This window comes from Streptomyces sp. NPDC058045, assembly GCF_042885635.1.
Classification (GTDB): Bacteria; Actinomycetota; Actinomycetes; order Streptomycetales; family Streptomycetaceae; genus Streptomyces.
Genome location: NZ_JBHVRR010000017.1, coordinates 56649 through 114319 on the forward strand (window position 1 = coordinate 56649; position 57671 = coordinate 114319).

Genomic DNA, 57671 nt, shown 5'->3' on the forward strand with positions numbered 1-57671 from the left:
CGATCGCCTTCGAGAACCAGGACGGAGTCTGGCGCAGCGTCAGCAGCCAGATGAACACCTTCATGCCGCTGCGCCGGGGCATCGCCGACGACCCGCGCGTCTTCGTCCCCCTGGACCCCGACAACACCGTCACCCTCGTCACCAACGGAGACCAGAAGGTCGACGCGGACGCCCTGAGCGACATCTTCCGCCAGCCGCGCACCGAGGTATGGACCGACGTCACCTTCCGGGGCCCGGAGTCGGCGGAGTACCTGGAACTGTGGCTCACCTGCGCCATGCCGAACGGCCTGAGCCGGATGCCCGCCAAGGCCGAGGCCATCGAGAAGAAGCTGGTCACCGCGCCCTACCGGTCCTCGACCGCGGTCTTCGAGGGCGGCACGCTCACCTACCTCACCCGGCGGCCATACGCGACGAAGGCCCCCGACGGCGCCAACCTCTACGAGTTCGGCGTCATCGGCCACGGCCCCGACGCCGAGACCCTCGCCCGAAACGTCGCGGAGCAGATCCGCACCTGGGACCAGGACTTCCGGCCGCTCGACGTCGGGTTCGAGATCCAGCCGCTCGGCGCAGCCCCGCTCGCACCGAAGCCGGGCCGCTTCGCCCTCGACAACGCGCTGAACCGCATCGTCATCGAATGGCAATGACATGGACGTCAGCCAGATAGCACGGCGGTTCCCACTCGTAGCCCGTCCGCGACCGGCCTGCCCACCTCTCGCGGAACGGATTCGACAGGTCACGGCCCTGGCCCACGCCGCCAAGCACGACGGCAAGGCGACCTCCGCGACCGTCTCTCTGAACAAGGCGGCGCTCATTGCGAGTGACTGCGGCATACCGGACCTGGCGCGTGCTCTGTGCTGGCGTCACACCGAGGTTTTCCTGCGCGCTCAGCCCCTGAGCGCGCAGGAGGCCCGGCACGCCCTGGAGCCCCTGGTAAACCTGGCGCGACTGCGCGTCCGCGACGGCGACGGGCTCGGCGCGTACCACCTGCTCGACTCCTTGAACCGGGCGGTGAGATCAAAGACGGAAGCGGTCATCGACGGCCGCTCCATGTCCTTCCAGCACCTCACGCAATCGGCAGCCGACCATCAGCAGGTATGCCAGTGGCTGTGGGCCGTCATCCTCGGCGACGGGACCCGCGCCCTCGTCGCCGCAGGCCGATGGGACCGCGCACGGGCGCACAGCGAGCAGCACCGCGGCGTGGGCCAGCGACTCCTCGACGGGCGTCAAGTAGAAGTCCTCGTCCGTTGCCTCGGTGAGCAGCCCAGCGAAGCACTGGAGTTCCTGAACAAGACGACTCTGACGGAAGATTGGGAGCACTCCGTCGCTGCGTGCCTCGCCGTGCTCTGCCTCACCGCAGCCGGAGAGCACCCGGTCGACCCCGTTGAGAAGATGGTGAAGCACTACCTGGCCCTCGACGCAGCCCCCGAGATTGCCGTCTTCCGCTCCCGAGTCGGCCTGGCTGCGCTCGACCTTGCCCCGCGTAACCGGCAGGCCGAGGTGTTGCGCCGCCTCATCCGCGAAGCAACAACGTGCGGAGACGGATACGTCGCGCGCGATGTCCAGGCTCATTCCGTGTGCCGCGAGGAGATGAGCCCGGACGAGTTCGACACGTTGTCGGCCGCCGTTGCCTCGGCCGGCCTCGGCCATGGCCACATTCCCGATCCCTTGGAGCGGGATCTCCTGGACGCTGTCACGGTCAGTGTGAGCGCGACGGAACGTCACCTGACTCAGGAGCTCCCCGCCGACTTGTGAAGCCCCTCGGCTTGTCCGACACCAGCCATAGCGTCGGCTGAATGGACCAGACGAACGCCACGGCACCCGCTCGGCGAGTGGAGATCACCACGCGGGGCGGCCGGGCCGACATCGAGATCGACGGCAGGAGCATCGAGCCGAGCGCCGTGAAGGCGTACTCCGTCAGCCACCTCGCCGGGGAACACCCCGAGGTGCTGCTGCACGTCGCGGACCGGAACGACACCCAGTGGTCAGGGATCGCCCGCGTCGCGGTGGCCGGCCTCCCCGACCCTGGCCCGGCCGCGGCCGTGTTCCTCGACGCCATCGACCCAGAGGCGCTGGAGGGCGCCGCGCTTTCCCGTCCCGACCTCGGCACGGAGCCGTACTCCCTGACGAAGGCCATGCTCACCCAGCTCGGAGAGTGGGCTCGTGGCCTTTGACGTGGACGGCGCCCGCCGAGTCGTCGCCCGCGTCCTTGACGACAAGCTGGAGGTCTGGCGCGACAGCGCGGGCCGTACGGACGACGTGCTCCACGAGAACACCGGAAGGCTGGTGCCGCCGTCGCTGCACCGCACGGTTCTCCACCAGCACCACGTCCACCAGAGCGAAGTCCACGATCTGCGCGACGGCGTCGCCGATATGTGTCGCCGATATGTTCTGTGGAGGATCGCCCTCCTGGCTCAGTCGGGTCGGGGCGGCGCGAGGCTCCCGAGCGGGAGTTTTTGGCGATTCGCCGGCGAGGGGGCCGCCTCGGTCCTCAGGGCGGGCGACGCCATGGCCTACCACATGTGGCGCCAGTCGGAGCTGGTTTACCCGCACTGCCCGGGGTGCGGCAGAATGGCGCGGGTGCGTGGTGTCCAGCCGGACGTGTGCCAGTTGACGCGAGGGATGCCGCCAGATCTGTGAGTGACGAGTCAGACGACCCGGGGGGCCGGCCCGTCGACGAGGCCGCGTTCGGCATCGACGCGTTCTCCCTCGACGACCGGCTGCGGCTGTTCCACTTCGCCGCTGCCGAGAAACGCCGTGAATACCTGTGGCTGCTGCGTGCCTTCGACCGCGGACGTGCCAACTACCAGGTGCTGCTGCACACTTCGGATGTCGTGGGGCTGCTGGAGCGGCTCACCGCCGACCATCCCGCCGCGGGCGCAGCCGCCGGGACGGCCGGCGTGCAGCCGCTTCTCGACGCGCTCACCGACTGGCAGGTCCTGGACCGGTCGTACGACGGGACGCGCGCCGCGAACCTGGCCGAGTACCGCAACCGGCATTACGTGTACCAGTTCACCCAGGCCGGATACCGGGCGTACCGGGCCGTGGAGGAGGTGCTCGGCGCGCGGCTGGAAGACGCCCGGCTCTCTCGCCTCGTCTTCCCCGACATCCTCGGTGACCTCCACGCGCTGGCCCAGGCCGGCGCCGCGGGCGACGCCGAGGAGGTCTACCGCAAGCTCGGCCGTCTTGACTCGGTGCTGAACGAGATGGCGCAGCGTGCCGCCCGTTTCTATCTGATGCTGGGTGACCTGGCGCGCACCAATGACACCCGGCCCGAGGTGTTCCTCGCGCACAAGGACACGCTGCTGGTGCATATGCGGGAGTTCACCGCCGAGCTCGGGCGCTACGCTCCACTGCTTGCCGAGGCCGTCGAGAAGGCCGCGGCCACGGGTGTGGACCGCATGATCGAGTACGCCGCCGAGGCCGACGAACGGCTCTTCCGCAGCCCCGCCGAGCGTCTGGCGGACTGGCGGCACCGGTGGGACGGCATCGTCCACTGGTTCGCGGAGCGCGAGCACAGTGAGGCCGAACGGTTGCAGGACGCCACCGTCACCGCGATCCGCTCCGTCCTCGCCCTGCTGCGGCGCGTCACCGAGGCCCGCCGGGGCGGGGTGAGCCGGGAGAGCCAACTGCGCCACCTCGCCCAGTGGTTCACCTCCTGTGAGAGCGACGAGGACGCCCACGCCCTCTTCCAGGCGGTCTTCGGGCTCGGCGCACCCCGCCACATCGCCGTACCGTACGCCGATCCCGAGCAGATCCCGGGGCGTACGTCCTGGTGGGAGGCCGAACCGGTCGAACTCGCCCGCACCCTGGTCCAGTCCGGGCGCACGCCCGCCCTGCGCGGCCCCGGCCGCATCGAACGCAACGACGACCGGCGGGCCCTGCTCCGCGCCGGGCAACTGAAGGAGCAGGCCGAGCGCCGCAGCGCCGTACAGGCCCTCGCGTCGGACGGCGTGTACGGCCGGACGCTCGATGAACCTGAGACGCGGGCCCTGCTCGCCCTGCTGGACGTGGCGCTCACAGCCCGTGTCGCCACCAGCCGCCTGGTGACCGCCGCCTCCGGATCCGCCCACGGGGTGCGGCTCACCCTCAGCTTCGCCGAGGGCTCCACCACCGTCGACACCGTACGCGGGCGCCTCCACCTCGACGGGCTGCGCCTGGAGGTCACCGCAGGAAAACCCTCCGTGCCCTCTCCGGTGTCATGAGGCCGGCCCATGAGCAAGGCAGGACCGCATGAGCCGTGTCGCTGAGGGCGTTTCCCCGCTCGAACTCGCCGACTACCAGAAGGCGGTACGGCTCGTACTGCGGCATCCGCTGGTCACGCCCGGCTACCCGGACAAGGGCGCGCTGGCGATCGTGCGCCGCTGGGCCGGGCAGCTCCGCACCGATCTGGTGGAGGTGTTCGGCTACCGGCTTGTCACCACCGCCGACACCGCCCGGTTGCAACGTGCCCAGGACGGCCTGGACGCTACCCGTCCGGCCCTCACACGCGCGGGACGCCCCTTCGATCGCCGCCGCTACGCCTACCTCGTCCTCACCCTCGCGGCCCTGGGCCGCCACAGCGCGCAGGTGGCGCTGGGTGAGCTGGCGGACGCGGTCGCCGCCGACGCCGTACGCGTCGACGGACTCGGGCTCGACACCGCGCGCAAGCCGGACCGGGACGCCTTCGTCGATGCCGTCACCTGGCTCACCGAACGCGGCGCGCTCACCCTCGCTGATGGCTCCGCCACCGCCTGGGCCGGCGATCCCGAGCGCGCAGAGGCCCTGTACGACATCGACCGGGAGATCCTCCTCGCCGTCCACCACCCGAGCCGCGTCCTTCAGCACCTGACCTCCGTCACCGCCCTTCTCGACTCGGCCGGCGCGCTGGGCATGTCCGCCGGCCGCGCCGCACAGCGTCGCGACCAGGCCCGCCGTGCCCGCCGCCTCGTGCTGGAGAACCCGGTCGCGTATTACGCCGAAGCCGGCCCCGAACTCCTGGGCCAGCTACGGGCTCCCGCACTTGCCGAGGACCTGGAGCGCCTGACCGGGTTGACGGTGGAGCGGCGGGCCGAGGGCGTGGCGCTCATCGACACCTCCGGCAGGCTGTCCGACATCCGTTTTCCCGGCGGCGGCACCGTCGCCCAGGCCGCGCTGCTGCTTGCCGCGCGGATCAGCACCGCCGTGCGGCGTTCCGGACGGCACGCCCTCGAACTGCTGCCCCCGCCCACCACCGCCGAACGCCTGGCGGCCCGTGCCGGGCGTATCGACGGCGCTCTGCCCACGCCCTCGGTGATCGCCGGGTCCACCGCGCCGGACGAGGCGGCGTCCGAGGCGTACGGGCCGCACGGGGAGCATCGGGTGCACGGGACGTACGAGACCCGCGAGGAGGTGGGGGAGGAGCAGAGAGAGACCCGGTACCCCTTCGTCACGGACGCATGGCTCCGGGGCCGGCTCAAGGAGATCACCGGCGAGTACGGTGCGGGCTTCGCGGCCGATCTGCGGGGCGACCCGGACCGCCTGCTCGACCAGGCTCTCGGCCTGCTGGCCGCCATGTCACTGATCGTCCGTGTCGACGGCGGAGCCCTCGCGCTCCCTCTGCTCGCCCGCTACCGAGGGGTCACCGCCCGGGTGAAGACCAGGGCCGCGGCCCGCCCGCCGGCCCCACTCCCGGCCCAGCCCGCCCTGTCCGCCGACGACTCCGCCAAGGACCCGACTCCGTGAGCACCCCCGCTGCCGCCCCGGCCGGCACCCCGGCTTCCGCTCAGGCCGCCCGCTACGTACCCACCCGTGCCGGGATCATCAACCTGTGGGACTACCGGGACGAGGAGTTCTCCTTCGCCGGCGGCTGGCTGGTGCTGCGCGGCCCCAACGGATCCGGCAAGACCAAGGCCCTGGAAGTCCTCTTCCCCTTCGTCCTCGACGGCCGCATCGACCCGAAGCGGCTCAACCCGTTCGCCGCCGAGGACCGCACGATGAAGTCCAACCTGCTCTTCCGCGGCCAGGACAGCGCGCTCGGCTACGTCTGGATCGAGTTCACCCACCGGGAGACGGGCGAAGCCGTCACCTGCGGCATCGGACTGCACGCCCAGCGGCACCGCGACACGCCGGCTCGTTGGCACTTCGTCACCGAAGGCCGCGTCGGTCAGGACTTCTCACTCCTCACCGACGACGACCGGCCCATGACGAGGAAACAGCTCGCCGCCGGGCTCGGACACGAGCTGATCGCCTCCGCGGCCGACTACCGCGCCGCCGTCGACCAGCGCCTGTTCCGCCTCGGCCGGGAGCGGTACGAGCAGCTCCTCACCCTGATCCTCACCCTGCGCCGCCCGCAGCTCGCCAAGAACCTCGACCCGGCCAAGCTCTCCGAAACCCTCACCGCGGGCCTGCGCCCGCTCGACGACGACCTGATCGCCGAGGCGGCCCGCTCCTTCGACGACATGGAGTCCGTACAGCGCACCCTGGAGGGGCTGGCAGCCGCCGACGACGCCACCCGGGCCTTCCTCGCCAGCTACTCCACCTACCTGCGGGTCCACTCCCGCACCGCCGCGGACAGGCTCACGGCCCGCCGCGCCGAAACCGCCGAGCACGCCGCCGCACTGCGCGCCGCCACCGCGGACCTGGCGGCGGCCCGCGAACAGCAGGCCGCCGCCGAGACCCGCGCCGAGTCCGCCGACGCCTCGCTCGCCACCCAGCGCGCCCGGCTCGATCAGCTACGCTCCTCCTCCGCCTACCAGGCCATCGAGCAACTAGCCGACCTGGACCGCCTGGTACGCACCTGCGACCAGACCGCCCGGCAGGCGAGCGCCGAACGCGAACGCCGGACGGCCGCCACCGACCGTGCCCGCGCCGAGGCCGGACGCTCCGCCCGGCTCACCGCCGAACTCGACGCCGCCATCTCCCGGGACGCCGCCACCGTCGCCGGACACGCCCACACCGCCGGCATCCCCTGGACACCGGCGGACGCCGATCCCGCCCGCATCACCGAACGCTCCGCCGCGCTGGCCGCGGCCCGCCACGAGGGTGTCCGGGCGGTGCGTGGCGCCCAGCAAGCGGTACGCGGCGCCGAGCAGGCCCGCGACCTCGCCCGGGTCTCGCTCGACCGCGCACAGGAAGCCGTCGACGCGGCCGGAACAGCTGAGACGGCCGCCGAGTCCGTCCTCGAATCCGCCCGTGAGCAGGCCCGTGCGGCGCTCCGTCAATGGACGCGAGACCACGGCGCGCTCCTTGCCGAAGCGGAGCGAGACGGAGGTCCCCCCGGCCGAAGGCCGGGGGATGGGGCCGGCCGGCTTGCCGAAGCCCTTGAACTGACCGGTGAGGCAGAGGCGGTCACCCTCGCCGACGCCTTCACCGAGGCCACCGCTCCCGCGGTGCAGGACCTGCGGGACACGCTCGCCTCCCTGCGCGCCCGGCGGACAGACCTACAGCGCCACCGGGCCGAGACGGAAGCCGAACGCGATCGGATCGCCGCCGAACACGACGACGCCCCGCCCCCGGCCCGCGGACGCACCGCCGAACGGGCGCCCGGTGGCGGTGTTCCGCTGTGGCGACTCGTCGACTTCGACGACGAGTTGACGGGCCGTCAACGGGCGGACCTGGAAGCGGCTCTGGAGGCGTCGGGCTTCCTCGACGCCCTCGTCACCGCGGAGGACACCCCCGTGGCGGCCGGGCACAGCGAGGGCTACCTCCGCGCCGGCGCGCCCGTGAGCGGCCCGAGCCTCGCCGATCTGCTCCGGCCCGACGACCCCGGCGAACCGGGGGACCCCGCCGCGATCCCGGCCGCGCGGATCACCGCCGTACTGCGCTCCGTGAGCGTCACCGGCGATCTCGACGTGTGGGTCCCGCAGGTCAGCCCCGATGGCCGGTACGCGGCCGGTGTCCTGACCGGTGCCCACACCAAGGAGCACGCCGAGTACGTCGGCGCCACCGCCCGGACGCGCCGACGCGCCGCCCGGATCGCCGCCTGCGAGCGGCTGCTGGCCGAACTCGCCGACCAACTCGACGAGTTGGCGCGCACCCAAGCCCGTACGGACGCTGCCCTCGACGCCTGCGCCGCCGCCCGCGCCGCCCTGCCCCGCACCACCGCCATCACGCAGGCCCTGCGCGAACTCGACAAGGCCGCGGCGAGGCTGCGCGCCACCCGCGACGCCGCCGACGCCTCCCAGACCTCGTACGACGCGTCGGTGGCCGCCTGCTCGGTCGCCGAGCGCACCCTGCACCGCACCGCGGCCGAACACGGCGTCAAGACCGAACGCCTTGACGCCGTCGAGACCGCCACCCGCGCTTTCGAGACGGCGGTACGCGAACTCACCGCACGCCGCCGTGAACACGCCCGCCAGAGCGAGGCCGCCCAGGCGGGCGCCGATCGGCTGACCGCCGCCGCCGAGGACGAGGAGGCCGCGCGGGAATCCTCGCGCGCGGCGCATCGCCGGCACACCGAGGAAGCCGCGAGACTCCAAGCGCTCCAGGAGGCGGTCGGGGCCGAGGCGCAGGACGTGATGCGCCAGGTGCAGGAGGCCGAGGGCGGGATCGACGCCCTGGTCCGGGAGGCCGCGGCGGCCCGCACGGCTCAGCACACCGCGATCGCCGGCACCGCCGCCGCCGAGGCCCGCCGTACGGCCGCCGCCGCGGCCGGGTCGGTCGCCGCCGCGGAGGAGAAGGACACCGCCTGGGGCTTGCGCCCGTACGCCGCCCGTGAACGCCTCGACATCCTGCGCTGTCCGCCCGGCCTCTCCTGGCCCGGCCAGGAAGCCGACTGGGCCGGCGAAGCACTCCCACCGGCCGTGATCGCCGTACACGAGGCGATACTTTCCGCGACCCGCGACCTCACCCCCACCGAAGCCAGCCTCAAACAGTCCGTCACCCGTCTCACCAGGGCCTTGGACGACCTGCAGGCGCAGCTCGCCGCCGCCGGACAGGACTACCGGCCCGAATGGGACGGCTCCGACGGGATCATCCTTGTCCGCGTGGCCGACGAGGAAGGCCAGCTCCCCGTCGCGGCCTTCGCCCAGAAGATCGCGGCACACCGCCGGGACCAGGCCGAACTGCTCTCCGAATCCGAGCAGCGCATCCTGGAGGACGCCCTGCTCACCCGGCTCGCCCAGCAGATCCACGACCGTACGGTCGACGCCCGTGACCTGATCAGGCGGATGAACACCGACATGCGCAGGCGCACGATGTCCTCGGGGACGACAGTCGGCGTGAGCTGGCTGCTCGCGGACCATCTCGACGACGAACAGCGCGCCGTCTGCGCCCTCCTTGACGCCGACGCCGCCCGCCTCGGCCCCGATGGTCTCGCCCGGGTGCGCACCCACTTCGCCGCGCAGATCAAGACCGCCCGCGCCCGCCACCGCGACCAGCCCTACCGGGAACTGCTCGCCGAGGTCCTCGACTACCGGGGCTGGCGGCAGTTCGCGTTCCAGCTTGTGCGCCCCGACAAGGCGGACGAGAGGCTCACCCGCGCCCGCCACAGCCGGCTGTCGGGCGGTGAGCAGTCCGTGTCGCTGTACCTGCCGCTGTTCGCCGCCGCGCACGCCATGCTCAACTCCGCTGCCCCGCACGCCCCGCGCCTGCTCGCCCTCGACGAGGCATTCGCGGGCGTGGACGACACCGGGCGCGGCGAACTCATGTCACTGGCCGCCCAGTTCGACCTCGACCTGTTCATGACCGGCTACGACCTGTGGGCCGCCCACGCCTCTGTGCCCGCCGCCGCCCACTACGACCTCGCGCACACCGCCGTCGATCACACCGTCTCCGCGCTGCTGCTCGTCTGGGACGGTGACCGGCTCCTCGCCGACGACACCGGGGATCTCACCGCCGCCCTCGGCTCACCCGGCACCCGGCGTGCCGCGACTCCCGAGGAGGCCGCGGTTGCCGACCGGACCGGATGAACGCCGGCAGTACAGCGACCTGCGGGACGAGGGGTGGACCCGGCTCCTCGCTGCCGCCCGCCGCAGGCTGGAACGCTCCGGGAGCGTACTCGACGGTGACATCGGGCTCATGCGGCCCAGCGAGGCGGAACGCCGCACCGTCATCGGTGTCACCGGCCGGTACCGGCCCGAGACCGCCCAGCGCCTCACCGTGCCCCTGCGTGACCTGGACGCGTATCTGCGCGAGCGCTACGGCACCGGCCTCCTGACGACCCTCAGCCGGCTCCACGGCCCACTGCGCGACCGGCCGGCCGAACGGGCCGACGAGGACACCCGCCGCGAACTGGCCCTGGGATCAGCCCACTCCAGCCGACTCGCGGGGCAGGAGTGGTTCGCCGCCTGGCTGGAGCGGATCGCCGCAGACGGCACCCTCACGCGTCTCGTACGCCGCGGGGACGCGTCCCTCCTCGACGCGGCGGTACGCGTACTGGAAAGACTTCCCGATCACTCGGAGCGGGCGCCCGCAGGAGTCCTGCCACTTCCGGTCCTCGCGGAGCGGGCCACCGGCGACACGAAAGCCCTCGTTCCCGGCACCCCACTCGAACAGCTCGTCCTGCGCGCCCTCGCCCAGCGCACCGCCGTCGGCGTCCCCCGTGAGCGGGCCGGGCGGCGCGCCCTGTGGGAGAGCGCCGGAGCCACCGCCGACGACCTCGCCAGCCAGGTACTCGTCCTCAACATCAGCGCCCGGGGCGACACCGTGGTCTGCGGCTGGCTGCGCGACGCCGCCGACTCCGGCATCCCCTTCCGGCTCACCCTCCACCAGCTCACCACCGCCCCCGTCGTCCCCGCTGCCCGCACCGTCTTCGTCTGCGAGAACCCGGCCGTACTGCGTGCCGCGGCCGGTGAACTCCAGGACGGTTCCGCGGCCCTCGTCTGCACCGAGGGCGTCCCGTCCGCCGCCTGCCACAGACTGCTCGGTGACGCCGTACACGCGGGAGCCCGACTGCACTGGCGCGCCGACTTCGACTGGGCCGGTCTGCGCATCACCACGGATGCCGTGGCCCGCCACGGAGCCCGGCCCTGGCGGATGACGGCCGCCGACTACACCGCGGCACTCGGCAAGGGCGAGTCCACGCCGCTCACGGGACCGTCCACCGCCAGCCCCTGGGACCCCGAACTGGCCCGGGCCATGGAGGAGTCGGGCAGGACAGTCATGGAGGAACGCCTCCTGCCCGCGCTCCTTTCCGACCTCACCCGCACCTGATGGGACTCATCGGGTCGTGAGTGAGACTCGACGAGTGGCCACCAGCAGGTGAGCACTGCCCGCACCGGAGCTGTTCGGGCTCTGTGGTCAGAGCGTGCCCCTGCTGGTCGGCCCCTCGCGAACACGGCGAAGGCGGGTGCCACCAACGTGGAGTTCCTCAAGGGCAGCTCGCGACGCCTGCTGCGACTGCCGGACCTGAACGCCCGACGGCAACCACCCGGGGAACGTGCCCGAATCCTCAACCGCCGTGGGCCTGGTCGTATGTGGCGAGGATTCGGCCGGAGGGGAGGGCGAGGGTGCCCAGTTCCTCGTTGGCCCTCCAGAGCCAGGAGACCAGTGCCCGGCCGTCGACGTCGAGTTCCCGGTCCATCGCCGGGTCGTCGAAGCGTGAGCCGAGATACCGGGCGCGGGCCCAGCGGACGGCCGTGCGCGCCTCCACCTCGTCGTCGGAGTGAGGCAGGCCGAGTGCGTCCCCGTGCTGGAGTGCCGCGCAGTGCAGCAGTGTCAGATGGACGTAGACGTGGTAGGCGGCCAGGGTGCGGTCCGCGCTGAACGTGCGGCCGGTGCCGCCCCACGGTACGGGCGCCCGGCTGCTGTCCGCGTCCAGGTAGCCGCTCCGCAGCATCCTCCGCGTGAGCCCGAAATCGACCAGCTTCTGATGCAGTGTCTCGTGCAGCAGGGAATCGGCGCCGTGCAGTGCGTCGGTTATCCAGTCCTCGTTGACGTACACCACCACGGGGGTGCCGGTGATGTACGCACTGTGCGGCTTTCCCCGGAACAGTGCGATTCCGTCGACCATGGCCGCCGTCGAAGGGCCGATCTCCGGCAGGCATCCGGCAAGAACGCGGTATGACTCGTCGACCGCGGCTTCACGTTCTTCGTCGGGTTCGCGGAGTTCGACGGCGACATCGAGCCCGTCGTGCGACATCGCCGCGTTGAACCGGTCCTGGAGATAGTGGCCCACCGGATTGTTCCATCCCGCGAGCGTCGGTGGACGTTCCATGCCGGTGGAAGGCGGATCGCCGGCGGTTGAGGAGTTCGGTGGTACGGGCTGTCCGGGCTTTTCGGGAGAGGAGGTGCGGAGCAGACGGACGAGTTCGTCCATCTTCGCGCTGGCCCGTTCCTGATCGGTCCGCAGGTAGATGAACGCCTCGTCGAGGTGTCCGCGTACGACGGACTTCTCCTGCGGAGTTCGCGGGGCGTCCGCGAACCGGCCGAAATCCGGGAAGAGTTCGGAGAAGACGCCGACGAGTCCGGAATAGTAGGTGTCGGAGTTCTTCTTCAGGGACGGACCGTTTCCGAAGATTCCGCCCGCCAGTTGCTTCTCGACCCCCTGCGTCGGTGATCCCACTACTGTTCCTCCTGCCCGGTGGCGGACTCGATGACTCCCTGGTGGAGCAGTTGCCGCGTGGTCTTCTCGAAGAATCTTCCGGAGGCTTCCGCGGACATTTTTCCGCTCAGCGCGGAGGTGAGTTTCTCCGTCGCCCCGGCCGGTGTGTGCGACGTGCACAGCTCCATGATGTACAGGCTGACCGTGTCCAGGATCAGCACGAAAGGATCTGCGGCACGGAAGAGGAACGCGTGTGACAGGTCGTCGTACGGACGCACATCCCAGCCGGGCGACTTGCGATAGGCGATGGCGTTCTCCATGTACTCCCCCTGATTCGTGTGTACTCCCCTGACCGGTGTCGACCGGTCAGGGTGCCGCCCGCGTCTCCGCCTCGGACGGGGCCGGCCCCGGTGTCCGCGCGGCTGCCAACGGCTCGGTGTCCTGCGCCTGTTGTGTGTCGGCGGGTGCGGAAGCCGCCGGGGGTCCGGCCGCGCGCAGGGACGGCGAGAGGTAGCCGGCTGCCGCGGCGAGGGCGCCGGCCAGGCCGGCCGCACCGAGTACCAGAGCCGTCGCCGTCGTGGGGTCGCTGCCGAGCAGGTCGACGCAGAGCCCGGAGAGGAGCAGGCCGAGCGGAGTGGCCGCCTGGACGAGCGACCGGCGCACCCCGAAGATGCGCGCCTGCGAGGCCAGCGGCACCTCCGTCTGCCACAGCGACTGGTAGGCGCTCAGGACGGTCGGGATCAGGAACGCGCCGAGGAACGAGGAGATGATCCACACCGGCGCGTCCTGGCCGAGGGCCGTCAGCGCCGGCCCGAGGAGGCACGCCAGGATCATGCCGCCGAGGATGGCGTGGGTCCGGCCGAGCCGGTGGAGGAACGCAGCCGCGCACAGCCCGCCCAGCAGGCTGCCCACCCCGCCGGCCGAGGAGACCGTGCCGAGCAGTGCGGTGTTGTCGCCGGTGCGGAGCATGAGCAGTGGCTTGGCCAGGACGGAGCCGACAGCGGAGACGAAGTTGAGCGCGAAGCACACCAGGAGGAGGTTCCGGAGCAGCGGGCGGCGCAGGATGAACGACGCGCTGGCGGCCACCGTGCGCAGCGTCGCCCGGCGACCGGTGGCAGCGTCCTCCGCGGCGTCGCCGGTCTCCTGTCCCGAGTGCGCGGAGTCCGCGTCCGTCCCGGAGGAGGGCGCGGGGCGGGGGACTCGCGCGAGGGCGAGTGAGACGAAGCCCAGGAGGTAGCTGACGAGGTCGACGAGGAGTACGGTCCACAGCCCTGAGAAATGCAGGAGCACGCCGCCGATCATCGGCGCGACGATGGAGCCGGCCGAGTCGGCGAGGCCGACGACGGCATTCGCGCGCGGCAACTGCTCCGGCTTGGCGAGCGTGGTGACGACTTTCGAGTACGCGAGCCAGTGGACGGCTTCCAGGAAACCTTCGAGCACGCCCACCACGTAGAGGTGCCACACGTGCAGACTGCCCGTCAGGTACAACGTGAGCAGCCCGACGGAAATGGCGCCCAGCAGTCCGTCGCACAACAGCATGACCAGTTTTGCCGAGAACCGGTCGACCCAGATTCCCAGGACCGCGGAGAGCAAGATACCCGGGAGCAGGTTGGCGAGCAAAAGAAAGGAGAGCGTCGTGGCGGAATCTGTTTCCTGCCAGGCCCACAGGGTGATGGCGAACCAGCAGATTTCACCGCCGACGCTTGACCCGAACTGTCCGAAAAGGACGGTGTAGAGCGTGCGCTGCTGCTTTTTCGATGGCTCTGCCATGTCTATGTTCTGTGCGCGTGAAGTCGGGAAATGGGCATTTCGTCCTCGTGTGCGGGCGGCTCGCTTCCAACTCGGTGGCAGTCTGTCAACGCGCTTCAGTGTGCGTCAAGTTGACGGTTTCCGATACCGTGTCCGGGCCTTCCGTGCCGCGCTCCGCGATGCAGGCTGCCGACGCGCACGGAACTGATTGCGGACCGTTGTCCTCCGCTTTTCTCCGGGTTGGATAAGTGTGGACACGTGTCAATGCCCGGGCTACGGTTCCGGCGAGCCGCGGCTGCGGCTCTATTGCTCGGTCCGGGGGATTTAATCGGGCCTTACAACGAAGGGATTTGGTATGGAAGCCAATACTCTGCACGACCTTGAGGAAAAGCTGGCTGCCACCTTTGCGGCCGACGACTGGAGCCTGGACGCCGCTTCGGTCTCCGACGAGTCCGGCTTCGAGGTGACCGGCGGCTCCGTCCGCCCGGTCAGCATGGACCTCAACGACCTGCTGGGCAGCCGTCCCGTCGGCAACTGACCCACAGATCGACCGAGCGCGAGGCTGGTGGGTGTGCACGCACACCCACCGGCTGGGCCGGCCCACCGGTCCGGGAACGAGGTAGGTGTGCATCTCATCGGCGGTCCGAGCGAGGCCGTCCTCACTGCTGCCGCAGAGGTCCCCACTCCCGCTGTCGTCTACGACCTCGACCACATCTCCCGTACCGTGCGGCAGCTTCGGGACGACGTGTCCGGAATCCCGGGGACCGGCATCCTGTTCGCCGTCAAGGCCAACAGGTTCCCGCCCGTCCTGTCCCATCTGGCGGCACTCGCCACCGGAGCGGACGTGGCGAGCAGGGCCGAGTACGAGGCCGCCGCCGCCGCGTCCATGCGACCCGTCACCGCCACGTCCCCGGGACTCACCGGCAGCGAGATGTCCGAGCTGGCGGCGAACGGCGTCCTGGTCGACCTCTGTAGCCGGTCGCAGCTTCAGGACTACGCCCGCTGCGCGGGCAGTCGCGGTACCGCGATAGGACTGCGCGTCCGGGTGCCTGTCGCGCCGGTCGAACGCGCCGGCGCGGGCATCGCGTGGAGCCGGCTCGGAGTCGATCCGTCCGACCGCGAACTGCACCGCCTCCTGGCGGAGCACGAGCTGCGGGTGACCCGGCTGCACGCCCACACGGGAGAGCTGATGACCGCGCGCCGGGCGGAGCAACTGCTGGCCGCGCTGCTGCACTGCACCGACCTGTTCCCGCACGTGACGACGGTGAACATCGGCGGCGGCCTCGCCAGTCTCTACGCCGACCCCCGCCAGGCGGAGGACGCCTGGCAGCGGATCGGCGCCCTGCTCCGCGAGCACGCCGAACGGTCCGGGCGGCGCCTCGCACTGGTCGTCGAACCGGGCATGTTGCTGACCGCGCTGGCGGGCTACCTGGTGGTGACGGCGCTGGCGGTGGAACAGCACCCTTCGGGCACCGCCGTCGTCACGGTCGACGGCTCCGGCTGGAGCCTGCTGAGCTGGACCGCACCGCGACTGGTAGGGCAGCTCCCGGCCCGGGACACGGCACGGTTCCCCTACTCGGTGGGCGGCAGTAGCTGCTACGAGGAGGACTACCTCGTCCGGCACACGGAGGCCACCGAGATACGGCCCGGAGACCGGCTCGTCCTCAACGCGGCCGGTGCCTATGTCACCAGCATGGCCCGCGCCATGCACGGGTCACCCGCGCCCTTCGAGACAGCGGTGAGCGAGAAAGGACGCCGGCATGATCGGTGAAGTGGTGGTGCGTGATCCCTCAGCCCTGCGCTCCGCCGTCGAAATGCTCTTCGCACGTTTCGACGGCGGCGGACACACGGGGGACGGCGTGCTGGAAGGAGTGACACCCCGGCACACGGTGCTCGACCTGGCGGACGTGCCGGAGGCCGAACGCCGGCCGGTGCTGGCGCAGATCACGGAGACGAAGCTGCCCGGACCTCCCCAGCACCTCGTACTGCGCAGGTACGTGCGCGGCGGCTACGCGCCGCCGCACCGCTTCGCGGACGAGGCGCCGGACGGGAGCCGCAGCGCGTGGACGGTGCTGTGTCCGCTGCAGGACTCCGCCGTCGACGCGGTCACGTACTGGGCCGGCGACCACTTCGCCCGCGGTTTCGACCGGGCGGGCACGGGCCTGCGGCTGCCGCAGGACGCCTGGTGCTGGACCAGTCCGGTCCGCGGCGACCAGCGGTGCACGCTCGGAATCGGAGGAGGGACACTGTGGACGAGCTGAGGATCTTCCCTGACGCGGTGCGCAACTGCGACGGGATCGTGGCGACCGCGGAGCGCTACCGCCACCTCTTCGCGGACTATCCGTCCGCGTCCGCGGTGCGCGACCGGGACTGGGACCCGCTGAACCCGTACCGGGACTCGGAGTACGAGGACGACGACCGCTACCACGTACTCGAAGCCCGGGACATGCCGCGGGACCTACAGCGTGTGATCATCGCCGGCCTCGCCGACGAGGACTCCGACCTGAGCCGCTTCTACTTCCAGATCAACCGCTACGACCGCGGCGACTACATCCTCCCGCACCGCGACAAGCTCCAGCAGGGCCTGTACATGCTGACCACCTCCGGCGTCGACGGCCTCGTCGCCCAGGCGGCAGACGGGCACATGACGTTCGTCGACGACCGGGCGGGCTCGCTGGTCCAGCACGATCCGGCGGCCTGGCACTGGGTCGACCCCGTCCAGGACCAGGTGCGCTACACGCTCGTGACCATCCCGCCGAGGCCGCCCCGCAAGACGCCCTGAGCCCACCCGGGCCGGCCCCAGCACCCCGCCCGTCCCCACCGGTTGACCAGTGTGAAGAGAGAAGAGAATGCCGGAATCCGCAGTCGGAACCGACCGTGCGGCTGCCGTCGAGCCACTCGTGTCCCTGCCACCCGTCGCCCTCTTCCAGCAGGCACTGCGCGTAGCGACACCGGCGGTGGTCTACGACTACCCGGGGATCACCGCGACGGTCCGCCGTATGCAGGACGACATCGCGCCCATTCCCGGCGCGCAGCTCAACTTCGCCGTCAAGGCGTGCCACACCCCCGACGTGCTGGCCCACCTGGCCGGGCTCGGCCTGGGCGGTGACACCGCCAGCGTCGGCGAGCTCGAACTGGCCACCTCCGCGGGCTTCCAGGAGATCACCGCCACCGGACCGGCCTTCTCCGCGGCCGACTTCACCCTCTTCCGCGCGGTAGGAGTGACCGTCGACCTCGACTCGGTCGCGCAGATCGAGGCGTACGGCCGGGCACACCCGGGGACGGACGCCGGCCTCCGGGTCCGCATACCGCTGCCCGAGAAGCTGGAGATGCACTCGACGTTCGGCCGCAACAGCAGGTTCGGCGTGAACGCCACGGACCACCGGGTCCACGAGGCGTTCGCCCGGCACGGCCTGAGACTGACGCGGCTGCACCTCCACACCGGGCAGACCTCCCCGGAGAAGCTGCTCTACAAGGTCGCCTACACGCTGCACATGGCGGCGAAGTTCCCGCACCTCCACACCATCGATGTCGGCGGTGGCTTCTTCCACCTCTACCTGCACCGGGGCAGGGCGCGCGCCGCGCTCCGCCGGACCGCCCGGATGGTCGAGGAGTGGCAGACCGAGCACGGCCGGCCCATCGCGCTCCGGTTCGAACCCGGCGGCGGCGTCCTCGCACCCCACGGCTACCTCTTCACCGAGGTGCGGTCGGTCGAGGAGCACCACGAGTACTACGGGACGCGGGTGGTGACCGTCGACTCCTCCGCCTGGAACCTGGCCCCGTGGCACAAGCCCACCGTGCTGGCGGCGGACCCGGCGGCCGGCAGCGGCCCGCCGCGGCCCGGTCTGATCGCGGGAAACACGCTGTACGAGAACGACTTCTTCGGCACCGACATCCACGGCAAGGTCGACCGCGGCATGACCTTCCCGCCGTGCCGCCCCGGCGACCGCCTGGTCATCACCGCCTCCGGCGCGTACACGCTGACCAACTCGCGGCGCTTCAACCGCATCCCGGCACCGGCCGAGTACGCCTTCGACGGCACCGGCTCCCTCCGTGAGCTGCCCGGGGCACCGTTCGCATGACGACGGAAGGCAGCGGCGAGCGGGTACTCGTCATCGACCCCGGCTTCGTCAGAACGGCCCGCGGCCAGGACGGCCAATACGGTCAGGACGGCCACGACGGTCAGGACGGCGCGGACGGCGAGACGTTCTGGAACGCCGCCTCCGGTACGTATCTGACACTCGGACGCGCCATGGCCAGGCTGGCGTCCCGGTTCGCCGTGCCGTCCACCGTGGACGCCGCGCTCGCGCCACTCGGTGCGGCAGCGGCCGGTCCCGCCGGGCGCAGGGCCGTCGAGGAACTCGAAGCCCGCGGACTCCTCGTCGCCCACCGGCCCCGGCCGGACCGTCCACCCGCCCCGGCCACCGCCGCGGACGGACTGTTCGGCGCGCCCGTGATGAGCCTGCCGGAGGCGACAGCCGGGGACACCACGGACGCGGTGGTCATCGGGATGCCCTACGACGTGGGCACCACCTACCGCCCCGGCGCCCGGTTCGCACCGGACTACATCCGCAGATGCAGCACGTCACTGTTCTCCGTGGGCAGCGCGGAGAAGCCCGCCGGACGGTACGACCCCGTACGGGGCCGGCGGGTACTCGACGGCGTGCGGATCGCGGATCTCGCCAACGTCTCGCAGCGGGTGCACACCAGGAACGGCGAGTCGTTCGACCACCTCCAGCGCCTGACGCACAGCGTCATGGCGGCGGGCCGCTTCGCCGTGGTACTCGGCGGTGACCACTCCGTGAGCCTGCCGGCCATCCGCGGCGCGCTCGACGCCCACGGCCGCCTGGGCGTCCTGCACATCGACGCGCACGCGGACTTCGCGGAGCCGCGCGCCGGCGACTGGGCACAGGAGTGCCACCACGGCAACTTCATGAGCTGGATCGTCGGCGACGAACGCGTGGTCAGGGTCGGCCAGTTCGGCATCCGCCAGCTCACCGGGCACGAGTCCGGCAGGCACCCCAGGGTGACCGTGTGGCCCGGCAGGTCCGCGGTCGGAGCGGAGGCCGCACAACTGCTCGCGGACCTGCCCTCGGACATCCCGTACTACCTCACCATCGATGTGGACGGACTCGATCCCACCGCCCTGCCCGACACCGGCACCCCCCTGCCCGGAGGCTTCACGCATCCGGAACTCGTGGCGCTGCTGGAGCAGTTGTGCGGCGCCCGCCGTGTCGTCGGCATGGACGTCACCGAGCTGATACCGGGGCAGGACGACCGTTCGGGGCTCGTGGTGTCGGACCTCGTCCTCCGGGTGCTCGACGCCTCCGTGCGGCAGGGAAAGGAGACCGCGTAGTGCGGGAGACAGCACGCTGGGAAGAGGACCCGGAGGCGGCCGAAGGCAACCTCGTCGAACGGGAGATCCTCACCGACCTGGTGGAGCGGTCCCGGGCGGCCACCCCGGACGGCAGCCCGGAACTGGACGCGCTGGCCGCGGAACTCGCCGGCCTGCGGCAGTACGACGGCCGGGGCACGTTCGACGTGGAGCAGCGGTTGGACGCCGCCGCGAGGTCGCTCCGCCAGGCGCTGCTCGTCCGCGCGCACCGCAGCACCGATCGCTGTTTCCGCTCGCCCGAGCACGAGCACCGCACGCGGCTGCCGTCCGGCGCCACGACGAAGTACAGCTACGAGCGCAGCGCCGACCTCGCCTGGCTTGAGGAGCGCATCGGCCGGTCGGCGCCACCCGCACCTCCCGGCTGGCAGACCCGGCACGTCGCCTTCGGCAGCGGCGCCGCCGCCATCAGCGGCGTCCTGCAGAGCTACCTCCGCATGATCCCGGCGACCGGCGACCGGCCCCTGTGCGCCGGCGTGTGGGGCAGCTACTTCGAAACGGACATGATCTTCGACTTCCGCAGGTCACCGCTGTTCTCCTGGGAATCCGTGGACGACCTGGGCGCCGCCGTGGACAGTGGCCGCTTCGACCTGCTCCACATCGAACCGGCCCGGTACAACTGGGACCTCGACACCATGGACGTGCGCGACTTCCTCGCCCGGTGGCGCGCGCACCGCACCGGAAACACGCGGTGCCTGGTGTTCGACACCACTCTCAGCTCCTTCACCTGGCCCACGCGCAGCGTGCTCAACGGCCTGCGCGACGGACGCCCGCTGCTCGTCGTCGAGGTGCGGTCCGGGCTGAAGCTCGATCAGCAGGGTCTCGAACTGGCGAACCTCGGCGTGGTCTCCGTCCACAGCTGCGATGAGGACGCCGGTACCCCCACGGCAGCACAGTTCGCCGACTACCTGCGGATGGGACGGGCGGTGACGGGGACGTCGGTGCCGATGGACTCGGCAGCCGCCATCGACGTGCCGCTGGTGCTGGACGCGCAGCTCACCAGGCGCCACGCGGGACAGGTGTTCCTCAACAACCAGCGGCTGGCGCGGGCGTTGGCCGAGGAGGACGGGCTCTTCAGCGCCATAGGCCACCCGAGTCTCGCGGCGGCCTCGGCGGCGGCACGGGGAGGCAGCGCCCCGGTCCTGACGCACGCCCCTTTCGTCGTCTGCCGGCTGGCGGAGGACGAGGTCGCGCACCACGGATTCCTGCTGGCGGTGGCCCGGGAGGAGGCGGCCAGGCTGGGCATCCTGCTCAACTGGGGGTCGAGCTTCGGCTTCCGGGGGCACCGGTGCGAGACGATCCTGCCGCGCCTCAAGGACCGCAAGGGGCTGTTCAAGATCGCGATGGGCGCGCGCTCCGGTCCGTCGTCGCTCGCGACGGTCGACCTGTTCAGGAAGCTCGCGCGCTTCCGCGACTTCGCCTCACTGAAAGCGGCGTACCCCCATGTCGCGAACATCGACCTGACGAAGTACCAGGACCCCGTCTCACGAGGGGCGGCGGAGACCTCTCACGATTCCGGATCCGAACCGGAAAAGGTCCGCGTGTAGACGGCCCACGTGTGTGTGCGCCGGAAGCCCGCCTGCTCGTGGACGCCGGACTCCGCCCGGGGCTCGTCGGTGTGCACACTCAGTGCCGCCCGCTGGTATCCCTTTTCGTGGTAGGCGTGGCAGGCGTGCGAGAGCAGACCCGCCATCACTCCCGTTCCGCGGGCCGAGCGCCGTGCCCCCGCGCTCTGTATCCAGACCTCCCGGACCCCGGTCATCGCCGTGTCCGCCGGATAGTAGTCGGCGAGGAGTACGCCGATCACCTCTCCTGAAATCCGGCTGCACATCACGAAGGAGAGTTCGGGCCGGAATGCGGGTGCGTGCGTGAGACGCTGCCAGGATTCCGGCGTGCATTCCATACCGCCCGCCGCCGTACCGAACACGTCGTTCCACGCTCGCCGTGCCGCTTCACCGAGCTGTTCCGTGTATGCGGTGACGATGTTTCCCTCCGGGACCGGGGTGCCGGTGAGGCCGTCCGGAAACGTGCATTCGAGATCGTGAAACCAGCGGACCGGCGAAAAGCCCTGGGACAGCATCAGCACCGCGTGCCCTGGATTACGGTCGCTCACCCGCGACTGGAGTTCCAGCGACGCACCGGGCGGCAGTTCCGCGCACTGTTCCTCCGCCCATGTCCGCGCCCACTCCACGATCCGGCCTCCCGTGCCCGACCTGCGGAGACCGGGCAGTACGCCACCGTCGAGCACCGCACGAAAACCCTGCCGGGTCCGCCGGGAACGGATAATTCCGTATGCGGCCATCCCTTGGTCCGTGAAACCCGCCAGAGTGTCGGAAGCCACATTTATGACGGTGTCGTCGAGTTGTGCGCGCAGATCCTCGACGTCGAAGTTCTCGCCACGTATATCGGTCTGCTCGATGGTCTCCAGCAGACCCGCCCAGTCCTTGAGATCGGAGAGCGTAAGATGGCGCCACGCTATATCCATGGCGACACTCTAGTGCACCGGTGATCCTGGAGGGGAATGTATGGCAAGGGAGCCCGAGCGCAGTGAAAACCATGCGGATGTTTTCGATTGTTTTGGGGTGAAACCGGCCGATCGGCCCGCAGTTTCCTGCTATCTGTACGCGCCGGTTTTCCCGGTGGTCATCGACGGGCAAAGCGCCGTCATCAAGCGCACCCGCGGACCTTTCGGCGACGCCAGAGGTCTGGCAACGTGGCTCGGCGAGCTTTCGGCAGGAAAAGTTCCGGTTGTCGCCCCGCTGCCGGTCGCGAAAGAAAATCCGGTACAGATCGGAAAACGTGTCTGGGTGGCGTATCCCTGGGTGCAGGGCAGCGCCTACCAGGGGACGGCCGAGGAGATCGCCGCGGCCGGCGACCTGCTGGGGCGCCTGCACGCGGCTCCGGTCACCGGACGGGACATGCCGCACTTCGCATGGCCCGACCACGACCAGGCGTCCGTGGACGAGGACATCGAGGGCCTCGACCGGGTCTTCGGCCGGCACGCACCGGACGTCAGGGAGCGTGAACTCCCGCGCTTCACCGCGTGGTTGAACGACTTCATGACGCAGACCCTGCCGGCCGTCAAGGCAGCGGACCTCCCCACCGTCCCGGCGAGCATGGACTTCAAGGCCAGCAACCTGGTGTACACGCCGGACGGCCCCGTGCTCATCGACCCCGACAACGGAGAGGTCGCCGCCCGTCTGCTGGACCTCGCGCTGGCCGTGCTCCTGTTCCACAACGAAGCGGACGCGGCACCGGCCCGGCTGTTCACGACGCCGGAGTGGACGGTGTTCCGGGACGCCTACACCCGGCACGTCGAGCTGACCCCGCAGGAGATCCGGGTCTGGCCCGCGGCGCTGCGGTACATGCTCCTGGAGTGGTGCGTCTGGTCCCTCATCGACGCCGACGAGTGGGACGACTGGACCGACCCCCGCAAACGGTCCTTCCTCATCGACCTCGCCACCCTGGAACTCGACCGGTTCCCACTGTGACCGTGGCCGACACCGATTCGTCGACCGGATCACGGAAAGACACCGGGCCAGCGCGCATCCCCCGCCTGGCCTGGTCGGTAGATGGGTCACACGGCCACTCCGTGCGGAGAAGCGTCCCGGCATCGCCCCGGCCACGCTCGCCGCGGAGCGCGGCATCCTGCGGCCTGCCCGCACCGACGCGGGGGAGACCGTGGAACGGATCGCCGCCGAGCGCGGCATCGCCTTGCCCTTGCGTGCGCGGTGCGCGGGCAGGGGCAGCGGGCGCTGCCCGGTCGTGGACGGGGGCTCCGTTCGTGACCGGGCAGCGCGCGGGAGACGTGGTCAGCCGGCGGCTGAGTCGCGCTCGGTCCGCATCCGTGCCGTCTCCTGTTCCGCGGAGTCCAGCCACCGCTCCCACCTCTGACGCATGGGGAGTATCAGACCGCCGCCGACTCCGACGACGAGAATGCCTGCTACGGACGCGAGGATGGCGTACAGCACCGGCTGGGTCACCGTCGTGGCGATTCCGGCCTGCCCGAGCGCGGCGATGACGCCGAGTCCGACGATGGCCGCCCACGCGACGCTGGCGACGGTCTTGCCGTACGGCACGCTGGCGAGCGCTGCCGCTATGAGGGAGCGCACGACGTTGGCGATGGCCATCGCCACGACCGCGAGGACCACGGCGACCACGAGGTTCGGCAGCCAGGCCACGATGGAGTCGAGCATGTCGCTGACCGGATTGGAGCCGAACACCCCGAACGCGGCTTGCAGCGTGATCAGCAGCAGGCCGTAGTAGACGATCCGGCATACCAGAGCCGTGAGGTCGTAGCCGGATGCCTTCAGCAGCCCGGCGACTCCGGCGCGGTCGGCTATCTTCTCGGTGCCCACCTTGCGCAGGACTCGGTCGAGAAGTCTGGAAAGCGTCTTCGAGATGAGCCAGCCGATGGCCAGGACCACGAGGAAAGCCGCCAGCTCGGGAACGAACTTCGCGATCTTCGACCAGCCGTCGTTCAGGCCCTCGGTGAAATTAATGGCCTGGGGTGCGCTACTGCTTGTGAGCATCCGGTTTCCTCGGGTGTTCGGAGGGGATTGCAGGTGCTGCAATGTGTCCCGCTGCTGCCCCTGGAACCTCATCGAAAACCAGCCTTTCCGTACCTCCTCAGATGGGGGGAGGTTGCGGAGAGGCCGTGAATCTCGCGCGGGTACGACGGAGTCGTGATGCGCGCGGTGCGGTGTTCGCTGTGAAACCAAGCCCGGAGGACTGAAGGGGCCGGAGGGGCCGAACTGCCGCGGTGCGCGACGCGGGCGATGAACAAGACCGTATAGATGTCCCCTCTTGAGGGCAATCGTCGCCACTTGCGGATTTCCTAGGGATCTGCGGCTGGTACTGCAACCACACGCGAGAGGCGGGCAATACCGCTGTTTCCTCATGGAGTTCAGCGACCTTGGCGGCGGTTCAGTGCTCGCACAGGGAGAACTCGCGCTCGTAGAGCTCCTCGTTGTGTACGTCGACGAAGAACTTGCGTTCCTGCATGAGTTGTTCGCGGTAGCTCTCGGCTTGTTCAAGCGTCATGATCGAGGTGGCGGACCAGGGCTGCTGGGGTGGCACATCGGATGTCGAGACGATTCTTTTCGACGGGTCAACCAGGAAGAACGCGAGAATTTTGCGATATCCCGGCCGGGTGGGGTCCGCGAGGCGGAACGAGCCGACGCGGTGTTGCAGGATGTTCGGGAACGCCAGGCAGCGGCCCGGCGGGGTCGACGCCGATCCCAGCATCTGGTTCTGGGGCTCTTCGTCCTCCAGGCCGTAGACCTCACGCAGCCCGTAGCCGTCGTTCTGTTCGTAGCGTGGGTACTCAAGTGCCGCCCGGAAACCCAGTTGGCTTTCGGTGATGTTCGCGCTGTCCCAGTAGTAGATGCCGGTCGAGACGATCCGCTCGTTCAGCATTCCCTCGACATGCCAGGAACCGCCGGGGTACTCGGGCTTGTCCGGGGTGAGATGAATGGTGGCGAGCTTGACGATGACCTGGAGACTACGGCCGCGCAGGTCGACTCGGGTGGAATCGTCGGGCAACCCGGGCGAGGTGAAGGCCGGGGCGTCCGGGACGACCGGGCGGCGGTTTTCCCACCAGTCCTCATCGGCCGCTTCCCACGCACAGATGGCTTCTTCGTAGGCCGCGTCATCGCTGTAGGAGGATCTGTCCGGATGCTCAGGCTCCGAGTCGTACCACCCGAAGGGATCGGCCTCGATCCGCAGGGGCCGTGGATGACGCAGATCGGTGAGCACGTTCTCAAGCAGCGGGCGCAGGCGTGCGAACAAGTCCGGCAGGACGGAGGCCAGTTCGCGATGAGTCTCGGGGTGGACGTTGTTGACGTACGAACGGAAGATGGCATCGCCCTCGTCACTGACGTCGACGTCCGTGGGCAGCCACTGGAACTTCTCTGAGAATTCGTACCGCGAATAGCTCTCCCCCGGGTTTCGCCAAGCCCGCTCGGGTGCGCCGCTCACCTCTCTCACCAGACAGAACAGTGAGGGATGGACCAGATCCAGTACCTGGCCGTTGGATCCCGGATGCCAGTCCTGTTCCGCTTCCGGGACCTTTTCCAGAACCCGAACCGCCTCACGCAGCCGGGACCTGAGTTCGTCGTCGACAAGTGTGTCCGACTGCCACACCCCGTCGACGGCGGACACCTCGATGCCGGTTCGGCCGTCTCGCAGCTCGGCGTAATACGCGAGTTCGGCAAGCACGTAGCGAACCTGCGCTTCGGTCAGGCCCTGGGCGACCGCTTCTCGCGCCCACCTGGCGACGATTCCGGCGTCGTTCATCTTGTCGAACCACCCCGGCTTCGCCCGAATATGCGCGCTGCACCGCATCATCTGAAGTTCCCGTAGCGTTCGGACCGTCGCGAGCGCTATGGAACCGGAAGCTTGAAAGGGCAATGGAAAAGCGGAAAAGCCGGTCATTTTCCTGGTCCTCCCCGTCGATGTGTGACGGCGGGAACGGTACTTCAGCGGACTGACAAGCCCGGCCCTGGCCGGTCCTGCTCCGAGGTGCCCTTCGGTGGGTTCTGCAACTGGGCCACGGACGACGACCTGACTGTCCGCGGCCGTGCGCTTCACACGAGGAAGAGGTCCCGCCGATGAGCGCGGATGGCCGTTGTGTACTTCCTCAACTGTGAGTTGAGTCCGACGGATTTGGCTTTCCTTGACTGCTTTGGCGATCTGCTTCTTCTGGTGTGGGCTCACATGCTCTCCGATGAGGTGGGGCGACCGGTCGATCGGGGTGAGGGGCCGGGGAGCCCGCCCTCAGAGGTCTCTGTCCGGCACTTCCTCCGGCTGGCTCACCGTCATGAATCCCTCGGGGGTGGGGTGGTGGCGGCGCCACAGGGCTCTGCCGTATGCGGCGGCGCCGGCTGCCGCGGCGCAGGCGCCTGCCGTGAGGAGGGTCAGGGTCCTGCTGTTGCTGTGCCCGTCCTCGGTTCCGGTCGTGTAGGTGGGTGTGCCGTCGGTGGTGGAGGTCCGTGTGGGTTCCGCGGCGGTGGCCGAGGGCGAGCCGGTGGTGGGGGTGGCCGTGCTGCCGGGGGCGCCTGCCTCGGACGGGCTGGCGGTGGCGGTGGCACCTCCGGAGGCGGTTCGGCCCGAAGGTGCGGGGGCGGTGGTGGTCGTGGGGGTCGCGCCGGAGGTGGCGGAGGTGGCGGAGGTGGTCGGCGCCGGGGGGTTGATGGTGAAGGACTCGATGACCTTGTTCTGACCGCCGTCCGGGGTGCAGGGCACGTCGAGTTCGCCGAGGTAGGTCAGGTCGCCGTCCGCGTTCCTCGGGACGAGGTGCAGGTTGATGTCCCCGGCGGTGAGCTTCCCGCGGCCTTGCTGGCGGAACGTGAGCGAGGGGGCGGTGCCGGACGCCGGGATGGGGAACGAACCGGACTTCGGAACGGTGGACTTGGGGATGCTGAAGGGTACTCGGGCGTTGAAGTCGCCTTGTGGGGCGGCCACTTGGACGTTCTCGCCAGCCGTGCCCTCGACGGAGTGCACGCCGAGGAAGCGGAGCCCGCCGGTGAGGCTGGGACTCACCGTCGTCACCGTGCGGATGGGGAATCGCGGGGTGGGGGTGCCGAGGGTGTGCGAAGCCGGAAGATCCGCGGTGGCCCGGACCGTCACGGGCTGACCGCCGATCACCGGGAAATGGCAGGTGTAGCGCAGGGTGAGCGAGACCGATCGCGCGGCGGCGACACCGGTGCCGGCCGCGCTCGCGGCGATGACCAGCACGGCCGTCGCGGCTCCGAGAGCGAGTACCGTCCCCGGCCGTCGCGGACCAACTGCTGAGCCTGCTAAGCCTGTTGACCCCATGATTCCCCCTGCTGAGTGCTGAGTGCTGAGTGCTGAGTGCTGAGTGCTGAGTGCTGAGTACCGAGTGCCGTCTGCTGTTCGCCGTCCACCGTCTGCCGTTTTGATCAGTGAACGTCCCGATGGATGTCTTTGTCGCTTTGACGCTGGTTGGGTGGCGGTGGGTTCCCGAGGGCGGCGGTGTCGGCTTTCGTGGAGTGCTCGCGGAATCCCTTGCTGAGGTGGCCTTGGACGCTGGCGTGCCGGAACTGGTAGACCGCACCGGCCTGGCGCAGCACCTCGCGCCGGTGGGCGTCGTCCAGGAAGGCCATCAGCCGCCAGGGCAGCCGCCCGGTCAGCGGCAGCCAGATCCTGGCCAGGGCGACCCACTGGCCCCACGCCGTCAGACCGCACCCGTAAGCCAGCCCGGCGCCGAAGGCGGCTTCGAGTCCGAAGACCGCCCCGGCCTCGATCCCGCGCACGGGACCGTGCCAGACGCCCTCGACCAGCCCGACGAGCGGCCCGATGACGAGCGCCCAGAGCGCCAACCGGAAGGCCACGCGCCGCCGGTTGGCGTTCAGCAGATCTGTCGGCCGCGCCGCGGACTCCGATTGCAGCGGGGCTTCCAGGAGGGCCGTCAGGCCGAAGACGAGGCCGCCCCCGAGGCCGAGTTCCGCGAGGAAGACGTACGCCGCCAGCCGGCCGCCCCCGAGGCCGTCGTCCAGCCCGAGATCCCGGATCACGACCCGGTCCAGGACCAGCAGTACCGCTGAGGCCACCACACCGACGACGACACCGGTCACGGCACCCTGGAGGACCTCCGTGTGCCTCTTCCAGGCGCCGCGGGTCAGCCTCATCCGTACCTGTAACGGCTTGATCCCGCTGTGCCCGGACAGGAACCAGTAGATGAGCCCGAAGATCAGCCCGGCCGCGGAGCCGTGCAGGAGTCCCACCGCGACTCCCCGTATCAGCGCGAACTCCAGCCCGCGTGAGGTCGCCACCAGGTCCACCGGGATGTTCCCGACCGCGGTCGTGATGCCGAAGGCCAGGGACGCCAGGCCGCCGACGGCGAGCGTCCGTGCGGAACGGCGCATGGTGGTGCCGAGCTCCCACCAGGCGAGGTCGCGGGTGACTCGCTCACCCTGGCCGAGCCGGTCGAGATGCCAGGCGAGGTACCCGAGCCAGTGTTCCGCCCGCTCGGGATCCCAGCGCCGCCGACGCGGTACGGGGGCGCCGGTGCCGGAGGTCCGCGGGCCGACCGGTGGGCGGTCGTAGGCGGCGGGGACGAACGCGGACAGGAGGTGGTCCTCCACGGCCGTGGCGGTGGGGAAGCGCGCGGTGTCCAGCAGTTCCGTCGGCTGGGGCCTGTCCTCGTCCTGCTGATCGCCTTGCTGATCGCCCTGCTGACCGTCCTGTTGATCGTCCTGTTGATCGCCCTGTTGGTCGTCCTGCTGATCGCGTGCGCCGTGGTACACGGTGCGGGCCAGCGCGACCATCAGCGGAGTGCTCAGCGCCTCGGCCACATTCCGGGCGCCCGCGCCGCGCGACTCCTCGGACAGCTCCTTCAGCACCGGCTCCCACGCGGTGCGCGTCTCATCGCCCCCGGCGAGGGGCGGACTCGCCCGGCGCAGATACTCGGCAAGGGCCTCCAGATCGAGCGGGTCCAGCATGATGCCGGCGGCGCCCCTGAGTACCGCCCCCTTCGGGTGCCGCACCGCCGTGGCGTACTCCTTCGGGCGGCTGGTGAGCAGCAGGGGCATCGTGGTGGCGTTGATCGCGCGGAGCGCCGCGGACTGCGAGGCCCCGGCGATCTCGTCGAAACCGTCGAGGATCGGAAGGACGCGGCCTCCGTGCAGGAGGCTGTCGGCCGGGCTACTGCCGTCCGGCGCCGGGACGTTGAGGTCGGGGTAGTCCCGCACCAGCCGGTCGCACATCCAGTCGTGCAGCGAGACGGCCGGGTCCCAGGAACCGAGGCTGAAGATCACCGGCACCGGGTCGCCGGGGCTGCGGGCACCCAGCCGGTCCAGCACGAAGCGCAGCGCGAGGATCGTCTTGCCCGCCCCGGCCTCCCCGAGCACCACCAGCCGGTGGGACGGAACCTTCCGGTACTCGTCGACGATCGACCCCAACTCGCCCGCCAGGACCAAGGGCGCCGACGGTGTCCGCGAACCGGGCGGATCCAGACAGATGTTGGACCAGTTGTCGAACGGGCCGGTCGCGTTCCGGAAGCGCACCCGCATCGGGAACGGATCGTGCACATTCCGCCGCAGCTCCTCGACCGACCACTGCTTCTGCACCCAGGAGGCGAGTTCCTCCGCCGTCGCCGCCAGCCATGGCTCGCTCCGCGGCGGCGGGACCTGTTCGAGTTGCCCGGCGCCGACGGGCAGGCCGATCAGCTCATGGAGTTCCCGGAGCCGCTCCGGCGCGAGGACCTCGTACCAGCGGCGCACCTGGCTCGCCGCCAGGGTGCCGGGCCCGTCGGCGTGATGATGCTCGCTGACCACTCCGATCAGGCATCCGCCGCTCCACACCGCGGCCCCCGACATCCCCTCCCACGGGGAGCGGTCCCGATCGGCGCCCAACTGGGGTGCCCGCAGCGAGAGTTCCAGCGTGCCCTGCCGCACGTTCGAGAGCGGGGTGGTGGTGCCGCGGGCGTGGTGGGAGTCCCGGTGCGCCACGGGAGGCCCGCTCCCGTCCGAGGCGGGTTCGCGGCGCAGTTTGAATCTCGGGAAGCCCAGCGCATCGCACTCCACCACACCCGTGACCCGCGCGAACCGCACCGGCGGCACCTCCGCCGCCAACGGCCCGCCCGCACCCCGGCCGTGCTCGATCCGGAGTACCGCGATGTCCGCCTCGACGTCCAACCAGACCCGTACGCCCGGCAGTTCGCTCGTCCGGCCGCCATCAGCAAAGAACCGTAAGCGAATTGACGGAGCGTCACGCACCACGTGTGCGGCCGTGAGGACGGTGTCCGCCGTGACCCGGTAACCCGAACCGCGCCGCCGTGCGCCCGTCTCCGCCGTGGCGAGAACCTGGACCGCACGCCGCGGATCCAACCCGGTCGCTGCCGAGTACCCGCCTTCCGTGGCGCTCATCCCTCATGCGCCTCGGCGACACCACCGATGAAGGTCTTGTCCGCTCCCGCCACGGTCGGTCGCAGCGCCAGTCTGATCCGCTGGGTGGAGGTCGCCCCCGCCCTCACCTCCGCGCCCGTCTCCACCACCCAGAAACGCACCTTCGCCCCCGCCTGCCCGGCCCGCTCCACCGCGACCGACACCTCCAGCTCGATCTCCCCCAACTCAAAGCGCAGCGCCTCACCCTCGGAAGCGACGACCGCACGCTCCAACTCGTCCCGCAGCTCCCGGATCACCGTGGCTAAGTCGATCAACTCCGCGTCCTTTCCTACCCGTTGGCATGGTTCCGCCACCAACATGTCCCAGTACGCTGGGTAGTTGTCAAGACATGTGCCCTAAAAACGGTGCGGACGCTGTCGGCGGTGGACGTGCAGCGGGACCGGACGGGACAGGGGCGGCACTGGCTCTCGGTGAACCCGGCCACGATGAGCGGGGCCTCGGTGGGTGAGGAGGTCGGGTAGGGGCCGTGCCAGCCCTGGTTGACTTGTCCCTGGGGGAAGGTGACCTGCTGGCGGTCGTATTCGATGGGGAAGTCGTCCCGGGCCAGCCCTCATTCCGGCGGTGCTGACGGGCCGTGATCACGTTGGGTCCGTCGGGAGCGCAGGTCTGGGTCACATGGGCGGAGAATCCCTTCCGGCTTGATGATGTGGCCGTGCCGTGCGTAGCGGGACGAGGTGTCGTGGGGAGAGACGGTCGCCCGGGACGAGGGTGGCAGCCCGGAACCGCTTTCCCCCGTTCGTCGCCGTCTGGTGACCCGGACGAATGAGCGGTACGCCGCAGTGCAGCAACGTGGCGGACGGACCTTGAAGGGTGATCCGGGCCAGGCCCCGGCTTTGATCGCGCCGCATCCGCGTGGGCGGCGTGGCGGGCGCCGGGCCGCTGACGGGTCGAAGGCCCTCCTGCCGAAGGGAGGGCCTTCGTGTGTCCCGGAGCGGTCAGATGCTGAAGCGTTCCCTTTGCAGGAGGGGGCGGACGCGGGAGCGGAAGCCGCCGGTGCGGAAGGGGCGCTGCAACAGGCCGGGGGCGAGTTGCTGGGCGAGGGCGGCGGCGATCATGCCCTGGTCCAGGGCCAGGACGAAGTCGCTGACATGGCCGGTGCGTATGTTCACGGAGTCGCGGAAGCCGTAGGTCTCGTCGTAGGCGCCGAAGTCGCGGGCGAGTGCCTTCAGGTTGTCGATCGCCTCGCCGCGTGCGTGCGGGAGCGCCAGGAACGAGGCGTGGGGGGTGACCACGCCCAGGGAGTTGTAGCCCTCGATCTGCATACCGATGGCGTCGACGCCGTACTCGCGGTAGCCGCCCTCGGGGATGCTGGCGGGTGAGAAGCCCCAGTAGCCGTACTTCTCCTCGTCGAGGCCGTGCTCGATCTGGCTGCGGACGTACCGGTCGTGCGTGGTGCCCCAGGAGTGCGGGGACCACTCCGGCTCCGGCACGAACAGGGGCACCATCAGTGCCTCGAACATCGAGCCGCCCCAGCTCGGGACGAGCTTGCGGCCCCGGTGGGTGTAGTGGCCCTGCCAGACGCGGACCCCGTCGAGGGTGACCCACGCGCCGCCGGGTTCCTGCTCCTGGCCCATGCCGGGCAGCAGGGTGCGGAAGAGGTGCCAGTAGTGGTCGCCGGGCAGGCTGCCGTCGGCGATACCGAGGTAACTCGCCATGCGGGGCTCGGTGTTGAGCGCGCCGTAGTGGTGTCCTGTCGGTTCGCCCCTGCCCGGCTTGTCGGGCCAGAAGCCGCCGCGCAACTGGCCGGGCCCGGCGACCGGGTCGGCGGGGTCGTACGGCGTGTAGTAGTACGACCAGTCGGCGTCGGCGAGCAGCCGGGCGATGCGGGGCCGCAGCGCCGGGTCGGCGTCGGCGGCGATCCGCAGACCTGTGACCAGCCAGGCGTTGTCGACGGAGGAGAGGAACGGGCGGACCGGGCCGCCGCTCTCCGGCCAGGTGGTGAGGACCGAACCGTCGGACGCGTCATACCAGTTGAACCAGAAGCCGTGGGCGCGCTCCAGCTTCTCGATGGCGGAGACGGTACGGGTCAGGTCGCGGTGCATGGTGTCGCGGGAGATCACGCCGAGCCCGGCGGCGGCCACCGTCGACCACAGGCCGCAGCCGATGTTGGTGGGCGAGGTCTGGACGGAGGGCACGGGCCGGCCGGAGGCCCTGACGTTGATCTTGTCAGCGGTGAGGCCGAAGTCGGTCGTCATCGCCACGATCGAGCGGTACGTGGACTGGAACCACTTCCGCAGCATCGGCGCGTCGGCGGTGCGGGCAGACCGATCGGGCCGGACGCGGGGCGCGGCGAAGGCGCCGCCGGCGGAGCCCAGGGAGACGGCGGCTGCCCCGGCTCCGGTGGTGGTGAGAAAGGTACGACGGTCCATGAAGGTCCAACTCCTAAAGGAACAAGGCGTACTTGGCGCGTTGCGCGCCGAAGGCGGCGGCGTGGGACGACGGGCGAAGGGGGGTGGTCGTCCGCGGGAGCCGGCGGGTGTCAGGGGACCGCCGGCTCCCGGGTTCGGGGGCGCACCCGGTCAGGGGTGCGCCGGGGCCGCGTCAGGTGGTGGTGCGCGGCAGTTCGCGGGTGCGGCCGAGCTTGCCGAGCCAGACCGCGGACGGTTTGGCGGTCCGCTCGAAGGTCTCGCGGTCGACGGCGATCAGGCCGAAGGTCGGCTTGTAGGAGCCCCACTCGTAGTTGTCGAGGGCGCTCCAGGCGAGGTAGCCGCGGACGTCGAGGCCGTCTTCGATGGCGGCGGCGACGGCGGCGAGCGCGCCGGTGTAGTAGTCGACACGGCGGGCGTCGTCGGCGGTCGCGATGCCGTTCTCTGTGACGATCAGGGGGACGTCGCCCACGAGCGCCGCCGTGTGCCGCAGGGCGTGGCCGACGGCGGTGGGGTAGTACTCCCACTGCGTCAGAGTGCGTTCGGCGTCGGCGGGCGCGGGGAGGGGGCCGTCGGTGCCGAGCCTGGTCCGGGTGTAGGACTGGACGCCGATCCAGTCGTCGCCGCGGGCGGCCTCGATGAAGACGTCCTCGCGGGGGTGGCGGTAGTCGGCGGTGACATCCTCCGCGCCGGGCAGGGCCTGGTAGACCTGGTTGGCGACGGTCCAGCCGGTCCGGATGCCGGGGTTGATCGCCTTGACCGTCTTCACGGCGGCGTGGTGAGCGGCGATGACCGCGTGGGTGGTCTCCTCGTCGGGCGTCGGCAGACCGGCGGCCGGGAAGCTCCGGTCGCCGGCCCTGGCGGCGCCGGCCATCACGGCGATCATGTTGGGTTCGTTGATGGTGCAGACATGGCGCACCCCCTCGGCGATGACGGGGGCACACGCGGCGACGTACCGGACGAACATGTCGACGGCGCCGTCGGCCGTCCAGCCGCCCAGGTCCTCGAACCACTGGGGCACGGTGAAGTGGTGCAGGGTCACCATCGGGCGCAGACCGCGGGCGTGGGCGCCCTCGACCATGCGGCGGTAGTGAGCGAGTTCGGCCCGGGAGAAGACGCCGGGGACCGGTTCGATACGGGCCCACTCGATGCTGAACCGGTAGTCGGTGAAGCCGAGTTCGGCAAGCAGGTCCATGTCCTGCTCCCAGCGGTGGTAGCTGTCGCAGGCGTCGAGGCTGGGCTCCTGGATGTTCGCCGCCGGGTCGTGTTCCCTGCGCCACCAGTCGCTGTTGAGGTTGTTGCCCTCGATCTGGTAGGCGGCGGTGGAGGCGCCCCACAGGAAGCCTTCGGGGAACCGGGTCGAAGTGTGCGTCATCATCCGTTCTGTCTTTCTGGTGGGTGTGGGGGTGGGCCGCCCTTCGCGCAGGCGGGGGGCGTGGCCCGGCGCCGGGGCGGGAACAGGGGCGGCTACTTCATGCCGGCTGTCGCGATGCCCTGGGTGAAGTGCCGTTGCAGCGCGATGAAGACGGCCAGGACGGGGAGGACGACGAGGAGTGAGCCGGCCATGAGCATTCCGTTGCCGCCGCCCACGGTGCGGTTGGGGTCGTTGGCGAAGGTCGCGAGGGCCACCGGCAGCGTGTACTTGCCGGGGTCGTTGGTGGCCACCAGCGGCCAGACGAAGTTGTTCCACGAGCCGAGGCAGGTGAAGAGCGTCAGCGTCGCCAGGGCGGGCTTGACCAGCGGCATCACGATGCGCCAGAAGATGTACCACTCGCCGGCGCCGTCGATCCTGGCCGCTTCGAGCAGCTCGTCGGGGACGGACTGCATGAACTGCCGCATCAGGAACACGCCGAAGGCCCCGGCGGCGAAGGGCAGGACGAGCCCCGCGTAACTGTCGATGAGGCCGAGCTTTGTCATCAGTACGTACAGCGGGAGGATCATGAGGTTGCCGGGCACCATCAGTGCCGCGAGCACGATGGCGAAGACCCTGGACCGGCCGGCGAACCTCAGCTTCGCCAGGGCGTAGCCCAGCATCGAGCAGAACAGCAGGTTGCAGACGGTGACCAGTACGGCGACGATCACCGAGTTCATGAAGTAGCGCGGCATGTCGAGCCGGTCGAAGAGGTCCGTGAAGCTCTTCAGTGTCCACTCGGACGGGACCCAGACCGGCTCGCTGGCGGTCAGTTCCTTCTTGGTCTTGAAGGCGGACAGCGCCATCCACAGGAACGGCGCCACCATGACCAGCAGGCCGACGGACAGCAGTACGTACGTCACCGGCCTGCGCACCCGGCCGGTGTGCGGCGGGCGTACCGGCCGGTGGACGGAGGCGGCCTCGGGGGCCTTGTGGGCGCTCACTTGGTGTTGTCCTTCAGCAGGCGGAGCTGGAGCACCGTGACGCCCATGATCACGAGGAAGAGGACGTACGCCATCGCGCTCGCGTAGCCCATGTGGAAGAAGTTGAAGCCCTCGCGGTACATGTTCAGGGACACGGTCAGCGTGGAGTCCGAAGGCCCGCCCTGCGTCATCACGAACGGTTCCTCGAAGACGTTGAGGTAGCCGATGGTGGTGATCACCGTGGTGTAGAGCATCGTCGGCCGAAGCAGCGGCACGGTGATCCGGCGGAACTCCTGCCAGGCTCCCGCGCCGTCGAGTCTCGCGGCCTCCCGGACCTCCGTCGGGATGGCCTGGAGTCCGGCGATGAACAGGACCATGACCGTACCCAGGTTGCGCCAGACCGCCATCGCGATGATCGACGGCATGGCCAGGGTCTCCGAGCCCAGGAAGTCCGGTGCGGTCACGCCGAGTTCGGCGGCGATGCCGGAGATCAGGCCGTCCGACGGGTCGAGCACGAAGCGCCAGACGACCGCGACCGCGACGATGGTGGTGACCACGGGGGCGTAGAAGCCGACCCGGAAGAAGGTACGGGCGCGGTCGATGCCGTTGTTCAGCAGGACCGCGACCACGAGCCCCAGCAGGATCGTCAGGGGGACGCCGACGGCCACGAAGTACGCCGTGTTGAACAGCGCGGTGAGGAACTTGTCGTCGTCGAAGAGCTTCACGTAGTTGTCGAAGCCGACGAACCGGGCGTCCAGCGGGTGGGTGACGTGGAACGTTCCGAAGTCGGTGAAGCTCATCAGGAGCGTCGCGACGATCGGGAACGCCATGAAGACCGTGAACAGCACGAGGAAGGGAGTGGAGAACAGCCAGCCGGCCAGGTTCTGTGCACCCATGGAGCGCTGCCCGCGCGGTCCGCGCCGCCCCGGCCCGGGGGCCGGGGACCCCGCGGTCCCCGGCCCGGGGGCCGGGGACCCCGCGGTCCCCGGCCCGGCCTTCGCCTCCGCCGCGTCGGCGGCCGTGCCGGTCGTGGTGCCCATGACGGCTACTCCACCAGGCTTTCGATCTCGGACTGCGCCTTGTCCAGTGCGGCCTTCGCGGAGGACTCGCCCTGTGTGACGGACTCGATCGCGGTGTCGACCTTGGAGGTGATCTCGGTCCACTTCGGCTGGACCGGGGAGACCTTGGCGGTCTCCATCTGGGTGCGCCAGACCTTCAGGCCGGGGTCGGTGGCGAGCCTGCCGGAATCCCAGGCCCTGATGTTGGCGGGCAGGTCACTGGTGCGTTTGAACCAGTCGGCCTGGCCCTTGGCGTCGGTCAGGTAGCTGATGAACTTCGCGGCGGCGGCCTTGTGTCCGCTGTTCTTGGAGATCACCAGGCTGGAGCCGCCGGCCATGGAGACGGAGGTCTTGTCGGTGGGGACGTTCGCGACGGCCCACCTGCCGGCCAGGTCCGGGTAGTTGTCCTTGAGCAGGCTCATGATCCACGGGCCGGAGAAGAACATCGGGACGGAGCCCTTGTTGAAGTCCTTCGTCACGTCGTAGCCGGGACGGACGGACTTCTCGGACAGGCCCTTATTGAAGTAACTCCCGTAGTTCTCCAGGGCCTTGACGGCCTCCGGGCTGTTGATGACCGCCTTGCCGCCGTCGGTGACGATCTCGCCGCCCGCGGAGTACAGGAACTGGTAGAAGCTCTGCACGGTGTCCAGGCCGCCCGGCTGGATCGACAGGCCCCACTTGGTGCCCGCCTTGTCCTGGTAGGTCTGGGCCATCGTCTGGAGGTCGGCCATGGTGGCCGGGGCCTTGGTGATGCCGGCCTTCTTGGCGAGGTCGGTGCGGTAGTAGAGGACGCGGGTGTCGACATACCACGGCACGCCGTAGGTGTTGCCGTCGATCGTGCTCTGCTTCCAGCCCGCCGGGAAGAAGGTCTTCTCGCTGAAGGTCTTGGTGTCGACCGGCTCCAGGACTCCCATCTCCGCGAACTCGCCCATGTAACTGCCGCCCATCTGCGCGATGTCGGGCAGCTTGCCACCGGCGGCGGCGGCGACCAGCTTCTGGTGGGCGACGTCCCAGCCGACGGGGGTGACCTTGACCGTGATGTTCGGGTTGGCCTTCTCGTACCCCTTGGCCACGTCGGCGAGCTTCTCGCCCTCGGCGCCCATGGCCCACACGGTGAGGGTCTGCTTCTTGCCGGCGGCGGCATCCTCACTGCCGGAGCCTCCGCACGCGGTGAGGGTCAATGCCGTGACTGCTGCGACGGCGACCGAAGCGGTTCTGGCGGTGCGGTGCATGGACGGCTCCTCGGGCGTTCCGTGAATGTATGCGCTGCCTGTAAGCGCATACATCACTGTGGTTCGGCCTTTCCGGTGTGACAAGAGGCGCTTTGGTCACGCTTTCGTAACGAGCGCGACATCTGTGGGGGATTCCCCTGTGCGCCTGGGCGCGCCGGGCTGTTCGCACCGTATGCCGGATGTCTGGGCGCTGGTCGCGGTGGTGACCGATCGTGGGCGGCGGTGAGTCGATGTGCCGCCACCACCGTCGGCCTCCCGAAGTCGCCGATGCCCTGCGGTACTTCGGGCGGCGGCACGGCGGAGGCCCGCGCCGGTTTCGTTACCCGAGTCCTGTGACCTGGGGCTGTCTGACGATTCGCGTCGGATCAGGCCACGGCGTCTGGTGCCGTGCATCGCGAGGCGGAGGGGCGCCCGCGTACTGGGCGGACACGGGCGATCCCGAAAGCGCCGCGAGGTGCGGTGCCAGGCCACGCGGGCAGGGCGGGAACGGTCGGACAGCTCCTACGCGCAGCCGCAGCTCGCCCTGCGGGCCACCGAGACCGGCAGCACCAGGGAGACGGGGTCGCCGGAGCGGGTGCCGTTCAGGCGTTCCACCAGCAGTTCCACGGCCGCCTCGCCGAGGCGGCGCATCGGCTGGCGGACGGTGGTGAGCGCGGGGCGGACCAGACGGCTGAGAGGGATGCCGTCGAAGCCGGTGACAGCCACGTCCTCGGGCACCCGCACTCCGCGCCGCTCCAGGGTGTGCAGCGCGCCCACGGCCATCTGATCGTTGGCGAAGACCATGGCCTGCGGGGGCAGGTCCTCCCGGCCGAGGAGCAGGTCGGCGGCCCGTGCCCCCTCGGCCTGGGTCATCATCCCGACCAGGACGTCGGCCTCGTCCCGTACGGGGACACCGGCCCCCCGGCACGCCTGCTGGTAGCCGAGGAACCGGGCCGCGGCGTCCGGCGACGTCTCCTCCGTACCGACGAACGCGAGGCGGCGCAGGCCGTGGTCCTCGATGAGGTGCCGGGTGAGTTCGCGCTGGCCGTCGGCGTTGGCGACCTCGATGTGGTCGAGGTGGTCCAGTTCCTCTTCCTCCCTGGGCCCCGCCAGCATGACGACGGGCTGGCGCCGCGAGATCAGGCCGAGGTCCTCGGTCGGCACCGTCCTGGACAGGACGGCGAAACCGTCGACCCGTCCGGCCACCTTGGCGACCAGGCTCTCCGGGCCGCCCCTCAGGGAGGCCGCGATGAGCAGGGCGTAGCCGTGCCGCCGGGCGGCGCGCTCCATGCCGCGGATGATCTGGTCGGAGTAGAGCGTGAAGGCCCGGTCCTCGTCGGCGTCGGCCGCCGCGGCCTCGCTCTCGGTGTCCGGGTCGGAGTAGTCCGGGAAGCAGAGGCCGAGGACGCCGGTGGAGCGGCTGGCGAGCCCGCGGGCGTTGCCGCTGGGCACGTAGCCGAGTTCGCGGGCGGCGGCGAGGACCCGCTCGCGGGTCTGGGCGCGGACGGAGTCCGAGTTGCGGTAGACACGGGACACGGTGGCGATGGAGACCCCGGACCGTTCGGCGACGTCGTACACCGTGGGGGCTGTGCTCACTGGGTGGACCCCCGGAGTCGTCAGAATGCGTGCGCGTGTTTGAAAGCGCATTCACCCTAGGTGTGGATGCCACGAACGGGCAAGGCGGCACGGTGCGTGCCGCGCCGGGGCGGAGTTCCCGGCCCGGCGTGCTGGGGTGCCGGGCTGTTCCGATGGGCGGCTGTTCGCCTGAACTCGGTGTCGTCGCCGACGGTCACGGGGATTCTCGCTCCGGTCCTGACGCCGATCCCGGCATGGACGTCGAGCCCCGGGCAATCGCCGGTGACCCGGCCCTCGGTGGTCAACTGCCCCCCGCCGCCCCCGAGTTGCCCGTTTCGTCAGGAGCCCAGAAGACCCCGGACAGGTGGTCGATGAAGGACGGGTCGGGGCGGCGGAACCAGTAGCCGGTGGTGGAGCGGCCGAAGACGCCGGTGCGGGTGAGGTCGATCATCAACTCGGCGGCCTTGACCAGGAGTCCGTCGGCGTCGACGATCGGGACGCCGTCGATCTCGGTGACTCCCTCGTGCCAGAGGATCTCGTTCGGCAGGCCCTCGCCGGGGATCAGGAGTTGGGCGCCGCGGGCGATGGCCTGGCGGGCGGAGTCGGTGAAGGCGGCGCGGAAGCGGTCCGGGTCGCCGGTCAGGGCCTCGCCGACGACGGCGGCGCCGTCGGCGAGGTACTCGAAGCCGACGAAACGGTGGGCCAGGCCGGACGCGGTGATGTTCTCCCGGAGGGGTTCGGCCAGTTCCGGGATGAAGCCGACCACGGCGAAGCGCTGGCCGCTCATCGCCGCGAAGTGGTAGGCCGTCTCGCCGTAGCCGAGGACGGGGATGCCGGCGAGGGTGCGGGCTTCCCGCAGTCCGGGGTCCTGGCTGGTGGCGATGACGAAGGCGTCGTAGCCCTGGGCTTCGGCGGCGAGTGCCTGGCGGGAGAAGTACGTGCTGAAGAACGTCTCGACGGCGCCGAACCGCACCACCCCCTCCGGAATGGCGGCGGGGTAGGCGGCCCGCGGCAGGGTGTGGATGTCGACCTCGGTGTCGCTCCCCACCAACTGCTTGAGGTGCTCGCGGTACCAGGTGTCGAGCAGGGGGAGCCTGCCTTCCACGGTGTGCTTCTGGAACCAGATCCGCTTCGTCATCGCGCTGCTCCCGCACTTGTGTGCGCGCCCGGCTCTTCCATGGGCGGCCGGGTGTCGAACATCGACGCTTCGAGCAGGTACCGGCGGGCCGCGTCCTCGTCCCCGGCGATCCGCCGCAGGTCGGCGACGGCGGAGGCGAGCGCGCCGGACTGCCCGTCCGCACCGGCGGCCCGCTGCTCGGTGCGGGGGATGACGACCTCCGAGACGACGCGGCGGCGCCGGTCCGCGGCCTGCGCCAGGGCGTCCGGCCCGGCGTCGCCGTGTACCACTGCGGCCAGTGCGGACGCGAGGTCGAAGGCGTCGTGGAGCCCGCAGTTCATGTTCATCCCGCCCGCGGTGGTGGTGATGTGGGCGGCGTCGCCGGCGAAGAGGACGCGGCCCTGCCGGAAGGTGTCGGCGACATGGTGGCGGTTGCTGTAGAGGTGTGCGTCCTCAACCTGGACGCCCGGCGCTATCCGGTCGACCAGTGCGCGTACCGCCTCGGGTGCCAGCAGTTCCTCGTCGGGGCGGTCGTCCACGACCCGGAAGATGAACCTCCAGTGGTCGCGCATCCGCAGCAGGCTGCACGAGCCGCGGTCGTCCCGGACGTAGGTCATCCCGGCGAGGCCCGGCAGGTGGTCGCGCAGGTCCCCGTGGGTGATGACGCGCAGGGCGCGCGAGGCATAGGCGTCGCCGGGGAAGCCCACGCCGAGCTGCTCGCGGATTCCGCTGCCCGCGCCGTCGGCGGCGAGGACGTAGTCCGCGGTGACGGTGGTGGGCCCGTCGGGGCCGTGCACCGTCACCCGCACCCCGTCCGCGTCCTCCCGGATGCTTCCGGCCCTGGCCTGGAAGCGCAGGGCGTCGGGCTGGAGCGCGGTCAGCCGGTCCGCCAGCAGCGGTGTGAGCTGGGTCTGTTCGGCGTGCAGACGGAACGGGTAGCGGGTCTCGGCCGAGAGCAGGGAGAACGGCAGACGGGCGTGGATGCCGCCGTCGAGGTCCCGCCACTGGAGCTCGTCGACGGCGACCCCCAGGGGGAGGAACCGGTCGGCGACTCCGGCCGCGTTCAGCAGCTCCAGTGTGGCCGCGTGGAACGTGGAGGCCTTCGAGTCCAGTCCCAGTGCGGCGCGCTGCTCCAGCACCACGACGTCCACACCGGCCTGGGCGAGCCGCAGCCCCGCGAACAGGCCCACCGGGCCCGCGCCGGCGATCAGCACCCTGGTCTTCACGAGGCCACCCCCGCGGCCGGGACCTGGCGGTGAAGGCGCTGGAGCAGCGGATGACCGGCGGTGCCGGGCCGGACCGTCGAGGCCATCCACCACGCCCCGCAGAGGTTGGACGAGAGGGTGACCCGGTCGTTGCCCTCGCCGAGGGCCTGCATGGCGCGCACCGTCGGCATTCCGGTGCCGGTGAAGAGGATCGCGGCGTCCTCGGGCACCCCGGCGGCCTCCACCTGCGCGGTGAGTTCCTCGGGCGTCACGTCGTACGGGGAGAAGCGGTCGGTGGCGCGTACCGGGACGACGCCGCGGACCGTGAAGCCGGCGCGCGACCAGTACCGCTCGGAGAGTTCGGTCAGCCAGGGCTCGTAGGGGGAGGCGACGAAGAGTTCACCGCGGCCGGTGGCGCGCAGGGCGTCGGTGATGGCGAGGGTGGCGGACCGTACGGGGAAGCCGGCCTGGGCGGAGAGCCGTGCGCACAGGTCCGCGTCCTGCGCCGGTTCCAGGAGGTAGTGCGAGCCGGTGCAGGCGATGAAGTACGCGCCCAACCGCAGTGTCCCGAACGAGGCGACGGCGTCCGGCAGGGCGTCGAGGTAGCCCTGGTTCCGCTGCCGCTGGTCCCGGTTGGCGAACACCGGGAAGCGGGTGGTGTGGGCGATGATCCCGGGGTCGAGCAGGGCGTGCATCTCCGGTTCCACGGTCGGGTTGGCCGGGGGGACGACGACGCCTACGCGGGCCTGGGGCAGGCCGGTGTCCGCCGTCATGCCGCACCGCCTCGGCCGAGGGGGCTCTGCACATGCTGGGGTTCGAGGTAGGCGGCGAGGCCCCACTCGCCGCCCTCGCGGCCGAGCCCGCTGTGCCCGAAGCCGCCGAACGGCGCGTCGGGGCGGAGTCCCGCGGCCTCGTTGATGCTCACGGTGCCGGCCCGCAGCCGGCCCGCGATCCGCTCGGCGAGTACGGGGTCGCCCTGGAGGTAGGCGGACAGCCCGTAGCGGGTGCCGTTGGCTGTCCGGACGGCCTCGTCCAGGTCGGCGTAGGGCATCAGAACGGCCACGGGGCCGAACACCTCTTCCTGTGCGAGGGGGTCGTCGTTGCCGATCCCGGTGATCAGATGCGGGTTGACCCACCACCCGTCCTGGTGGTCCGGCCGTCCGCCGCCGAGGGCGACGGTCGCGCCGCGGTCGACGGCCCCGGCGACCATGTCCTCGATGCGCGCGCGGTGTTCGGGGCGGATCACGGGGCCCACCACGGTGTCCGGGCGCCATGGGTCGCCGACGGTGAGGCTGTCGTAGACGGGCTTGCTGGCCTGGAGGAAGGCGTCGAGTTCGGAGCGGTGGACCAGGATGCGGGTGGGGGAGGCGCAGCCCTGGCCGGCGTTGCGCGCGTACCGTGGGTGCAGTGCCGCGGCCGCCGCGCGGAGGTCGGCGCCGGGGAGGACGATCGCGGCCGACTTCCCGCCGAGTTCCAGTGTGACGCGCTTGAGGCCGGGCGCGGCCTGGGCCACGATCTGGCGGCCGACGCCGTCGGAACCGGTGAACGACACCTTGTCCACCGCCGGATGCTCGGTCAGCGCGCGCCCGACCTCCGGGCCCCCGACGACCACATTGAGCACCCCCGGCGGCAGCCCCGCCTCCACCGCGATCCGGCCGAGTTCCAGCACCGCCAGCGGCGCGCGCGGCGAGGGCATCAGGACGACCGTGCACCCGGCGGCGAGCGCGGCGCCCACCTTCCACATCCCCAGGTGCAGCGGGTAGTTGTACGCCGAGATCGCCGCCACCACACCGACCGGGCGGCCGTAGACGACGCCGCGCCGGGGCACTCCGTAGTCGGTGGTGCCCAGATCGCGGTGGGCCGGGGTCCGCGCGGCGTCCGCGAACCACCTCAACTGGTCGATGGGGTACTGGACTTGGAGCTTCTCGGCCAGGGTGACGGGGGTGCCGACCTCGCCGATGACGGTGGCGAGCAGCCGGTCGAAGCGTTCCTCCATGGCGTCGGCGAGCCGGTGCAGATGCCCGGCCCGCCGGTCGCCGTCGAGGTCCGCCCAGCCGGGGAAGGCCCGCCGCGCCGACGCGACGGCGGCTTCGGTCTGCTCGGTCGACGCCTCGGGAATCTCGGCGAGTTGACGCCCGGTGGCCGGGTCGTAGACGGTCAGCGGTGTGCCCGTGCCGACGACTTCGGCGCCGTCGACGGTCATCGCCGGGTTCAGGTGGAGAGGCAGGTCCGCGCGGGGATCGCGCGGCGCGAGCGGGCTCATACGAGGTGCTCCTTACCGGCAAGTGAGCCGATGGCTCCGTCGATTGCGTCCAGGGTCAGCGCCAGGTCCTCATCGGTGTGCGCGGACGAGAGGTACATCAGGCCGCGGGGGAGCGTCTGCACACCGCGTCGCAGCAGCGCCTGGGTCAGCGACAGCGTCCGCTCCCGGTCGACGCCGGACAGCGCGGCGATGGTGGGGACGGCGTCGGTCCCCGCGAAGAGCTGCACGGTCCCGCCGAGGGAGTTGGCCGCCACCTCGACGCCGTACCGGGTCGCCGCCGCACGCACCTGCGCGGCGATCGCACCGGCCTGGCCCTCCATCCGCGGGTACAGCTCCTCGGCGTGCGACTCCAGGTACCGCAGGCACGCCAGCGCCGCCGCCACCGACACCGGGTTGCCGTTGAAGGTGCCCCGGTGCATGACGGTCCCGGAGGAGATGGGCGCCATGGCCGCGGTGCTGCCGGACACGGCGCTGATCGGCATCCCGGCACCGAGGGCCTTGCCCAGGACGGTGAGGTCCGGGGTCACACCGAAGCGTTCCTGGGCGCCGCCGAGCGCCAGCCGGAAACCGGTGATCACCTCGTCGAAGACCAGCAACGCCCCGTGGCTGCGGGTGAGTTGGCGGGCCTCCTCCAGGAAGCCCGGCGGCGGGGCGAAGCAGCCCGCGTTGACCGCGGCCGGCTCCATGATGACCGCGGCCACGTCGTCGGAGAGGTGGGCCCGCAGCGCCTCGGTGTCCCCCCAGTCCAGCACCGTGACGTTCCGCAGGGCGTCCGGGTCCTGGCCCGCCGTGGTGGCGCCGTCGACGCCGGGCGCGTTCGCCAGATGGATGCCGTCGAACCAACCGTGGTAGTGGCCGCGGAACTTCAGCACCCGGGGCCGGCCGGTGGCCGCGCGGGCGACGCGCAGCGCCAGATGCACCGCCTCGGTTCCGCTGCTGACGAAGCTGGTGAGTTCGGCGCCGGGCACCAGCCCTGCGATCGCCTCCGCCAGATCGGCCTCACCGCGGTGCACCGAGCCGGTCCTCAGCCCGTCGGCCAACTCCGCGCGTACGGCGTCCAGTACGGGCTGCGGGCTGTGGCCGAGGATGAGGGGGCCGTAGCCCATGGCGTAGTCCACGAAGGTGTTTCCGTCGACGTCGACCAGGTGGGCTTCGCGGGCGCTGGCGACGGCCAGCGGTACCGGGAGCTGGGTGGAGCGCGGTGAGGACGAGACGCCGAGCGGCAGGACGGAACGGGCCCGGAGCCGGTGCGCCCGCGATCCCGCGAACTGGTCCTCCGCGTCCTCCGTATCCGCTCGCCGGCGGGTTTCGCTTTCTTGGTCGTGCAGGGTCACAGGGGTTTCCTTCTACCGTGCGTGGTGATCGTCGGACGCCCAGAAGACGACACGCTTCTGCGCGGTTTTGACAATGAAGTGCAGGAGCAGCGCCATCAGGGAGAGAACGATCAGCAGGGCGAACATCTCCGCGATGTCGAATTTGTAGTTCGCCTGCAGAACGAGATATCCGAGGCCGTACTTGGCTCCCACGAACTCGCCGACGACGGCACCGGTCAGAGCCAGCAGCGCCGCGATGTCGAGCCCGGCGAAGATGAACGGCAGGGCGTTGGGGACCCGCACTTTGACGAATACCTGCCGCCTGCTCGCGCCGAAGGAACGGAGCATCTCCAACTGCGCCGGGTCGGAGGCGCGCAGCCCCTCGATGACGTTGACGAGCAGCGGGAAGAACGCGATCAGCGCGGAGATGACGACCTTCGAGGTGAGGTCGAAGCCGAACCACAGCACGATCAGCGGGGCGAGTGCCACGATCGGGATCGCCTGGAAGGCGACCACATACGGCATCAGGCTCTTCTCCAGAAGGCGGAACTGCGAGATGGCGACACCCAGGGCCATGGCGATTCCGCAGCCGACCGCATAACCGATCAGAGCCTCGGTCATGGTCACGCGCACGTTGTACCAGAAAAGGGCGTCGGTCATGTTCCCGAGCAGTGCCGAGAAGATGGCGCTGGGCCGCGGGAGGACGAATGCGGGCACGTCGAAGACCTGCACGCCGATTTCCCAGAGGCCGACGGTGACGATGAACACCAGCGGCACCAGATAGAACTCCGGGCGCTCCGAGAGGTCCAGACGGCGCCGGCGGCGTCCGGGCTCCGGAGAACCCGCCGGCGGGGAATTGCCGGTATCTCCGCCGGACACGTCGCCCGGTGTTTCCGGGCGGACTTTGTTCAGGCTCATGGTCGACGCCCTCAATCTATTGCTGCGACTTGGTCGAAATGCGCACGAATCCGGGTGGTGGCCTCGACCCCGGCTTTCGACGTGAGATCGGCCAGCGATCGGGTCCGCGGCAGGTCGACGGGCACGATCTCGGCGATCCGGCCGGGCCGTGGCGTCATCACCACGACCCGGTCGGCCAGGAACACCGCCTCCGGGATCGAGTGCGTCACAAAGACGATGGTCTTGCCGCTGCCCAGCCAGATGCGTCGCAGTTCCTCGTTCATGAACTCGCGCGTCATGGCGTCCAGCGCCCCGAAGGGCTCGTCCATCAGGAGAACGGCGGGGTCGTGCACCAGCGCCCGGCAGATGCCGGCGCGCTGCTGCATACCTCCGGAGAGTTCCCGGGGGTACTTCTCCTCGAATCCGCCGAGGCCGACCGTCGCCATCAGCTTCTTGGCGCGCTCGGTGTACCGCTGCCGGTCGAGCCGCTGCACCTCGATCGGGATCATCACGTTCTGCTCGATGGTCCGCCACGGCAGCAGGGTGGGCGTCTGGAAGACCACCCCCACCTCGGGCAGCGGCCCGTTGATGACCCGGCCTCCCACGGTCGCCTCGCCGTCGTAGGTGGTCACCAGACCGGCCAGGATGTTCATCAGCGTGGTCTTGCCGCAGCCGGACGGCCCGACCAGGGCGATGAACTCCCCCTCGGCGACGTCGAGTTGGATGTCATCCAGGGCGACCGTCGGGGCGGAACGTTTCGGCTTGTAGATTTTTGACAGGTTCCTGACGCTGATCAGGGTGCTTCCGGCAGTGGCAGGCATGGCGGTTTCCTCAGCGCTTCTCGATGACTTTCTTGCGATCGAAGTTGTAGATGTCCTTCATCAGGGAGTTGTCCCAGACATCGGAGACCTTGATCTTCTTCTTGGTCATCTCGCCGTCCTCCGCGAACGTCACCACCGATTCCCAGCGGTCGTTCGGGATATCCAGCCAGTCGCCCCACTTCGTCGGGTCCTTCTCGCCCTCCGGAATGGCCCCCGCTATGTCGAGCTTCAGCACTTCGAGGGTGTCCTTGAACTTCTTGCCCGAGGGGTCGTCGCAGCCCTCGAAGGCGCCCGGGAATTCCTTGCACCCCATCTTCAGGGCCTCTTCGGGGTGGGTGGCGCTGTAGATCAGGCCCTTGTAGGCGGCGCGGGTGAAGCCGGTCAGCGCGGTCCTGCTCTTCTTGTCCTTCAGCTCGTCGTCGCGGGTCGCGAACGTCACGCTGAACAACTCGTCCATCAGCTTCGGGCGCTTCAGCATCCGCACCTTGACCCCGTTGTCCTCCATGAGTGCGAACCCGTCGACGTAGGTGTCCACCGCGTCGACCTTGCCGCTCTTGAGCGCCGTCGCCGCCGGGGCGCCGGTGCCGACCGGGACGATCTCGACGTCCTTCGTGGTCAGCCCGGCGGACTTCAGGGTGGCCACCAGGTCCGAGTAGGAGGCCGAGGCCAGGCTGATCACGCCGATGGTCTTGCCCTTGAGGTCCTCGACGCGCTTGATCTTGGAGTCGCTCGACACCCCGATGTAGTACGGCCAGACCACGGTGGCGCCGGCGTAGCCCTTGACCGGGGTGCCCTTGTCGACGGCCGAGGCGATGTTCGGCGCGGAGGCGAAGGCCGCGTCCGCGCTGCGGCTGGCCAGCACCTGGAGCGCCGCGGTGGAGCCGTCCGCCTTGACCACGCCGACGTTCAGGTCCTCCTCGGCGAAGTACCCCAACTGCTTGGGTACCGCGTACTCGTAGATCTCCTGACCGGGAGTGAGGGTGGCGCGGGCGAGTGCCACGGTGAACTTCCGCTTGCCGCTGCCGCCCCCGGTGCTCTCCTGCGGGGCACACGCGGACAGTGCCGTCGCGGCGACGACGAAACCCACAGCTGTGAGCCGCGCGATCGTTTTGGTTCTCATTCGAGGCTTCCTTTCGAGAAGCGTTCCGTACAGCGGTACAGCGATGAGGGGCCTCACTGTGTCACCGAGCCGGACGACACGTCAATGAATTCACATGGAATTTACGTACATAGCTGCATCTGTCGCGGATAACGAAATGCGCAGCCGAAGATGGCCAACTCGCGCTTACGGAATTGTGTTCCGTCCAGCGAAACGAAGAGCGGGGAGTCAGGCGAGGATGCCGCGGTCCCTCAGGTCACCGAGTAGAGCGTCGTCGTACCCGAGCTCGTCGCGGAGGATGGCGTCAGTATCGCGGCCTCTTGGGCGTCCGGTCGAGCGGATACGTCCGGGGGTCCGGCTCATCCGCCACATCACGTTCTGCATCCGCATCGGCCCGAGGTCCTCGTCGTCGACGGTGGTGACGAGGTCGAGGGCGCGCACCTGGGGGTCGTCGAGCAGTTCGCTGGGCCGGTAGACGGGGGCCACCGCGGCGCCGGCGGCGGCGAAGGCCTCCATCACCTCGTCCCGGGTGCGCTCCGCTATCCAGCCGCCCACATAGGCGTCGAGTTCCTCGGCGTGCCGGGCGCGCTCACGGCCGCTGCGGAACCAGGGCTGGTCGATGACGTCCGGCCGCCCGACGAGCCGCAGGACCCGCTCGGCCACCCGGTCGGCACTGGTCGACACCGCCAGCCAGTGCCCGTCCCGGCTGCGGTAGGTGTTGCGCGGGGCGTTGTTCTGTGACCTGTTGCCGGTACGGCCCTGGTCGATGCCGAGCTGGTCGGCGTAGATGACGCCGGGGCCGACGGCGGTCATGATCGGGCTCAGCAGGTCGAGGTCGACCACCTGGCCGCGGCCCCCGTTCGCGGCGCGGTGGTAGAGCGCCATCGAGACGGCGGCGGCGCCCGCGACCCCGGCGATGGAGTCGGCCAGCCCGAAGGCGGGGAGCGTCGGCGGCCCGCTCGGCTCACCGGTCAGGTGCGCGAACCCGCTCATCGCCTCCACGAGGGTGCCGAACGCGGGCCGGGCCGCGTACGGGCCGCTCTGGCCGAAGCCGGTGACCCGCAGCAGGATCAGCCCCGGGTTGTCGGCGGACAGCTCGGGATAGCCGAGGCCCCACCGCTCCAGCGTTCCCGGGCGGAAGTTCTCTATGACGACGTCGGCGGTCGCGGCCAGCCGGCGGAAGATCCGGGCGCCGTCCTCGTCGCCGAGGTTCAGCCCGAGGGTGCGCTTGTTGCGGCTGATCATCTTCCACCACAGCGGCTGGCCGTCCTTGGCCAGGCCGTGGCCGCGCATCCCGTCGCCACGGCTGGGGTGCTCGACCTTGATGACGTCCGCCCCGAAGTCGCCGAGGATCTGCGCCGCCAGCGGTCCGGCCAGGATGGTGGAGGCGTCCACCACCCGCAGTCCGGCCAGCGGGCCGTCCGTCTCCGTCGCGGTCATGGGGTCACCGTCCGCCGTGGAGTGCCGCGCATCGGGGGTCACCGCTTCTGCGGCCGGTGGACGTACCGGCCGTGCGGGGTGCCGGTGACATTGCCGTCCGCCAGGACGCGGTGGCCCCGCACCCAGGTGTCGGTCACGCGGGCACCGAGTTCGAACCCCTCGAAGGGGGTGTACTCCTGGGTGGAGCGGGAGTCGTCGGCGTGCACCGTCCAGGAGCGGGCGGGGTCGACCAGGCAGAAGTCCGCGTCGTAGCCGACGCCGATGGTGCCCTTGGTCAGCAGGCCGTACCGCTGCGCCGGGTTCCACGCGGTGAGCCGGGCGATCTGCTGGTACGACAGCCCGCGGCGGCCGCCCTCGCCGATGAGTCCGGGCAGCAGGTACTCGGCGCCGCCGAAGCCCGACTTGGCGGCGAAGACATCGGTGCGCGGGTCGCCGAACTTCTTCTCGTCACGGCAGCAGGCGTGGTCGCTGGCCACCCAGTCGACGTTCCCGGCCAGTACGTGCTCCCACAGCGACTCCCGGTCCGCGGGCGGGCGCAGCGGAGGGTTGACCTTGCCGCCGAGGCCGTGGGCGTTCTCGACGTCGGCCAGCAGGTGGCCGATGGTGACCTCGCGCCGGAAGTCGACGTGCTCGAAGGTGGCGGCCATCAGCATCGCCGCCCGCAGCGCCTTGGCGGAGGACAGGTGCAGCAGGTTGATGTTCGGCAGTCGGGTCTCGTCGGCGAGGAACGCGGCCGTGGTCACCGCGAGCGCCTCGGAGTGCGGTGGGCGGGAGGCGCTGTAGGCGGCGAGACCTCGCAGGGCGCCTTCCTGCTCGACCAGCCTGGTGTAGGCGGTCATGATCTCGGCGGTCTCGCAGTGCAGCGACAGAGAGATGTGGTCCGCCTTGTCCCCGAACTTCTCCCGGGCCGCCTGGACCCCGCGCATGACGAACTCGAAGTGCGCCAGGTCGTACCGCTCGTCGGGCGGCGTCATCAGGAACTGGCTCTGGTCGGCGGACCGCCCGTGCAGCCCGTAACCGCCGTAGAACATGAAGATCTTGAACGAGGTCACACCGTGGTCCTCGACCAACGACGGGATCTCGTCGATGTGTTGGCGCGTCATCGGCGCCAGGTGGAAGGCGTAGTCCACCAGGGAGTGGTCCCGCGCCTGTTCCAGCACCATCGGGAAGAACTCGGCGTACGGCCCGCCGCGGTTCAGGTAGTACTGCCCGGTCCGCATGTAGTTGAGGGCCGTCGTCACCCCGCCCTGGACGCAGGCGCGGCTCTCGGAGGCGGCGTCCTCGGCGAGGCTGTTGTAGATGCCCCAGTGCTGGTGGGCGTCGACCGCGCCGGGGAAGGCCAGCAGTCCGCGGCCGTCGACGACGGTCTCGGCCTCCTCGGGGCGGATGTCGAGTTCGAGCCTGGTGAACCTGCCGTCGGTGATGCCGATGTCCAGCTCGTCGCCGTCGGGGGAGCCGTCGGGGCGTACCACCACGACGTTCTTGATCAGGGTCTGAAGTGTTCTCATCGAGCCCTTCTTCCGGCGTGCTGCCCGGCCGCGGAGCGGTTCGGGAACGGACAACCCTTGCGTTCCGCTAAACGGAACATGCATTGGTCATGGATGATGGCACCCGATGGCTCAAAATGACAAGAGTGGCGCGATATGCGGTTCCAGGAGGGGGCGCTTCCGTCGGGCGGGAACGTAGGTTAGGGTTTTGGTGTTCCGTTCAGCGAAACGATGTTCGCTGTCAGTGCTCGATGAGATGGAGGTGCGAGATGGCCGAGGCTCAGGGGACCGAGTCCGCGGCACGGGTGGCCGATGTGCTGCTGCTGTTCACCGACGGACCCGACCGACTCGGAGTGTCCGCGGTCGCCCGCGAGCTGAACCTCTCCAAGGCCGTCGTCCACCGCATCCTGCAGACCCTGCTCGACCGCGGCCTGGTCAGCAGCGACCCGGACACCCGCAGCTACGCACTGGGCCCCGCCGCCGCCGCCCTCGGCGCCCGGGCCCTGCGCGAGTCGCACATCCGGCGGGTGGCCCTCCCGGTCCTCGGCAGCCTGCAACAGGCGACCGGCGAGACCACCACCCTGTCCGCCCGGGTGCCGGACGGCAGGGTGTACCTGGAGCAGGTCGAGAGCCGGCTCGAAATCAAGATGACGGTCGAGGTCGGCCGCCGCTTCCCGCTGCACGCCGGAAGCTCCGGCATGGCCATCCTCGCCTTCCTGCCGCCCGCCGAACGCGAAGAGCTACTCGCCGGCACGCTGCGGGCGTTGACCACCCGGACCGTCGTCGACGCCGGCGAACTGCGCCGGCACATCGACCGGACCCGCCGCCTCGGCTACGCGACCTCCGACGGCCAGCGGCAGGAGGGCGCCTCCTCGGTCGCCGCCCCGGTCTTCGGCGTCGACGGCACCGTCCTCGGCTCGGTGTCCGTCTGCGGCCCCGCCCACCGCATCGGCACCGAAGCCCGGGAGAGCATCGCCCCCCTGCTGCGCGAGGCCGCCGACCGCGTCTCCCGCGGGATGGGCTGGCGCGGCGGCCTGCCCACCGAATCCGGGCAGGACCGACGGTGACCGGCCCGGCCGTGCCCCGCTCCTGGCTCTACGTCCCCGGCCACCGTCCCGAACGGGTCGCCAAGGCACTGGCCAGCGGGGCCGACGCGGTGGTGATCGACCTGGAGGACGCGGTGCCCGCCGACCGGAAGGACACCGCCAGAGACACCGTCACCCGCCTCGACCACACCGGCCGGCCTGGCCTCTGGGTGCGCGTCAACGACCCGCGCACCCCGTGGGGGCAGGCCGATCTGGCGGCCGCCGCCCAGTGGCGGGTGGACGGGATACGCCTGCCGCGGGCCGAGGACGAACAGATGGTCCGCACCGTCGCGGCCCGCCAGCCGCACCCCGTGCAACTCCTGGTCGAGACCGCCCTCGGCCTCTCCCGCGCGGCCCGGCTGGCGGCCGCCGACCCCGCCGTGGCGGGCATCGGCCTCGGCGAGGCCGACCTCGCCGCCGACCTCTGCCTCGCCTCGCCGGACGGACTCGACTGGGCCCGCGGCCAGATCGTGGTGGCCGCCCGCGCCGCCGGACTGCCCTCACCGGTGCAGAGCGTCTGGACCGATGTCGCCGACCTCGACGGACTGCGCCGCAGCAGCCGGGTCGGCCGCGCGGCCGGCTTCCACGGCCGGTCCATCGTGCACCCGCGCCAGATCGACGTGGTGCACGAGGTGTACTCGGCCACCGCCGAGGAAGTCCGCACCGCGCGGGCCGTCCTGCGTACCGCCGAGGAGGCGCGGGCCCGCGGCGAGAGCGCCGTCCTCGACGCCGAAGGCCGCTTCATCGACCCCGCCGTGGTCGAGGGCGCCCGCATGATCCTGCTGCGCGCGGGGCCGCTCCCCGACCCCGCGCCCACCCGCCGCACGATCGCCGAATCAGGAGACGCCTCATGACCGATCAACTCCAGGCCGCCGTACCCGGCACCCGGGACGCCCTGCTGTCGGCCGTCACCGCCGGAGTGCGGCTGGTCGAACTCGGGCATCCGCACTTCACCGGGATGCCGTGCTCGCCGAACCACCCGGGCTTCCGGATGAGCCTCCAACGCCGGCACGGCGACATGGTCAGACCGGACGGAGGGTCCGCCGCCAACGAACTGATCGTCACCGGCGGCCATGTCGGCACCCATGTCGACGCCCTCTCCCACGTCAGCCACGACGGACTGCTGCACGGCGGGATCGACGCCGCCGAGGCGCAGACCGGGGGCCGGTTCTCCGCCCTCGGCGCCGAGCACACCCCCGCACTGCTCGCCCGCGGCGTCCTGCTGGACATCGCCGCCCTCCACGGCACCGACATCCTCCCGCCCGGCTACGGCATCACCGCGGACGACCTCCAGCAGGCCGCCGACCGCGCCGGCGTCGAGGTCGGCGGCGGCGACGTGGTCCTGATCCGCACGGGCTGGGCACGCCACTTCGACAGCCCGGCGACCTACCTCGGCCAGCAGGACGGGGTGCCCGGGGCGGCCCCCGAGGCCGCCCGCTGGCTCGCCGACCGCGGTGTGCACACCACCGGCGCCGACACCACGGCCTACGAGCAGGTGCGGCCGGGCGCCGGGCACAGTGTGCTGCCCGTGCACCGGATCTTGCTGGTCGAGGCCGGCATCCACATCATCGAGCACCTCAACCTGGAGGCGGCCGCGGAGCAGTCGCTGACGGAGTTCACGTTCATCTCCGCGCCGCTGCGGATCGTCGGCGGCACCGGCTCACCGATCCGCCCCGTCGCGGCGGTCTCCGCATGACCGCCACCTCCACGGCGCCCCCGCTCACCGTCGTCCAGCAACTCGCCCAACTCGCCCACCGCACACGGCAGTCGGGCCTCACGGCGGACCTCCGGGAGGACGTCGCACGCCGGGTGCTCGACTTCGTCGGCAACAGCATCGCCGCCCGGGACGAGCCCTCCGCACGCGCGGTCACCGCCCTGGTACGCGAGTGGGGCGGCCCCGCCGAAGCCACCGCCATCGGCACCGGGCTGCGGGTACCGGCACCCGCGGCCGCCCTGGTCAACGGGACACTCGCGCACTCCCTCGACTTCGACGACACCCACCTGCCCTCCGTACTGCACCCGTCGTCCTCCGTACTGGCGGCCGCCCTCGCCGTGGCCGAGGCCCGCGAGGCCGACGGCGGTCGACTCCTGGACGCCGCCGGGGTCGGCATCGAGATCGCCGTACGCCTGGGCATGGGCGGCTACGACCGGGACAGCGGCAACTCGGAGTTCTTCGAACGCGGCCAGCACGCCACCTCCATCTGCGGCGCGGTCGGCGCCGCAGTCGCCGCCGCGATGCTGAGCGGCTGCGACGCCGAACTCATCGGCCACGCCGCGGGGATCGCGGCCAGCATGGGCGCCGGGCTACTCGAAGCCAACCGGACCGGCGGCACCGTGAAACGGGTCCACTGCGGCTGGGCGGCCCACGCCGGAGTGGTCGCCGCCGGCCTCGCCCGCCACGGACTCACCGGCCCCCCGACCGTGGTCGAAGGACGCTTCGGCTTCCTGCACGCCTTCTGCGGGGAGCGGGCCAACGTCGACGCCGTGCTCACCGGCCTCGGCGAACACTGGGAACTGCCCGGCATCTTCTTCAAGCCCTACCCGTGCAACCACTTCACGCACGCCGGGATCGACGCGGCACTCGACCTGCGCGGACGCGGCATCACCGCCGACGCCATCGCGGAGATCGAACTGGGGGTCCCCACCCCCGTACTCCGCACCATCGCCGAGCCCGCGGCGGCCAAGGCCCGCCCGGAATCCGGCTACCACGCCGCCTTCAGCGGGCCGTACACCGTGGCCGCCGCCCTCCTCGGCGGGGACGGACTGGGCGTCGGCCACGCCGACTTCACCGACGCGGCGGCCCGCGACGAGACCCGGCTCCGGCTCGCCGCGCGGGTGCGCTGCGTCCCCGACGCCCACTGCGACGCGATCTTCCCCCAGCAGTTCCCCGCCGTCCTCCGCGCCCTGCTCCACGACGGCAGCCGCCACGAAATACGGGTCGACGCCAACCGAGGAGGCCCCGGCAACCCCCTGACCTCCGATGAACTCGCCCGCAAGTTCCGCTCCAACACCCTGACCGCACTGGACGACGGCACAGCGGCCGAAGTGACCCGAGCGGCACTCGCCCTCGCCCACGGCGGCGACCCGAAGGACCTGATGACCCACACCGGTTGACGCCGGGCCATATCGAAGGGGGTGCACACCGCGTGCACACCCGCTCCCCGCCAAGTGGGCCCCGGCCGGGCCGACTTGTCAGGTGGGCTGGTGCTCCTTCTCCAGCGCCTCCTTCAGGCGCTGGAGGGTGGTCTTCATGGACTGGCGGTTGTGCGTGGCCCGGTCCTGGACGCCGCTGACCTTAGTGCCGATGAAGCGTATGAACCAGCCGCGCTGGTCGGTCCACGTCTCGGTGACCTTCGTCCCCCGACCGTGGTCGAGCGGTTCGAACTCGTAGCTCCAGATCGCGACGCGCTGCCCGGCGGCGCGGGTGAGGAAGGTGAACCGTTCACCGGGCTCAGCCCGGGTCACCGTGCACTGGGTCGACCAAGGCCGCCTGTCGGAGCGGTTGTGACCGGTGAACTTCATGCCCGGCCGCACTTCCGGGGACGGGCCGTCGTCCTTGACGTCGGCGCCGGTGCACTCGGGGCTCCAGCGGCCCATGTCGGCCACATTCGTCACCGCTTCGTACACGGCGCCCGGCGGCACAGCGATCTCTATGGACTCGGAAACTTCCGCTTCCATCCCCACCCCTTCCAGAAGTCGATTTCGGCTCGGCACAATAGCCCCTCGCGGAAGGGCAGTTCACCGCAGACCCAGGTACACACCGCGGCCAGCACGCCGACGGCCGCCGTCAGAACCGGGGATCGATGGCCGAGGACTTGCCACCTGGCTCGCTACCCAAGCGTCGGCGATTTCCCTACGGTGGCTTCGACGAGGTCGTGAAGGTACTCAAGGGGGTTCTGTGGAAGCCGAGTTGGCGGCGCTGGCGGCGTCCGGGGCGACGACACTGGTCGGGCTGATGGTGTCGGAGACCTGGACGCAGGCGAGGGACCGAGTGGCCCGGTTCTTCGCCCGTGGCGGTGAGGACGGCTCCGCTGAGGAGGAACTGCGGCTGTCCCGGCGGGAGTTGATGGACGCTCAGGCGGCGCGGGACGAACTCGCCGGGGCCGACATCGAGGCCGCCTGGCGGACCCGGTTACGGCGCGTCCTGCTGGCCGACCCGCGGGCCGCGGAGGAACTCCGGTCACTGCTCGCGGAGTTGGACCCGGACGCCCAGCACGGCCCCGCTGTCTCCGTGCACAACACCATCAGCGGCGGCGTACAGCACGGCCCCGTCGTCCAGGGGCAGAACTTCACCGGCCTCACCTTCGGCGCCTCCGGAACAACCCCGCCCGACGAGGGTGCCGGAGCCGCCCGATGAGCGGGAGTTCCGCGGACCACCCAGGACGTCCGTACGTCAGGAACGAACTGGCCGGAAACGTCGACGGCCCGGTCGTCCAGGCCCAGGAGATCCACGGCGGCATCACGTTCAACGTCCAGCAGGCGGCGCCCGACGGTCCGGTCGTCCGTCCGGATCAGGTGCCGCCGCTGACCGTGCGGTGCGTCAACCACACAGAAGAACTCTCCTTCCTGGACTCGGGCTTACCCGCCGGTACACACGGATCCGCCGCCATCGGCTTCGACGTGATCACCGGCCTCCCCGGTGTCGGCAAGACGACTCTGGCCTGCCGGTGGGCCGGTGCGGTCCACGACCGGTTCCCGGACGGACAGATCTTCATCGACTACGCGGCACTGCGCCGGCAGGCGGGCGGTGATGTGTCGGCGGCCGTGGTGATGTGCCTGCGCGCCCTCGGGGTGCGCGACCCGTACATGCCGAAGTCGCTGGAAGACCTGACCGCGCTCTTCCGTTCCCGGTCCGCCGACCGCCGCCTCCTCATCGTCCTCGACGATGTGAACCAGCCCGGCCAGGTGCGGCCCCTGGTGCCGAAGGGACCGGGCAGCGCGTTACTGGTCACCAGTAACGGCAGGCTGGGTGAACTGACGCTGGACGGGGCGCGCATCGTCCCACTCGAACCGCTGGACCCGGCCAGCGGTCTACGGCTGCTGGCCCAGCGGTGCGGCGAGGAGGCCGTCGAGGCGGAACGTGCCGCGGCCGAACAACTCGTCGCCTTCTGCGCCGGCCTGCCGAAGGCACTGCAACTGGTGGCGGCCCGCCTGGTCACCAGCAGGCGGCTCACGATGAGCCGGCTGGCCGCGGAACTCGCCGACGAGACCCGCCGCCTGCAAGGACTGTCGCTGCGAGGGGAACACTCCATGGCCGCCGTGCTCGACCTCGTCTACCGCGCCCTCCAGCCCGACGCGGCACGGCTCTACCGGCTCCTCGGCTGGCTCCCGGAGCGTACGTTCGACGCCGGCACGGCCGCCGTCGCCGCGTGCCTCGGGGCGGCGGAGGCGGAGGCGCTGCTGGACGTCCTGGAAGACGCCAGCCTCGTCGATGTGACGGAGGACGGCCGCTTCCGCTTCCACGATCTGGTACGTCTGCACGCACGGGAGCGCGCGGCCGAGGAAGCCGATGACGAGCCGCGGGACGGCCGGCGGGCCGTGGTGGAGCGGGTGGCGACCCACTACCTCGCCCTCACCGCGCTCGCCGACCGGGCCGTCCGGCAGGACCGGCTGCGGATCGGGGACCTCACCGACCGCCTGCGGGATGTGCCGGACCCCTTCGCGAGCGAGGGCGGGCCGGATCCGCTGGCCTGGCTGGAGGCCGAACGCCCCAGCATTCTGGCCGTACTTCGGGAGGCGTCCCGGCTCGGACTGCACGAACACGTATGGCAGTTGGCGGAGGGCTTCACCGTGCTCTTCCTGCACCGCAGATATCTGCGGGACTGGCAGGAATCCCTCGAACTGGGAGCCGCCGCAGCCGCGGAGAGCATGGTGCCGGCCGCGGAGGCCCGG

General features: G+C 70.6%; 48 protein-coding genes (2 of these 48 cut by a window edge). 22 read left to right on the forward strand and 26 right to left on the reverse strand.

All coding sequences use genetic code 11. The features are described 5' to 3' along the window. The 8 genes in view from fxlM to ACFVST_RS13485 are tightly spaced (at most 41 nt apart) and all read left to right on the forward strand, a layout consistent with a single transcriptional unit that may run on beyond the window. Positions 1-644, forward strand: the 3' end of a protein-coding gene (gene fxlM / locus ACFVST_RS13450; protein WP_390149976.1) for a methyltransferase, FxLD system. The gene continues 1447 nt to the left of window position 1, outside the view; the window shows 644 of its 2091 coding nt (coding positions 1448-2091); its start codon lies beyond the left edge, outside the window; the stop codon is at positions 642-644. A 1-nt stretch (position 645) separates the two neighbouring features. Then, positions 646-1752 carry a hypothetical protein gene (locus ACFVST_RS13455; RefSeq protein WP_390149979.1) on the forward strand — a complete coding sequence of 369 codons (1107 nt, stop codon included), beginning with the start codon at positions 646-648 and terminating at the stop codon, positions 1750-1752. 41 nt (positions 1753-1793) lie between these two features. Then, positions 1794-2171, forward strand: coding sequence for a hypothetical protein (locus ACFVST_RS13460; RefSeq protein WP_390149982.1), 378 nt, complete (start codon positions 1794-1796; stop codon positions 2169-2171). Continuing rightward, positions 2161-2637: a hypothetical protein gene (locus ACFVST_RS13465; RefSeq protein WP_390149985.1), complete on the forward strand. Its 477-nt coding sequence runs from the start codon at positions 2161-2163 to the stop codon at positions 2635-2637. Before ACFVST_RS13460 ends, ACFVST_RS13465 begins: the two co-directional genes overlap by 11 nt. Continuing rightward, positions 2634-4202, forward strand: coding sequence for a TIGR02677 family protein (locus ACFVST_RS13470; RefSeq protein ID WP_390149988.1), 1569 nt, complete (start codon positions 2634-2636; stop codon positions 4200-4202). The genes ACFVST_RS13465 and ACFVST_RS13470 overlap by 4 nt, the downstream gene beginning before the upstream one ends. Positions 4203-4230: 28 nt before the next feature. Beyond that, positions 4231-5700: a TIGR02678 family protein gene (locus ACFVST_RS13475; RefSeq protein ID WP_390149989.1), complete on the forward strand. Its 1470-nt coding sequence runs from the start codon at positions 4231-4233 to the stop codon at positions 5698-5700. Continuing rightward, positions 5697-9866, forward strand: coding sequence for a TIGR02680 family protein (locus tag ACFVST_RS13480; RefSeq protein ID WP_390149992.1), 4170 nt, complete (start codon positions 5697-5699; stop codon positions 9864-9866). Before ACFVST_RS13475 ends, ACFVST_RS13480 begins: the two co-directional genes overlap by 4 nt. Next, on the forward strand, positions 9847-11109 hold the full coding sequence (locus ACFVST_RS13485) for a TIGR02679 family protein (RefSeq protein WP_390149994.1): 1263 nt from the start codon (positions 9847-9849) through the stop codon (positions 11107-11109). The genes ACFVST_RS13480 and ACFVST_RS13485 overlap by 20 nt, the downstream gene beginning before the upstream one ends. 238 nt (positions 11110-11347) lie before the next feature. Here ACFVST_RS13485 and ACFVST_RS13490 read toward each other — a convergent pair whose 3' ends face one another. Genes ACFVST_RS13490 through ACFVST_RS13500 form a run of 3 tightly spaced genes read right to left on the reverse strand, consistent with a single transcriptional unit; the run spans position 11348 to position 14209 of the window. After that, a complete protein-coding gene (locus ACFVST_RS13490) occupies positions 11348-12460 on the reverse strand; it encodes a hypothetical protein (protein ID WP_390149997.1) in 1113 nt (370 codons plus the stop codon). Further along, on the reverse strand, positions 12460-12759 hold the full coding sequence (locus tag ACFVST_RS13495) for a hypothetical protein (RefSeq protein ID WP_390149999.1): 300 nt from the start codon (positions 12757-12759) through the stop codon (positions 12460-12462). The genes ACFVST_RS13490 and ACFVST_RS13495 overlap by 1 nt, the downstream gene beginning before the upstream one ends. 46 nt (positions 12760-12805) lie before the next feature. Further along, complete coding sequence (locus ACFVST_RS13500) at positions 12806-14209, reverse strand: MFS transporter (RefSeq protein ID WP_390150002.1); 1404 nt, start codon at positions 14207-14209, stop codon at positions 12806-12808. Positions 14210-14543: 334 nt separating this feature from the next. Here ACFVST_RS13500 and ACFVST_RS13505 point away from each other — a divergent pair, with 334 nt between their 5' ends. The 7 genes from ACFVST_RS13505 (at position 14544) to ACFVST_RS13535 (ending at position 21127) form a co-directional block, all read left to right on the forward strand. Continuing rightward, positions 14544-14726 (forward strand): hypothetical protein, encoded by a 183-nt coding sequence (locus tag ACFVST_RS13505; RefSeq protein ID WP_390150005.1) that lies wholly within the window; start codon positions 14544-14546, stop codon positions 14724-14726. Between the two features lie 87 nt (positions 14727-14813). Next, complete coding sequence (locus ACFVST_RS13510) at positions 14814-15959, forward strand: alanine racemase (RefSeq protein WP_390150008.1); 1146 nt, start codon at positions 14814-14816, stop codon at positions 15957-15959. After that, complete coding sequence (locus ACFVST_RS13515) at positions 15949-16449, forward strand: hypothetical protein (protein WP_390150011.1); 501 nt, start codon at positions 15949-15951, stop codon at positions 16447-16449. The genes ACFVST_RS13510 and ACFVST_RS13515 overlap by 11 nt, the downstream gene beginning before the upstream one ends. Continuing rightward, the gene (locus tag ACFVST_RS13520; RefSeq protein ID WP_390150014.1) at positions 16437-16970 is read left to right on the forward strand and encodes a hypothetical protein; all 534 of its coding nucleotides are present in this window, start codon (positions 16437-16439) and stop codon (positions 16968-16970) included. The genes ACFVST_RS13515 and ACFVST_RS13520 overlap by 13 nt, the downstream gene beginning before the upstream one ends. Before the next feature lie 118 nt (positions 16971-17088). Next, the gene (locus ACFVST_RS13525; protein ID WP_390150017.1) at positions 17089-18270 is read left to right on the forward strand and encodes a diaminopimelate decarboxylase family protein; all 1182 of its coding nucleotides are present in this window, start codon (positions 17089-17091) and stop codon (positions 18268-18270) included. Continuing rightward, a complete protein-coding gene (locus ACFVST_RS13530; RefSeq protein WP_390150020.1) occupies positions 18267-19544 on the forward strand; it encodes an arginase family protein in 1278 nt (425 codons plus the stop codon). Before ACFVST_RS13525 ends, ACFVST_RS13530 begins: the two co-directional genes overlap by 4 nt. Next, entirely contained in the window at positions 19544-21127 is a 1584-nt protein-coding gene (locus tag ACFVST_RS13535; protein WP_390150023.1) for a hypothetical protein, read from the forward strand. Before ACFVST_RS13530 ends, ACFVST_RS13535 begins: the two co-directional genes overlap by 1 nt. On the opposite strand, the gene ACFVST_RS13540 is transcribed toward ACFVST_RS13535, so the two are convergent. Beyond that, positions 21088-22065, reverse strand: coding sequence for a GNAT family N-acetyltransferase (locus ACFVST_RS13540; protein ID WP_390150026.1), 978 nt, complete (start codon positions 22063-22065; stop codon positions 21088-21090). The two genes, ACFVST_RS13535 and ACFVST_RS13540, sit on opposite strands and share 40 nt — an antisense overlap. 40 nt (positions 22066-22105) lie before the next feature. Between ACFVST_RS13540 and ACFVST_RS13545 the strand changes: the two genes are divergently transcribed. After that, positions 22106-23071, forward strand: coding sequence for a phosphotransferase (locus ACFVST_RS13545; protein WP_390150029.1), 966 nt, complete (start codon positions 22106-22108; stop codon positions 23069-23071). A 321-nt stretch (positions 23072-23392) separates the two neighbouring features. Here ACFVST_RS13545 and ACFVST_RS13550 read toward each other — a convergent pair whose 3' ends face one another. The 21 genes from ACFVST_RS13550 to ACFVST_RS13650 all read right to left on the reverse strand — a co-directional run bounded on the left by ACFVST_RS13550 (position 23393) and on the right by ACFVST_RS13650 (position 50715). Beyond that, positions 23393-24112, reverse strand: a complete 720-nt coding sequence (locus ACFVST_RS13550; RefSeq protein ID WP_390150032.1) for a hypothetical protein — start codon at positions 24110-24112, stop codon at positions 23393-23395. Positions 24113-24506: 394 nt separating this feature from the next. Then, positions 24507-26015 carry a DUF4246 domain-containing protein gene (locus ACFVST_RS13555; RefSeq protein WP_390150035.1) on the reverse strand — a complete coding sequence of 503 codons (1509 nt, stop codon included), beginning with the start codon at positions 26013-26015 and terminating at the stop codon, positions 24507-24509. A 342-nt stretch (positions 26016-26357) separates the two neighbouring features. Continuing rightward, the gene (locus ACFVST_RS13560; protein WP_390150037.1) at positions 26358-27317 is read right to left on the reverse strand and encodes a DUF6801 domain-containing protein; all 960 of its coding nucleotides are present in this window, start codon (positions 27315-27317) and stop codon (positions 26358-26360) included. A gap of 185 nt (positions 27318-27502) precedes the next feature. Continuing rightward, positions 27503-30469 (reverse strand): trypsin-like peptidase domain-containing protein, encoded by a 2967-nt coding sequence (locus tag ACFVST_RS13565; RefSeq protein WP_390150040.1) that lies wholly within the window; start codon positions 30467-30469, stop codon positions 27503-27505. Beyond that, positions 30466-30762 carry a trypco2 family protein gene (locus ACFVST_RS13570; protein WP_390150043.1) on the reverse strand — a complete coding sequence of 99 codons (297 nt, stop codon included), beginning with the start codon at positions 30760-30762 and terminating at the stop codon, positions 30466-30468. The genes ACFVST_RS13565 and ACFVST_RS13570 overlap by 4 nt, the downstream gene beginning before the upstream one ends. Positions 30763-31443: 681 nt before the next feature. Beyond that, complete coding sequence (locus tag ACFVST_RS13575) at positions 31444-32877, reverse strand: glucoamylase family protein (protein ID WP_390150046.1); 1434 nt, start codon at positions 32875-32877, stop codon at positions 31444-31446. Between the two features lie 172 nt (positions 32878-33049). Beyond that, positions 33050-34249 (reverse strand): glycoside hydrolase family 1 protein, encoded by a 1200-nt coding sequence (locus ACFVST_RS13580; protein WP_390150049.1) that lies wholly within the window; start codon positions 34247-34249, stop codon positions 33050-33052. A gap of 92 nt (positions 34250-34341) precedes the next feature. Beyond that, positions 34342-35160 carry a carbohydrate ABC transporter permease gene (locus tag ACFVST_RS13585; RefSeq protein WP_390150138.1) on the reverse strand — a complete coding sequence of 273 codons (819 nt, stop codon included), beginning with the start codon at positions 35158-35160 and terminating at the stop codon, positions 34342-34344. Positions 35161-35225: 65 nt separating this feature from the next. After that, on the reverse strand, positions 35226-36248 hold the full coding sequence (locus ACFVST_RS13590) for a carbohydrate ABC transporter permease (protein WP_390150051.1): 1023 nt from the start codon (positions 36246-36248) through the stop codon (positions 35226-35228). 5 nt (positions 36249-36253) lie between these two features. Beyond that, entirely contained in the window at positions 36254-37498 is a 1245-nt protein-coding gene (locus ACFVST_RS13595; RefSeq protein WP_390150054.1) for a sugar ABC transporter substrate-binding protein, read from the reverse strand. Positions 37499-37999: 501 nt separating this feature from the next. Further along, the gene (locus tag ACFVST_RS13600; protein WP_390150057.1) at positions 38000-39073 is read right to left on the reverse strand and encodes a LacI family DNA-binding transcriptional regulator; all 1074 of its coding nucleotides are present in this window, start codon (positions 39071-39073) and stop codon (positions 38000-38002) included. Positions 39074-39353: 280 nt separating this feature from the next. Next, positions 39354-40190 (reverse strand): aspartate/glutamate racemase family protein, encoded by an 837-nt coding sequence (locus ACFVST_RS13605; RefSeq protein ID WP_390150060.1) that lies wholly within the window; start codon positions 40188-40190, stop codon positions 39354-39356. After that, entirely contained in the window at positions 40187-41395 is a 1209-nt protein-coding gene (locus tag ACFVST_RS13610) for an FAD-dependent monooxygenase (RefSeq protein ID WP_390150062.1), read from the reverse strand. The genes ACFVST_RS13605 and ACFVST_RS13610 overlap by 4 nt, the downstream gene beginning before the upstream one ends. After that, positions 41392-42147, reverse strand: a complete 756-nt coding sequence (locus tag ACFVST_RS13615) for an arylmalonate decarboxylase (protein WP_390150065.1) — start codon at positions 42145-42147, stop codon at positions 41392-41394. Before ACFVST_RS13615 ends, ACFVST_RS13610 begins: the two co-directional genes overlap by 4 nt. Then, the gene (locus ACFVST_RS13620) at positions 42144-43637 is read right to left on the reverse strand and encodes an aldehyde dehydrogenase family protein (RefSeq protein ID WP_390150067.1); all 1494 of its coding nucleotides are present in this window, start codon (positions 43635-43637) and stop codon (positions 42144-42146) included. The genes ACFVST_RS13615 and ACFVST_RS13620 overlap by 4 nt, the downstream gene beginning before the upstream one ends. Then, positions 43634-44971: an aspartate aminotransferase family protein gene (locus ACFVST_RS13625; RefSeq protein ID WP_390150070.1), complete on the reverse strand. Its 1338-nt coding sequence runs from the start codon at positions 44969-44971 to the stop codon at positions 43634-43636. Before ACFVST_RS13625 ends, ACFVST_RS13620 begins: the two co-directional genes overlap by 4 nt. Positions 44972-44983: 12 nt before the next feature. Further along, positions 44984-45868 carry an ABC transporter permease gene (locus tag ACFVST_RS13630; protein WP_390150073.1) on the reverse strand — a complete coding sequence of 295 codons (885 nt, stop codon included), beginning with the start codon at positions 45866-45868 and terminating at the stop codon, positions 44984-44986. Positions 45869-45879: 11 nt separating this feature from the next. Further along, positions 45880-46668, reverse strand: coding sequence for an ABC transporter ATP-binding protein (locus ACFVST_RS13635; RefSeq protein ID WP_390150076.1), 789 nt, complete (start codon positions 46666-46668; stop codon positions 45880-45882). 10 nt (positions 46669-46678) lie between these two features. Next, positions 46679-47788: an ABC transporter substrate-binding protein gene (locus tag ACFVST_RS13640; RefSeq protein ID WP_390150078.1), complete on the reverse strand. Its 1110-nt coding sequence runs from the start codon at positions 47786-47788 to the stop codon at positions 46679-46681. 207 nt (positions 47789-47995) lie between these two features. Next, a complete protein-coding gene (locus tag ACFVST_RS13645) occupies positions 47996-49207 on the reverse strand; it encodes a CaiB/BaiF CoA transferase family protein (protein ID WP_390150082.1) in 1212 nt (403 codons plus the stop codon). Positions 49208-49245: 38 nt separating this feature from the next. After that, on the reverse strand, positions 49246-50715 hold the full coding sequence (locus ACFVST_RS13650; protein WP_390150084.1) for a dihydroorotase family protein: 1470 nt from the start codon (positions 50713-50715) through the stop codon (positions 49246-49248). Positions 50716-50963: 248 nt separating this feature from the next. On the opposite strand from ACFVST_RS13650, the gene ACFVST_RS13655 reads away from it, so the two are divergent. Genes ACFVST_RS13655 through ACFVST_RS13670 form a run of 4 tightly spaced genes read left to right on the forward strand, consistent with a single transcriptional unit; the run spans position 50964 to position 54893 of the window. Next, a complete protein-coding gene (locus tag ACFVST_RS13655; protein WP_390150087.1) occupies positions 50964-51761 on the forward strand; it encodes an IclR family transcriptional regulator in 798 nt (265 codons plus the stop codon). Beyond that, entirely contained in the window at positions 51758-52633 is an 876-nt protein-coding gene (locus ACFVST_RS13660) for an HpcH/HpaI aldolase/citrate lyase family protein (RefSeq protein WP_390150089.1), read from the forward strand. Before ACFVST_RS13655 ends, ACFVST_RS13660 begins: the two co-directional genes overlap by 4 nt. Then, positions 52630-53475: a cyclase family protein gene (locus tag ACFVST_RS13665; protein WP_390150091.1), complete on the forward strand. Its 846-nt coding sequence runs from the start codon at positions 52630-52632 to the stop codon at positions 53473-53475. The genes ACFVST_RS13660 and ACFVST_RS13665 overlap by 4 nt, the downstream gene beginning before the upstream one ends. Beyond that, on the forward strand, positions 53472-54893 hold the full coding sequence (locus ACFVST_RS13670; protein ID WP_390150094.1) for an MmgE/PrpD family protein: 1422 nt from the start codon (positions 53472-53474) through the stop codon (positions 54891-54893). Before ACFVST_RS13665 ends, ACFVST_RS13670 begins: the two co-directional genes overlap by 4 nt. Before the next feature lie 78 nt (positions 54894-54971). Here the strand turns inward: ACFVST_RS13670 and ACFVST_RS13675 are convergent, their stop codons facing one another. Further along, the gene (locus ACFVST_RS13675; protein ID WP_390150097.1) at positions 54972-55457 is read right to left on the reverse strand and encodes an SRPBCC family protein; all 486 of its coding nucleotides are present in this window, start codon (positions 55455-55457) and stop codon (positions 54972-54974) included. A gap of 220 nt (positions 55458-55677) precedes the next feature. On the opposite strand from ACFVST_RS13675, the gene ACFVST_RS13680 reads away from it, so the two are divergent. Both ACFVST_RS13680 and ACFVST_RS13685 read left to right on the forward strand, forming a co-directional pair. Continuing rightward, complete coding sequence (locus tag ACFVST_RS13680) at positions 55678-56136, forward strand: hypothetical protein (RefSeq protein ID WP_390150100.1); 459 nt, start codon at positions 55678-55680, stop codon at positions 56134-56136. Next, on the forward strand, positions 56133-57671 hold the 5' portion of the coding sequence (locus ACFVST_RS13685) for an NB-ARC domain-containing protein (RefSeq protein WP_390150102.1). Its footprint extends 633 nt past the window's final position; 1539 of the gene's 2172 nt are visible here — the first part of the coding sequence; the start codon lies at positions 56133-56135; its stop codon lies beyond the right edge, outside the window. Before ACFVST_RS13680 ends, ACFVST_RS13685 begins: the two co-directional genes overlap by 4 nt.

What these genes read in the sequence shown, in the direction of transcription:
- ACFVST_RS13605 (WP_390150060.1), bottom strand. Translation starts at nt 40,190, where the DNA reads ATGACGAAGCGGATCTGGTTCCAGAAGCACACCGTGGAAGGCAGGCTC.
- ACFVST_RS13665 (WP_390150091.1), top strand. Translation starts at nt 52,630, where the DNA reads ATGACCGATCAACTCCAGGCCGCCGTACCCGGCACCCGGGACGCCCTG.
- ACFVST_RS13640 (WP_390150078.1), bottom strand. Translation starts at nt 47,788, where the DNA reads ATGAGAACCAAAACGATCGCGCGGCTCACAGCTGTGGGTTTCGTCGTC.
- ACFVST_RS13550 (WP_390150032.1), bottom strand. Translation starts at nt 24,112, where the DNA reads ATGCTCACAAGCAGTAGCGCACCCCAGGCCATTAATTTCACCGAGGGC.
- ACFVST_RS13455 (WP_390149979.1), top strand. Translation starts at nt 646, where the DNA reads ATGGACGTCAGCCAGATAGCACGGCGGTTCCCACTCGTAGCCCGTCCG.
- ACFVST_RS13635 (WP_390150076.1), bottom strand. Translation starts at nt 46,668, where the DNA reads ATGCCTGCCACTGCCGGAAGCACCCTGATCAGCGTCAGGAACCTGTCA.
- ACFVST_RS13590 (WP_390150051.1), bottom strand. Translation starts at nt 36,248, where the DNA reads ATGGGCACCACGACCGGCACGGCCGCCGACGCGGCGGAGGCGAAGGCC.
- ACFVST_RS13575 (WP_390150046.1), bottom strand. Translation starts at nt 32,877, where the DNA reads ATGGACCGTCGTACCTTTCTCACCACCACCGGAGCCGGGGCAGCCGCC.
- ACFVST_RS13540 (WP_390150026.1), bottom strand. Translation starts at nt 22,065, where the DNA reads ATGGATATAGCGTGGCGCCATCTTACGCTCTCCGATCTCAAGGACTGG.
- ACFVST_RS13675 (WP_390150097.1), bottom strand. Translation starts at nt 55,457, where the DNA reads ATGGAAGCGGAAGTTTCCGAGTCCATAGAGATCGCTGTGCCGCCGGGC.
- ACFVST_RS13620 (WP_390150067.1), bottom strand. Translation starts at nt 43,637, where the DNA reads ATGAGCCCGCTCGCGCCGCGCGATCCCCGCGCGGACCTGCCTCTCCAC.
- ACFVST_RS13460 (WP_390149982.1), top strand. Translation starts at nt 1,794, where the DNA reads ATGGACCAGACGAACGCCACGGCACCCGCTCGGCGAGTGGAGATCACC.
- ACFVST_RS13495 (WP_390149999.1), bottom strand. Translation starts at nt 12,759, where the DNA reads ATGGAGAACGCCATCGCCTATCGCAAGTCGCCCGGCTGGGATGTGCGT.
- ACFVST_RS13670 (WP_390150094.1), top strand. Translation starts at nt 53,472, where the DNA reads ATGACCGCCACCTCCACGGCGCCCCCGCTCACCGTCGTCCAGCAACTC.
- ACFVST_RS13475 (WP_390149989.1), top strand. Translation starts at nt 4,231, where the DNA reads ATGAGCCGTGTCGCTGAGGGCGTTTCCCCGCTCGAACTCGCCGACTAC.
- ACFVST_RS13615 (WP_390150065.1), bottom strand. Translation starts at nt 42,147, where the DNA reads ATGACGGCGGACACCGGCCTGCCCCAGGCCCGCGTAGGCGTCGTCGTC.
- ACFVST_RS13655 (WP_390150087.1), top strand. Translation starts at nt 50,964, where the DNA reads ATGGCCGAGGCTCAGGGGACCGAGTCCGCGGCACGGGTGGCCGATGTG.
- ACFVST_RS13505 (WP_390150005.1), top strand. Translation starts at nt 14,544, where the DNA reads ATGGAAGCCAATACTCTGCACGACCTTGAGGAAAAGCTGGCTGCCACC.
- ACFVST_RS13645 (WP_390150082.1), bottom strand. Translation starts at nt 49,207, where the DNA reads ATGACCGCGACGGAGACGGACGGCCCGCTGGCCGGACTGCGGGTGGTG.
- ACFVST_RS13580 (WP_390150049.1), bottom strand. Translation starts at nt 34,249, where the DNA reads ATGACGCACACTTCGACCCGGTTCCCCGAAGGCTTCCTGTGGGGCGCC.
- ACFVST_RS13565 (WP_390150040.1), bottom strand. Translation starts at nt 30,469, where the DNA reads ATGAGCGCCACGGAAGGCGGGTACTCGGCAGCGACCGGGTTGGATCCG.
- ACFVST_RS13530 (WP_390150020.1), top strand. Translation starts at nt 18,267, where the DNA reads ATGACGACGGAAGGCAGCGGCGAGCGGGTACTCGTCATCGACCCCGGC.
- ACFVST_RS13500 (WP_390150002.1), bottom strand. Translation starts at nt 14,209, where the DNA reads ATGGCAGAGCCATCGAAAAAGCAGCAGCGCACGCTCTACACCGTCCTT.
- ACFVST_RS13630 (WP_390150073.1), bottom strand. Translation starts at nt 45,868, where the DNA reads ATGAGCCTGAACAAAGTCCGCCCGGAAACACCGGGCGACGTGTCCGGC.
- ACFVST_RS13545 (WP_390150029.1), top strand. Translation starts at nt 22,106, where the DNA reads ATGGCAAGGGAGCCCGAGCGCAGTGAAAACCATGCGGATGTTTTCGAT.
- ACFVST_RS13515 (WP_390150011.1), top strand. Translation starts at nt 15,949, where the DNA reads ATGATCGGTGAAGTGGTGGTGCGTGATCCCTCAGCCCTGCGCTCCGCC.
- ACFVST_RS13555 (WP_390150035.1), bottom strand. Translation starts at nt 26,015, where the DNA reads ATGACCGGCTTTTCCGCTTTTCCATTGCCCTTTCAAGCTTCCGGTTCC.
- ACFVST_RS13595 (WP_390150054.1), bottom strand. Translation starts at nt 37,498, where the DNA reads ATGCACCGCACCGCCAGAACCGCTTCGGTCGCCGTCGCAGCAGTCACG.
- ACFVST_RS13650 (WP_390150084.1), bottom strand. Translation starts at nt 50,715, where the DNA reads ATGAGAACACTTCAGACCCTGATCAAGAACGTCGTGGTGGTACGCCCC.